Origin of the sequence: Pseudomonas sp. 22082 (assembly GCF_052046055.1) — a bacterium.
GTDB classification, from domain to species: domain Bacteria; phylum Pseudomonadota; class Gammaproteobacteria; order Pseudomonadales; family Pseudomonadaceae; genus Aquipseudomonas; species Aquipseudomonas pharyngis.
The window spans coordinates 1-53653 of record NZ_JBQEQB010000002.1; the positions used below are offsets into that span (position 1 = coordinate 1).

The window sequence follows — 53653 nt, forward strand, 5'->3', positions numbered from 1 at the left end:
CCACCTTCAGCAACGCGGCGTTCGATCAGACGATCAGCGCCACCTTCGGCAACACGGCGTTCGATCAAACGATCCGAACCACCCTCAGCTAAACGACTTTCAATCAACCGATCCGAACCGCCTTCGGCGATCATGGTGTGGGCGGGTTTGGCTGCAAAAGCGTTGACTGCAAGAACCGAGAAAGCGATGCCGAGAAGGATTTGGCGTTTCATGATCGTGTGCTCCAGGGGTGTTGTTTGTTGGGTATGGAGCCGATGTTACGCCGCGGATTTTTTATGAGAACTTCATTGAACTGATGGTGACTATCGACGCCAGCAATGAATGCCAAGACCCTTGTTCTAGGGCGCTAGCGGTCGAATGCACAGCTCTCCGGTGGCGCGGGTCAGGGCCAGATCATGCAGCGCATCGCGGGTCAGACCGGTGCGCGCCTTGGCCAACCACGCCGGGCAGTTCGGGTCGTGACGGTAGGGTGTGAAGTCGGCGTATTGCTGCAGCAGACGGGTTTGCAACTCATCCAGACGCGGGCGAATCTGCTTGCCCAGATCCGGGCGCGGCGTGTCCGGCGCGGCACCGGCCGCTTGCCATTGTGCGAGCAAACCGTACTGCACCAGTTTGTTGGCCTCCATTTGCGCGGCGATCAGTTGCGCGACGTCTTCCGGGTCGAGCTTGCGTTCGGTGGCCAGTTTGCGGGCGTTGTCGATCACCTGCGCCTCACGGGGACTGTCCTGAATCGGCTTGCCACTGTCCCATTTGGTCAGCGCGACGAGGTCGCCGATGTTCAGGCGTTCGTTCAACGTGTTCACCAATCCTTGCACCACCTCGGGCGAGGGGGCGGGAGCGGCGTGGGCAGTCGTCGTCAGAACAGTCAATAAGGTGCAACTCAGCAGAAATGGGGAACTGCGCATGGGGGGATTCACTTCCTGTCGTGATGGGGAGGCTATGCACATTGGTCGAGGTGCAGATTACGAAGTTTTAATGCAAACCGGTACGACCTGAACGGCATCGCATACCTTAGACTCTGTCATCAGCTCCCACCCGAGACGGACCTCAATGCAAACCCCCGCTCAATCCCCCCTCTGGAAAACCTACCTGCTGTTCCTGGCCCCGATGGTGCTGTCGAACTTCCTGCAATCGATGTCGGGCACGGTCAACAGCATCTACATCGGCCAGATGCTTGGTACGCAGGCGCTGGCGGCGGTGTCGGGGATGTTTCCGATCATTTTTTTCTTTATCGCGCTGGTCATCGGCCTGGGCGCCGGGGCAGGGGTGTTGATCGGTCAGGCGTGGGGCGCGCGTGAGTCGCACATGGTCAAGGCGATTGCCGGGGCGACGCTGTTGCTTGGGGTATTGATCGGGCTGGTGGCGGCGGTGCTGGGCAGTGTGTTTGCGCGTCAGGCCTTGCAGGGCTTGGGCACGCCGGCGGATGTGCTGGACGATGCGGTGGCCTATGCCCGGGTGATGATGTGGACCTTGCCGTTTGTGCTGGTGTACGTGCTGTTCACCCAGTTGTTGCGCGGGGTGAGCGACACACTGTCGCCGATGTTGGCGCTGCTGCTGTCGACCGTTGTCGGGCTGGCGCTGACTCCGGCGTTCATTCGCGGCTGGATCGGCTTGCCGCAACTGGGCATCCAGAGCGCGGCGGTTGCAGGTCTGGCCGGTACGCTGGCGTCGATGGCGTGGCTGTCATGGAGCCTGATCCGCAAGGGTCATCCACTGGCGCCGGATCGTGAGTTCTTCGCGGCGCTGCGACTGGACGGCGCAATTCTCGGCAAGGTGTTGCGTATCGGCCTGCCGACCGGGGTGCAGATGATTGTTCTGTCGCTGTCGGAGCTGGTGATTCTGGCGCTGGTCAACCAGCACGGCTCGCAGGCGACGGCGGCCTATGGTGCGGTGACGCAGATCGTCAACTACGTGCAGTTCCCGGCGCTGTCGATTGCGATCACCGCGTCGATCCTCGGCGCCCAGGCGATCGGTGCCGGGCGGTTGGAGCGAATGGGCCCGATTCTGCGCACCGGACTGTGGATCAACGTGTGCCTGACCGGTGGCTTGATCCTGTCGGGTTACCTGTTGTCGCACTGGTTGTTGGGGTTGTTCCTGACCGAAGACTCGACACGGGCGATGGCCGAGCACCTGTTGCACATCATGTTGTGGAGCCTGTTGATCTTCGGTTTCCAGGCGATCATCGGCGGCATCATGCGCGCCAGTGGCACGGTGTTGGTACCGGTGGGCGTGGCGATCATCTGCGTGCTCGGGGTGCAGTTGCCGGCGGCCTACTGGCTGGACGGGCAGTTCGGTCTGCAGGGTGTGTGGATGGCGTTTCCGATTGCCTATCTGGGGATGCTGGTGCTGCAGACGCTGTATTACAAACGGGTCTGGCAGCATCAGAAGATCGAGCGATTGGTGTGACGGGCCGGGTGGGCCTTGGCGGGGCTGGCGCAAGTGCCGGATGTTTGCTTAAGTCATTCGAGCCCCATCGGGCGCCGGAGCATTCCATGTCGATTCGATTGTTATTGGCTGCCGCGTGTTGCCTGATTGTCGTCCCTGCTGTGAATGCGGTGGAGTACACCCGCGTCAATACCACCGCCAGTCAGATCAGTTTCACCTACAACCAGATGGGCTCGCGGATGTACGGCACGTTCGGCAAGTTCGATGCGACGCTGAATTTCGACAGCGACAATCTCGCCAATGCCCGCACCACGCTGCACATCGACCTGACCAGCATCGACGCCGGCAGTGAGGACGCCAACACCGAGCTGGTGAAACCGGCATGGTTCGACACCGAGAAATTCCCGGTGGCTGTGTTCGAATCGACCCGCTTCAGCCCGGCCGGCGAGAACCGTTATCTGGTTAACGGCCATCTCACGCTCAAAGGCATCACCCGTGAGGTGCAGGTGCCGGTGCAACTCAAACCCGACAGCAGCATCGGCATTTTTGACGGCGAACTGGTGCTCAAGCGCGACCAGTTCGGGCTCGGTGCAGGGGAGTGGGCGGACACCGTGGTTTCCAAGGACATCGACATCAGGTTCAAGGTCGTTGCCCCCGCGCAGTGACCGGCCTCAGTACGCTCGCCAATGCCCTGGCATCCAGCGCCATTGGTTGCCGGCCCAGCGGTAATGCCCGGCGACCCAGTGATAACCCGGCGCAGGCATGACCGGAACCACCTCAACGATCGGTGGTGGCCGATGCGGGCGAACCGGTTCGACGACACAGCCCGAGAGGGTGATCGCTACCAGCGCGGCAGCGAGCAAGGATTTGATGGTTTTCGCGGAACGCAGAACGTTCATGGCAACTCCTCAAGGCCTGCGTCGGGAAATGAACGCAGCTGAAAAATTGGACGCCAAATCGGCGAAAGATCCGTTCTCGGGCAGATGAAATTTTTGTCAGGCGTGCGCAAGGTATGATGTCGCGGTTCGCCGGTCGCTCAACTCGCCCGGCAACCTGTGTTTTACCGTTGGAGTCCGCCCGCCATGCCCCGCATCACCCACTACAAATCCCCATGCCCCGAAGGCGTCAACAGCCAGATCCTGCAGATGGTGGTCGACTATCTGACCGAAATCAGCGCTGTAGGGCTGGGCCCGAGCAATCTGCTGTACAACGTCTATCAGTACGCGGTCGGCTACGAGGTTCATCTGTACCTGGAGGCGTTGAACGGCGAGAAGGGCACCGAAGTGGAACTGCTGGTGGCCACCGACGACGATGATCCGGAGCAGGTGATCGGCTTCCTGTTGTACCTGCCGGTGCAGGGCGATTGGGAGGCGTGCAACGTGGCCTATCTGGCGGTGCGCGAGGGGCATCGGCGTCAGGGTGTGGCCCGTTCGTTGATCGCGGACATGGTGGCGCGTTACCCCCATGCCGAACTGACCTGCAGCGTCGGCAAGGTGCCGTATTTCGAAGCGCTGGGTTTCGAGGTGCTGGGCCAGCTCGAAACGCAGGTGCTGATGAGCACTCGGCATTACCGCAGCAACGGGTTGCGCGGTTTTATCGACACGACACCGATCTACCGTTCGCTGGAAGTGCAGCAAATCCACACCTACCTTCTGCAAAAGCACGGCAAGCGCGCGATGCTCGATGCCGAGAAACAGCGCGACCGGCATCTGGATCAGGTCACCCGCCGCACCGAAGAATTTGTTCGTCAGCGCCTGACCGTTCACTGATCCGGGCAGCGACAAAAAGCCCTTGTTGCGCTTAGCGCAGCAAGGGTTTTTTTGTGCCGGTGATTTCAGGACAGTTTCACGTTCATGGTGATGCGCGCCGTGAACACTTTCTTGCCTTCGGCGTCGTGGACATCCACCGGCACGATCTTGTCGCCTTCGGTCTGCCAGTCCAGCGCTTCGCCATTGGCCACGGCGGTCACGTCGGTCTTGGCCTTGGCCAGGTATTCGACGGTCATGCCTTTTGGAATCCAGCGTGCGCCGGCGGGAATCGACACGTCGGTCATCATCCCGGCTGCCAGTTCGGCGGCATTGCACAGCGCGATGGCGTGCACGGTGCCGAGGTGGTTGGTGATCTCGCGGCGAAACGGCACCTGCACCTGCGCCGAACCTGCCCGCAATTCGGTCACCAGCGGGTTGATGGTGCTGAAGTACGGCGCGACCTGGCAGGCCATCTGGCTGAACGCCTGGGAACCGACACTGTTGAACATGCTGAGAAACTGACTCATGGGGGGGAGCCTCGCGGTTAGGGGATTTACAGAATCATGTTCCGTAACAGAATATTGTTCTGTAACGGAACGGTATTCTGTTCGCGGGAAATCTGTCAACCTGTGCGCGTTTGGATCACCGGCACGGACGTGCCCTTTACCCGGATTTTCAAGGCCCATGGACACCGCAGATCTACTCGAACGCAGCTACCCCGGCCGCCGCGCCGAACTCAAGCGCGACATCTTTCGCAAGGCCCTGCGCCTGTTCAACGAGCAGGGCATCGAGGCCACCACCATCGAAATGATCCGTGCCGAGTGTGACACCAGTGTCGGGGCGATCTACCACCACTTCGGCAACAAGGAAGGGCTGGTGGCCGCGCTGTTCTTCACTGCGCTGGAGGACCAGGCGCGCCTGCGCGACGCCTATCTGGCCGACGCGACGACCACCGAAGAGGGCGTGCAGGCGCTGGTCTACAGCTATGTGGATTGGGTCGAGAACCAGCCGGAGTGGGCGCGGTTCCAGTATCACGCGCGTTATGCCGTGACCCGGGGGCCGCACAAGGATGAACTGGCCGAGCGCAACAAGACCCGCAACCTGGGGCTGCGTACCTGGCTGGGCGAGTCCGGGCGCGCAGATGAACTCAACCAATGCCCGGCCGAACTGTTGCCGTCGCTGATCGTCGGTCAGGCCGACAGCTATTGCCGCGCGTGGTTGTCCGGGCGAGTGCAGGGCAGTCCGAAGGCCTATCGCGAGTTGCTGGCGCAGGCCACGTGGCGTTCGATCCGCCGCGAACCCGAACGCTGATTTTCAGAGACAAAAAAAGAGCCTCAAGACTCTTTGATGGGGAGGAAGTAGAGCCCGCGAGGCTCAAGATGCGCATGAAGCCAGGTGCGGGCTTGATTGGGGTTCAGAGCACCCGCACCTACGCAACGGCTTGGCGGACCAAGAAGCTGCGTAGCTTCATCGTAGGAAGCCGGGAGGGCGGGCTCAAGTACCGTCAGTCACCTGCTTGGGCGGCGGCTCTTTCGACCATCGCAATGATGGTTGCCAATAGCTCGTCACGGGCCTGTACTGCGCTGATTTCGTCGGTGGCTGCCGCTTGCGACAGCGCTTCAGCGGCGCCGAGCATGGCGCGTAATCCTGCCTGTCCGATCTCTGCGCCTTCAGCGAAAGGCGACAGCACGTTGCGGCACTTCTCCAGGAAAATCGCCTCGTATTCGCGCTTGATCCTCTCCAGTTCCGGCGTGCTCGCCAGGGCCGCAATCACCCCCGGAATCTCGTTGCCCTGGGTCAGCACGCAATCGACATACGCCGTGGCAATCACCGTCGCGATGCCATTCAAGGTCGCTTCGGCATTGGCCAGCGCCGCGTCCATCAGCGCCGTCTGGCGCCGGTCGAAATCCTGGTACAGCGCCGCGAGCAGACCGGCGCGGGTGGTGAAGTGGTCATAGACCACCGGTTTGGTCACGCCGGCTTTTTCCGCCAGGTAGCCGAGAGTCAGGGCATCGGTGCCTTCCTCGCGAATCAGCTGCCAGGCCATGTCGAGCAACTGGCGCTGGCGATCTTCCCGGGACAGGCGGCGACGGGGTTGTGCGGGTTCGGGGATTTCAGTGGTTGACATTGCTTATATACCAAACGTAACTTACTGATGGTAACTTACCAATCGTAGCTTATCGAAAGGATAAGCCCTTGGTCAGCAATCACCAACCGGAGATTTCCCCATGCACGCATTGATTGTTGTAGACCACGATGATCCACGTTCGCTGACACGCGCGTTGGCGCAACAGATTGCCAAAGGCCTGTCGGAAAGCGATCCCTCCAACACCTTCGAAATCGCCGACCTGCACGCCGAAGAATTCGACCCGCGCTTCGGCGTGGCTGACTGGGCGGTGCATCACCGCGAATCCGCGCCACCGGCGGACGTGCTGGCCGAGCAGGCCCGCATTGAACGCGCCGACGCGCTGGTGCTGGTTTACCCGGTGTTCTGGTGGTCGATGCCGGCGTTGCTCAAGGGCTGGATCGACCGGGTATTCAGCAACGGTTGGGCGTACGATTTCGACGGTGATAAGACCCTGAAAAAACTCGGACGACTGCGTGTGCACATGGTCGCACTGGGCGGGGCGGATGCAGGCACCTACGAGCGCCACGGCTACGACACGGCGATGAAAGCGCAGATCGATCACGGCATTTTCGATTATTGCGGGGCGACGGTGGCGGGATCGACATTATTGCTGGAGTCCGAGTCGAGCGATCCTGCGGTGCAGCTGCAGGCGGCGCGCGAAATGGGCCTCGGACTGTTCCGCTGAAACCGGCGAGGAAGTTATTCAGTGCGCTTGAAGACTAGCGCCTTCAGACCACTTTCAGGATCGACGTCGGGAAACTCCGGCGGATTTTCCAGCCGTTGCTTGAAGCGCAGGCTCGGCGCTTCCTGGGTCACGCCGTCGATCAGGAAGTCGGAACCGAACGATGGATCGTTCATGCAGGCCAGCACCGTGCCCTGCGCCGTGAGCAATTCCGGTAGACGACGCAGCACGCGCTGGTAATCCTTGGTCAGCAGAAAGCTGCCTTTCTGGAACGACGGCGGGTCGATGATCACCAGATCGTACGGGCCGCTGTTGATCACCTTGCCCCAGGACTTGAACAGGTCGTGGCCGAGGAAGCTCACCTTGCTCAGGTCATGCCCGTTCAACCGGTGATTGTCGCGGCCCCGGCTCAGGGCCGCGCGGGACATGTCGAGGTTGACCACATGGCTGGCGCCACCTTCGATGGCCGCCACCGAGAAGCCGCAGGTGTAGGCGAAGAGGTTCAGCACCCGTTTGCCCGCCGCCTGTTCACGTACCCAGTTGCGCCCGTAACGCATGTCGAGGAACAGCCCGGCGTTCTGCTTGCGGCCCAGATCCACACGGTATTTGAGCTCGCCTTCGACGATGGTCATTTCGTCGATTTCTTCACCGAGCAGCCATTCGGCGGTGCTTTGCGGCAAGTAACGGTGCTGGATCAGCAGGGTGTGGGCGCCGGACTGCTGCCATGGCGCCGAAGCGGTGATTTCCAGCAACAGACGCTTGAGGTCTTCCAGATGCGAAGTCTCGGGCTCCTTGAACAATGACACCAGCATCACGCCCTGCAGCCAATCCACAGTGACTTGCTCCAGCCCCGGCCAGCAACGCCCGCGCCCATGGAACAGACGCCGGGTTTCGGCCGGGGCCGACGTCAGCGCAGTGAGCAGGTGGGCATGGAGAACGGCGAGGGCTTGAGGGTTCATCAATCAGGATCGGCCAGCAAAAGGGCGCGCATTTTAACCGCAATTATGCGCCGGCGACTGCCCGTCGAACGGCTGTTATCGAAAAGACCTGTATCAAAAATGAATTTCTGTAGAAGGTGCTGCTCATACCTGATAAGTAGCGGAATCAAGCCGCTAAATCGTTCATGCAATTCAGGGAGTGCCAGTTCATGTGTCCAATTTCGACGTCGAGCGCGCACCTTCCTGGCGGATTGATTCTGGTAGTCGAGGACGATCCGTTGATTCTGGAGTTTCTTTGCGAAATTCTTCAGGAGGAAGGTTTCAAGGTCGAGCCGCAGACCAGTGCCGATGCGGCCTCGCAATACCTGGAAGAGCACGCGCCGGAAGTGGCGCTGCTGCTCACCGACATCACCATGCCCGGCACCCTTAACGGCGCGGACCTGGCCAATCTGGTCGGCGATCGCTGGCCGGACAAACCGGTGATGGTCATGTCCGGTTATGAAACGCCGGAAACCTCAGGGGTGAAACATCCGGTGGCGTTCATCAAGAAGCCTTGGGCGATCGGCCAGTTGCTCGATTGCGTGGACAGTGCGTTCAAATCCAGGGCGCCGCGTCTGCACTGAAGTGCCTTGCAAGTGCTACATTGCCGGGCATCGTTGCCCGGCCCCTTGCGAGGAAGTGATCTTTTGTCAGCTCACGAGACTATTTTCAACCGCGCGTTCGGCGCGTTCCTGTTCGACATGGACGGCACCGTCCTCAACTCCATCGCCGCCGCCGAGCGGATCTGGTCCGCCTGGGCCGTGCGCCACGGGGTGAACGTCGAAACGTTCCTGCCGACCATCCATGGCGTGCGCGCCATCGACACCATCACGCGTTTGAACCTGCCGGGCGTGGACGCCGAGGCGCAAGCGGCGTTCATCACCACGGCGGAAATCGAAGACGTTGAAGGCATTGTCGAGATTCCCGGTGCTGCGGCGTTTCTCAAGTCGTTGCCGGCGGATCGCTGGGCCATGGTGACCTCGGCGCCACGTGATCTGGCGTTGCGGCGGATGGCGGCGGCGGGAATTCCTGAACCGGTGGTGATGATCACCGCTGAAGACGTGAGCGCCGGCAAGCCTGATCCGGCCGGTTATCGACTGGCGGCCAAACGCCTGGGCCTGGAGCCGGCGGACTGCCTGATTTTCGAAGACGCCACCGTCGGCATCCAGGCCGCTGAAGCCGCCGGTGCGCCGTTGCTGATCATCACCACCACTCACCAGCATCCGCTTGAAACCGCACACGCGACCATCGCCAGTTACCGCGACATTGCGCTGAGCATCGACAGCGACGGCCAGCTGCGCCTGCAACCTCAATAAACCCCGGGCACCAGTCGCCAGCTGCGCGCGCAATAAGCGTCGTATTCGGCGCCGAACTGCGCACGCAGCAGGGCCTCTTCGGCGTGGATGCGGGCGATCAGCGGGATCAGCGTCAGCGCCGCCAGCAACAGGCCGACCACCGAACGAAACGCCAGTGCCCAGCCGATCGCATTGATCACCAGCCCCAGATAACTGGGGTTGCGCAGATGCTGGTAGATGCCTTCGGTGACCAACCTGTGCCCCGGCTGAATCGCCACCAACCCGCTGAACCGATGGCCCAGCACAAACACCGGCCATAAACGCAATCCGCCGCCGACGATAAACAACAGCGCTCCCAGCCAACGGGTGCCTTCGCGGCCGATGGTCCAAAAGCCGATGCGGTCGCAGTAAGCCGGCAGAAAGGCACTGACCAATCCGATTACGGCGAACGCCGGAATCACCCAGCGATTGGCCCGGTCCTCGCGCTCGCCGGTGCTCAGATTCACTTCCGTGAACAGCGACGCCACCACCATGGCCAGCGTGGCCAGGGCCACCACGACCAATGCGCCGTGAGAAAAAAACACCGCCACGCCACCGATGCCCCACATCGCCAGGCCCAGATAGGCGAGGGTGGCGAGCACGGCGACCACGGTCATTTGCGCAGACATTTTCATAGGCACCTCACGGCTGTTCCGTTCAGTGTAGATCCCGGCACGATCCCCGGCGTTTAACCGCTGGCAGCGGCGGAGGGCGGATCAACGGCGTGCGGGCTTTTACTGGCGGTGGCGTATCTTGACCTCCCGGCGCTGGCGGGGGCACGGGATGTGGTGATCATTGTTTGTGGCGGGGTGCGTATCAGTGCGCGATTGGTGGCGGGGTGGGCGCGGTTGGGGGCTTGAGCGAAAGTGGAGGTTATTACTCTTCGACCAATAGTCAGCACCACCGCCATTCCCGCGAGAGAGGTCTATCCTAGGCGGAGCCCTTTTTCGTGCCTACGGTGACCCGCGATGATCAATCTGGCCACGGCCCATCTGCTCACGGACTACAAGACCTGGGCCAATCAGCGTCTGTTCGACAGCCTGCAAGCGCTGCCGGCGGGGGAGACGACGAGGGAGCGCAAGACGGTTTTCAAGAACATGATCGGTACGTTGAACCACATCTACGTGGTCGACCGGATCTGGCAGGCGCACCTCGAGGGGCGCGAGCACGGTTTCACGACGTCCCATGATCTGGTGCACGCCGACCTCGGCGAGTTGCGCCAGGCTCAGCAGACAGTCGACGGCTGGTATCGCACCTGGAGCGCGCAGCAGACCGAAGCCTCGCTGAACCGCTCGATCGATTTCAAATTTGTTTCCGGCGATGGCGGCACCATGAACGCCGGGGCGATCCTGATGCACGTGATCAACCACAACAACTACCACCGTGGCTGGGTGGTGCAGATGTATTTCGAGATCCCGCAGATGCCGCCGATGACCGACCTGCCGGTGTACCTGCGCGAGGTCGATCCGGGGTTCAAGCCGATCAGTGCGCCTGTGGCGGAAGCGGCGCCGACATGTGATGGGCAATCAGCGAGCGCAACCAGCGTTCCGCCGGATCGTTGTCGTTGACCCCGTTCCAGACCATCGACAGCTCCGAAGGCACGATGTCGAACGGCGGGTCGTCGGCGCGCAGCACGCTGCTGCCTTCGACCAGCGCACAAGCGGCGAAATCCGGCACGGTGGCGAGCATGTCGGTGCCGGCCAGAATAGCCCGCAGCGGAGCGAATTGCGGCACTGCCAGCACCACGCGACGCGCGCGGTTGATCCGCGCCAGGTCGTTATCGATGGCCCCGCCCAGATCGCCGGAAAACGACACCAGCGCATGGGGCCGTTCGCAGTAGTCGTCGAGGGTCAGCGCGCCGGGACGATCATCGCCGCGCAGGATCTTGCAGCGCAGGTCCCGCAGCTTTTTGCGTTTGGCATTGGCCGGCAGTTCAGTGGTGTAACTGACGCCGACGGAAATCTCCCCGGACGCCAGCATCGACGACATCAGCAGGAAATTAACCCGGCGGATGACGACCACCACGTCCGGCGCCTCTTCGCGCAATTGCTTGAGCAACGGCGGCAACAGGCCGAACTCGGCATCGTCTGACAGACCGATGCGAAACACGTCGCGGCTGCTCAGCGGGTCGAAATCCTTGGCTCGGCTGACCGCCCCGGAAATGGTGTCCATCGCCGGCTGCAATTCCTTGAGGATCGCCAGCGCCCGCTGGGTGGGCTCCAGCACGCGGCCGTTGCGCACCAGCAACGGGTCGTCGAACAGGTCGCGCAGTTTCGCCAGTGACGCACTGACGGCGGGTTGGCCAAGGAACAGCTTTTCCCCGGCGCGGGTCAGGTTCTTTTCGAACATCAGGGTTTCGAAAATCACCAACAGGTTCATGTCCACGCGACGCAGGTCATTGCGGTTCATGCCGGAAGACTCGCTGGTTTTTTGAGTCTTTTCAGTAAAGCAGCAAAGTCTTTCGCTGTCGGGTCACTGGGCGGGATCGACGCCGGTCAATACCTTGCGAAACGTTTCCACCAGCGGCCGCAGGTTGATCCGGTGCCACGCCGCCCACAACGGTGTGGTGAACGCCAGCCACGGCACTTCCCGCAGCACCACGCCCGGCGGTGCGTTGTGGCTCAGGCCTTTCTGGATCATCGCGATCCCCAGGCCCGAAGCGACCAGCCCCAGCGCGGTAAACGGCTCGGTGGCCTGCATCCGCACATCCGGGGTGAAGCCTGCACGGATGCAGGCGCTGACGAACTCATCGTCGGCCCCTTGGCGCGGCTGCACGCCGATCCATTCCTGATCGGCCAGATCCGCCGGGGTCAGCGACGCCAGTTGGTTCAGCGGGTGTCCTTCGGGCAGCGCCAGCAGCATCGGGTCGTCCAGCACCTGAAAGCCCAGCAGGTCGGGATCGTCGATCGTCGGCGGTTCGCTGACCAGCGCGATATCGAGGCTACGCTGACGCAGGCCTTCCAGTTGTTCGGCGGAACTCAGGTTGTACAGCGCGACATGCACGTTAGGCCGGTCGACCCGCAGTACGCGCAAGGCATTGGGCAAAACCCCGGCGTGCATCGCGTTCTCGATGTAGCCGATGCACAGGCCGCCTTCTTCGCCACGGCCCAAGCGTTTGCCGAGGGATTCCAGGCGGTTGGCGTGGGTCAGCAGGGCGCGGGTTTCGGCGAGAAAGGTCTGGCCGTCGCGGGTCAGGCGTATGCGCTGCTGGCTGCGTTCGAACAGGGTCAGGCCCAGGCGTTCTTCGAGCTGGGCGATCTGTCGGCTCAGGGGCGACTGGGAAATGTGCAGGCGCTCGGCGGCGCGGCCGACGTGTTCTTCCTCGGCGACGGCGACGAAGTAGCGCAATTGGCGGATGTCGATCATGTCAGACCTTCGGGGACTCAAGTGCTGCGGATTATGTCTTGGACGGTCTGAGTGGCGCAATCTAGGATCTGCTCAACGGTCAACACCGACCACGAACTACGAGGACAGCATCATGAGCTTGAAAGACAAACTCCCCGGCCAACTCGGCTTCGGCACCGCGCCACTGGGCAACATGTTTCGCGCCATTCCTGAAGAAGAAGCGCAAGCCACCGTGCACGCAGCGTGGGATGCCGGCGTGCGGTACTTCGACACCGCACCGTTCTACGGCTCGGGCCTCTCGGAAATCCGCCTCGGCGAAGCACTGTCCCGCTACAAGCGCGACGACTATGTGCTCAGCACCAAAGTCGGCCGGGTGATTCTCGATGAAGTCGAAGACGCCGCCGCCCGGGATCTGGGCGAGAAAAGTGGGGTGTTCGAACACGGCCGCCCGAACAAGATCGTCAACGACTACAGCGCCGACGCCACGCTGCGCTCGATCGAAGACAGCCTCAAGCGTCTGAAAACCGATCGCCTCGACATCGTCTGGGTCCACGACATCGCTCAGGATTTCTACGGCGATCAATGGCTCGAGTACTTCAATCACGCCCGCACCGGTGCCTTTAAAGTCCTGACCCGTCTGCGTGAAGAAGGCGTGATCAAGGGTTGGGGCCTGGGCGTGAACAAGGTCGAGCCGTGCGAGTTGACGCTGGACCTGACCGAGGCGCAGCCTGACGGCTTCCTGCTGGCCGGCCGCTATACCTTGCTCGACCACGACCGCGCCTTGCAGCGTTTGATGGATTCGGCGCGGGCGCAGAATGTTGAAATCGTGGTCGGCGGCCCCTACAGCTCGGGGATCCTGGCCGGCGGCGCGCACTTCGAATACCAGAAGGCCAGCCCTGAGATCGTGGCGAAGGTCGAGCAGATCAAACGCATTGCTGCGGCCCATGGCGTGGATGTCAAAGCGGCTGCACTACAATTCTCGCTGGCCAATCCGGCCGTGGCAGCCGTGATTCCCGGCGCGAGCAAACCGGGGCGCATCGCTGAAGATGTGGCGGCGCTGTCGGCGGTCATTCCGGCCGGCTTCTGGCAGGCCATGCGTGAAGCGAAACTGGTGTCCGAACGTGCACCATTACCCATCGACGAGGTGAAAGCATGAAGATCGATCTGAGCGGAAAACTGGCGATTGTCAGCGGCAGCACGGCGGGCATCGGTTTGGGCATCAGCCAGTCGCTGGCCGAGGCGGGCGCCACGGTGGTGGTGATCGGTCGCGACGCGGCCAAGGTCGAGCAGGCGCTGGCAAGCATTCGAGGCAAAGTGCCGGGGGCGCAACTGCGCGGTCTGACGGCGGATCTGGGCACGGCCGAAGGCGCGCAGAAACTGTTCGCCGCCGAACCGAAAGCCGACATCCTGGTAAACAACCTCGGCATCTACAACGCCGTGGATTTCTTCGACGCGCCGGACGATGAGTGGACGCGCTTCTACGAAATCAACGTGATCTCCGGCGTGCGCCTGTCGCGGCATTACGTGCCGGCGATGGTCGAGCAGGGCTGGGGCCGGGTGATCTTCCTGTCTTCGGAATCCGGCGTGGCCACTCCGGCCGACATGATCAACTACGGCGTGACCAAAAGCGCCAACCTCGCGGTGTCCCATGGCCTGGCTAAACGTCTGGCTGGCACCGGGGTTACGGTTAATGCGATTTTGCCCGGGCCGACCTTCACCGACGGTGTCGAGGAAATGCTCAAGGATGCCGCCGCCGAATCTGGCCGCAGCCTGCGGGACGAGGCTGACGCCTTTGTGCGCCGTGCCCGTCCGAGCTCGATCATCCAGCGCGTGGCGGATGTCGAAGAGGTCGCGCACCTGGTCACCTACATCGCTTCACCGCTGTCTTCAGCCACCACCGGCGCCGCGTTGCGGGTCGACGGCGGCGTGGTCGACAGCCTGACTATCTGAATTTATCGAGAGAGACTTTTTATTTATGGCAACAGCATCAGCAACGATCGACATCCCGGCTTCGGCCGATCAGGTCTGGCAATTGATTGGCGGCTTCAACACCCTGCCGGACTGGCTGCCGTTCATTCCCAACAGCGAACTGAGTGAAGGCGGGCGTGTGCGCACCCTGCAAACCGCTGACGGCGGGGTGGTGGTCGAGCGTCTGGAGACGTTCGATAACGCGGGCAAAACCTACAGTTATTCGATTCTGCAGGCACCGTTTCCGGCCACCGATTATCTGGCGACGATTCGTGTTGAAGCCCAGGGGCAGGGCGCGAAGGTGACGTGGTCGGGACGCTTCACGGCCAAGGGCGTGAGCGATGAGGAAGTGGTGGCGCTGTTCAGCGGCATCTATCAGGGTGGCCTCGAAGCGCTGCGCGCGAACTATCCCGCCTGAGTTTCTGCAAGAACCCCTTGTGGGAGCTAGCCTGCTAGCGATAACGGTCGATCATTCATATTCATTGACTGACACACCGTCATCGCCAGCAGGCTGGCTCCCACATGGGGAATACATGAAGTTCAGGACTGTGAAATCAAGCTCTGCCGACAATCCAGCACCAGCTTCGCCCCGCCCAGATCGCTGCGCCCCACCTCAAGACTGAACCCATGCAGGTTGACGATCGCCGCGACAATCGACAGCCCCAGGCCAAAGCCATTCTGCAACTGCCCACCCTCGGCGCGGTAGAACCGCTGGAACACCGCCTCCCGTTCGGTCTCGGGAATACCGGGGCCGGAGTCATGCACCTCGATCCGCGTATGCCCCGCATCATTGACCCCGCGCAACACCACCGTGCCACCGGCCGGGGTGAACTTGATCGAATTGCTCAACAGGTTCGCCAGCGCTTCAAACAGCAACGCTCGATCACCGTTCAGCATCGGCAGCGTTTCCGGCATGTTCAGCTCGAAGCGCAACTCGTCGTCTTCGGCCAGCGGCAAATAGAACTCGTGCAGTTCCTGCAGCAACAACACCGGATCGAGCTCGACAAACCCCGAGCGCCGCTGACGATCCTCCAGTTCGGAAATCCTCAATAAACCGCGAAACCGCGCCATCAGCGTATCGGCCTCGGCCAGCACCAGATCCAGTTGCGCCGCTTCCGGCGAACCTTCGCCGGCCTGCTGCTGCATGCGATACAACTGCGCGCGCAAACGGGTCAGCGGGGTGCGCAGGTCATGGGCGATGTTGTCGCACACGCCTTTGACTTCGTTCATCAAGCGCTCGATGCGATCAAGCATGGCGTTGACGATGGCGGCGAGCATGTCCAGTTCATCGCGGCGATTGGACAGCGGCAAGCGGTGGGTCAGGTCGCCGGCGACAATCGACTGGGCGCTGTCCTGGATCGCCCGGATCCGCCGCAACGGCCGCCGACGCAGCAGATGCCAGCCGATGATCCCCGGCACAATCGTCAGCGACACGCCCCAGAGCAACGCATGCAGAATGATTCTGGTCACCGCGAACAGCGAACCGTTGTCGCGCAGCAGCACCAGCCAGCGGCCGTCGCGGGTCGGGGTGGCGACTGCGTCGCAGCTGTCGGCGGGCAGGGTCGGGTCGTCGGAGTCGGCGCATTCGCTGAGCATGTGGATCTTGCCGTCCAGCGGCAGGCCCTCGGGGATCCTCTGCAGCGCGCCGCCGAGGTAACGGTGCTGGGCGTCGAACAGACCGTAGGCGTCTATGCCGCGAATGTCGAAGGTCATGCTGGCGGCGAGCGCGTCTTCCAGCTGATCGCCGCGAAAGTGCGAAAACAGATGCTGACGTTGCATCAGCGAATGCTTGGCCAGATTGTCGAGGTAACCGGAGACCTCGAAATACATGACCCCCATCAGGATCGCGCTCCAGGCCACGAACAACGAACTGTACAGCGCCAGCAATCGGCTGCTGGAAGAACGCCAACCGTCAGACGGGTTCGGCAATGACATAACCCGAGCCTCGCACCGTACGGATCAGCGGGACATTGCCCGGCGGGTCGATCTTCTTGCGCAGGCGGCCGATGTGCACGTCGATCAGGTTGGTGCCAGGGTCGAAGTGATAGCCCCAGACCTCCTCGAAAATCATCATCCGCGACAGGATCTGGCCGCTGTTGCGCATCAGGAATTCCAGCAGCTTGTACTCGGTCGGCAACAGCGTCAGCACCTGCTCGGCGCGGCGGGCTTCGTGGCTGATCAGGTCGAGTTGCAAATCCGCCACCTGCAACGTGGTCGGTTGTGCTCCGTTGCTGTTCTGCCGGCGCAGCAGCACTTCGACCCGGGCCGCCATCTCATCGGTGGCGAACGGTTTGGTCAGGTAGTCATCGCCGCCGGCGCGCAAGCCACGCACGCGCTCGTCGACGTCGGAGAGGGCGCTGATCATCAGGATCGGCGTCGCCACGCCCATGGTCCGCAGCGTGGTGACGATGGCCAGGCCATCGAGCTCCGGCAGCATTCGGTCGAGGGTGATCAGGTCGTAGTTGCCGCTGACGGCGCGGTCCAGGCCTTCACGGCCGTTGTCGACCCAGTCCACGTCGAGGCCGTGGCTGCTCAGTTCGGCGACAATTTCCCGGGCGGTCACGGCGTCGTCTTCGATGGTGAGGATGCGAGTCATGGTGGGCCTGCTGGTCTGTTCAAACGCAATGGCAGCATTTTGCCAAGATTTTGCGCCTGCGCTTTAAATTAACTTTCATGTTTTAGCGGATACAAACGCTACGACCGGGCTTTTGTGCCAATGCATAAAACCCGCTGTTATCGAGCCGTTGTTGCAAATTGCATGGTCCTAAGAAGTTCAGAGTTTTTAACTGATTGAATTAAAACGATTTATTTAATGTTGGCGACTGGCACGGTCACTGCAATTCATCTGATGACGAGTTGTAACACCATTTTTCATGCCTGGAGCACTACAACAATGAATAGATCCTCTGATGGGTTTTATCCTGCCTACGAAGGAGAGTCGAGCAACGTCTCGGGCGTGTCCTGGGGCGCGATCTTCGCCGGGGCGGCCGCGGCTGCGGCGCTGTCGCTGATTCTCGTGCTGCTGGGTTTCGGTCTGGGCTTCTCCGCCGTTTCACCGTGGGCCGGGGAGGGCGTCAGCGCCAAAGGCCTGGGCATTTCCACCATCATCTGGCTGGCCGCCACGCAAATCATCGCCTCGGGGCTCGGTGGCTACATCGCCGGTCGCCTGCGGGTTAAGTGGGCCAACATGCACGGTGACGAGGTGTATTTCCGCGACACCGCCCATGGCTTCCTCGCCTGGTGCGTGGCCACGCTGGTCACCGCGACGCTGGTGGTCGGTTCGGTCAGCAGCATCGTCAGCGGCGGCGTGCAGGCCGGTGCGAGTGTTGTTGGCGGTGCGGCCGGTGCCATGACGCAAGCGGCCGGAACCGCAGCGGGCAATACCGACAGTGACCAGTACGGTTACTTCGTCGACAGCCTGTTCCGCGATGATCGTCCCGCCGCTGTCAGCGATGACGCCGCCCGTGGCACCGTGACCCGGATCTTCGCCCAGAGCCTGGCCAACGGTCAGCTCAGCGCCGAAGATCGTACCTACCTCGCCCAACTGGTCGCTCAGCGTACCAACCTGACCCAGGCTGACGCCGAACGTCGGGTCGATGAAATCTACGCCCGCACCCAGAAAGCAATCGCCGACGCCAAGGTGAAAGCGCAACAAGCCGCCGACACCGCCGCCAAAGTCGCTGCCTGGACCTCATTGTGGATGTTCATCGCGCTGCTGGCCGGTGCGTTCTTCGCCAGCCTTTCGGCCACCTTCGGCGGTCGCCGCCGGGATGCGGTCGAGTACGTCGAAGTCGAAACCTACACCACGACCACGCTGCCGCCAGTCCGTTAATCAAGGAGAACCACCATGCGCTCACTACTGCTGTTTTTCCTCGGCGTACCGATCCCGATCATCATCCTGATCGCCCTGTTCGTGCACTGATTCCTTGAGGCATATGCCTTGGCCGCTTCCACCTTCGGGTTGAAGCGGCTTTTTGCTTTCTGCGCGGGGCCGAAGGCGCAGAACCGACCAGTCATTTCCATGGCCTGGATCAATATTCGTCGGCGCAATATCCCCTACCGTGAAATTTCCAGGCCCTTGCCGCTGGATCGACTACATTGCTTGCGCGCACTTTGCTGCGCGAGCAAAACCCGCCTGCCGGCCCGATAGAGAGCGATAACCCCCACGAGCCGGCGAGGTGTAGTGCAGCAAGGAGCTGTTTCAACCTCACCTGAACTTTTCACGGATGATCATTGCAATGCACTGCCTAGAAAGAACCTTCGATATCCAGCCTTTGACGCAGGCGGATATGACTGTCCACGTCAACGGCCAGCCGGTCAGCGCCGCTATCGGCGAAACCGTGCTCAGCGTCATTCAGTCCCTCGGCGTGCGCCAGGTCGCGCGCAACGATCACAACCAGATCAGCGGTGCTTATTGCGGCATGGGCGTGTGCCAGTGCTGCCTGGTGAAAATCAACGGTCGGCACAAGCGCCGCGCCTGCCAGACCGTGGTGCGCGACGGCATGCTGATCGAAACCCAGGTCAACCGCATTCACGGGCAGGAGGTGGTATGAGCCTCATTCCGGTAATCGTCGGCGGTGGTCCGGCGGGCATGGCGGCGGCCATCGAACTGGCCCGGCACGGGGTGCGCTGCACCTTGCTCGAAGAGGCGTCGCGCCTGGGTGGCGTGGTCTATCGCGGGCCGCTGCGTGATGGTGTGCAGCTGGATTACCTGGGGCCGCGCTATGCCGAGGCGCTGGGCAAATTGCACGGCGATTTCCAGGAGCAGTCCGGGCTGGTCGACGTGCGCCTCAACCATCGCGTGGTCGGCGCCGAAGGCACGCGCTCGCTGGTGGTGCTGGACGGCGACGAGCGTCTGCACGGAATCGCCTACCCACAGTTGCTGCTGGCCGCCGGTTGCCACGAGCGCAGCGTGCCGTTTCCTGGCTGGACGCTGCCTGGCGTAATCATGCTCGGCGGCCTGCAATTGCAGATCAAAAGCGGCGTGGTCAAACCGCAGGGTCCGGTGGTGATCGCCGGCACCGGGCCGTTGTTGCCGTTGGTGGCGACCCAGTTGCACGCGTCGGGCGTGAGTGTGGCAGGGGTCTACGAGGCCTGCGCGTTCGGCAAGATCGCCAAGGAAAGTCTGGCGCTGCTCAACAAGCCGCAGCTGTTCCTCGATGGCTTGAGCATGCTCGCCTATCTGAAACTGCACGGCATCCCGATGCACTACGGCTGGGGCGTGGTCGAGGCGCATGGCGAAGGCGAACTGAAAAGCGTCAGCGTGGCGCCATATTCGGCGACGTGGGAGCCGGACATGAGCCGCGTTGAGCGCTTCGAAGCGAAGACGCTGGCGGTCGGTTACGGCTTTATTCCGCGTACGCAACTGAGTCAGCAAATGGGCCTGGATCACGGCTTCAGCGACGAAGGTTACCTGCGCGCCAATGCCAACATCTGGCAACAAAGCAGCGAGCCCCACGTGCACCTGGCCGGTGACATGGGCGGGATTCGCGGCGGCGAAGCGGCGATGCTCGCCGGCAAGATCGCTGCCACTTCGATCCTGCTGCAACGCGGCGTGCTGGAAGAAGAGCTGGCGCGCGTTCGTCGCGACCGCTACTTGGGCAAACTCAAAGCCATCGTGCGTTTCCGCGCAGCGGTGGACCGCTACACCGAACGCGGCGTCGGGCAGACCGCCTTGCCGGCGGCCGACACGGTGATCTGCCGTTGCGAACACGCGACCCGCGCCGACATCGACCGCGCGCTGGAGCAGGGCGTGCAAGACATCGCCAGCCTGAAAATGCGCACCCGCGTAAGCATGGGCGACTGCCAGGGTCGGATGTGCGTCGGCTATTGCAGCGACCGTTTGCGGCAGGCCACCGGGCGGCAGGATGTCGGCTGGCTGCGGCCGCGTTTCCCGATCGATCCGATTCCTTTTTCCGCGTTCCAGTCCCTCGGCACGGAGGCCGTTTCCCATGAGTAAGTTCTATGACGTGGTCATTGCCGGCGGCGGTGTGATCGGCGCGTCCATCGCCTACCAATTGTCCAAGCGCAAAGGCCTCAAGGTCGCGCTGATCGATGCCAAGCGCCCGGGCAATGCAACCCGCGCCTCCGCCGGCGGCTTGTGGGCCATCGGCGAGTCGGTGGGGTTGGGCTGCGGGGTGATTTTCTTCCGCATGATGTCGGCCAATCGCAAGCGCGAAACCCAGGGCGCTGCGGTGGCGGTGGACTCCAGCACGCCGCACATCCTGCCGCCGTCGTTCTTCGATTTCGCCTTGCAGTCCAACGCGCTGTACCCGGCGTTGCACCGTGAGCTGCGCGACAACCACGGGATGGATTTCAAGTTCGAAAAGACCGGGCTCAAGTTCGTGATCTATGACGATGAAGACCGGTTGTACGCCGAGCACATCGTCGGCTGCATTCCGCATCTGGCCGATCAGGTGCGCTGGCTGGATCAGGCGGGATTGCGCGAGTCCGAGCCGAGCGTCAGCCATGAAGCGCGCGGGGCGCTGGAGTTTCTCTGCGACCATCAGGTCAGCCCGTTCCGCCTGGCCGACGCCTACACCGAAGGCGCCCGGCAGAATGGCGTGGACATGTTCGTCAACACCAACATCACCGGCGTGTTGCATCACGGCACGCGGGTGACCGGGGTGCAGACGGCTGAAGCCGGGGTGTTCCACTGCAAAAACCTGATCAACGCCGCCGGCGCCTGGGCAGCGGACTTGAGTGAGTGGGCCACGGGCATCCGGATTCCAGTGAAACCGGTGAAAGGCCAGATCCTGCTGACCGAACGTCTGCCGAAAATCCTCAACGGCTGCCTGACCACCAGCGATTGCTACATGGCGCAGAAGGACAACGGCGAAATCCTGATCGGCAGCACCACCGAGGACAAAGGCTTCGACGTCACCACCACCTGGCCGGAAATCGCCGGACTGGTGCAGGGCGCCGTGCGTTGTTTGCCGGAACTGGCGGATATCAACCTCAAGCGCACCTGGGCCGGGCTGCGGCCGGGCTCGCCGGACGAGTTGCCGATTCTCGGGCCGATGGCCGGGGTAGAGGGGTATCTCAACGCCTGCGGGCATTTCCGCACCGGCGTGCTGACGTCGGCGATCACCGGGGTGTTGCTGGACAAACTGGTCAACGATGAACCGCTGCCGCTGGACATCACACCGTTTCTGGCGGATCGGTTTGCGGTGGCGCCCGTGCAGGAAGAGCGGGCGCTGGAGATGGCCTGACTTGTGATCGTTCCCACGTCGAGGCGTCGAACCGTCCGCGTGGGAACGATCAGGGTCAGGCGGTCGGCGCGCGCAGTGTGCGGGAACTCAGGACTTGCCCGATTGTTCTTCCAGTTGATCCGACTCGAACAACCGGGCCAGTTCCGCCCGCGCTTCCTGGGCGGTCTGCAGGACTTTGGCCGCGTCGTCGTACACCGCGTGTTGCGCCTCGAGCACCTGTTCGTCATGGTGCTTGAAGCGCTTGATCCGCGCATCGGCCTGGGCCTGGGTCAAGCCGAGGCCAACCAGGGTGCGACGGCTCATTTCCAGGCTTGAGTAGTAGGTCTCCCGGATCGGATCGGCCCCCACATCCACCAACCGATGCACATGCTGCCGGTTACGCGCCCGGGCGATGATCTTCATGTGCGGGTAGAGCTTGCGCACGATCTCGGCGGTCTTGATGTTGGTTTCCGGATCGTCCGTGGCAATCACGAAATACTCCGCTTCCCCGGCCTTGGCCGCACTAAGGATTTCCGGACGCATCGGGTCACCGTAGAACACCGGCACGCCACCAAAACTGCGCGACAGTTCGATAGTCTCCACCGAGGTATCCAGCGCCACGAACTTGATGTTCTGCGCCCGCAGAATCCGCGCCACGATCTGACCCATCCGGCCCATACCGGCGATCACCACTCGTGGGGTTTCGGTTTCGATCTGGCGGAATTTCTCGGGGACTTCCACCGGTTGCACTTTCGGGCTGACCAGTCGTGCGCAGACCAACAGCAACAGCGGCGTGACCGCCATCGACAGGGTGATAGTCAGCACCAGCAGGTCATACAGGCGCGGTTCGAACAGCCCCTGATCGCGACCGATCTTGAACACCACAAACGCAAATTCACCGCCCGCCGCCAGCACGATGCCGAGGCGAATCGCGCTGACCTTGTTCAACCCGCCGGCCAGACGCCCGACCAAAAACAACAGCGGCAACTTCAGGGCGATCAGCAGCAGCGTCAGCCCCAGCACAGTGATCGGCGCGCTGAGCAGCAGACTGAGGTTGGCGCCCATGCCGACACTGATGAAAAACAGTCCCAGCAGCAGGCCCTTGAACGGCTCGATCTGCGCTTCCAGCTCATGGCGATATTCCGAATCCGCCAGCAGCAGGCCCGCAAGAAACGCGCCCAACGCCATTGACACACCGACCATGTCCATCAGCCACGCGGTGCCGATCACCACCAGCAACGCGGTGGCGGTGGACACTTCCGGCAGACCGGTTTTCGCTACGATGCGGAACACTGGACGCAACAGGTAACGTCCGCCGATCACCACCACCGCGATGCCGCCGAGCACCTGCAAACTGTGGCGCACGTCGTCGGCGGTGCTGGTGTGGTGATCGACCCCCGCGAGCATCGGCACCAGGGCGATCAGCGGGATCGCGGCGATGTCCTGGAACAGCAGAATCGCAAACGCCAGACGACCGTGGGGGCTGGTCAGTTCCTTTCGCTCGGCGAGGCTTTGCAAGCCGAACGCGGTGGACGACAGCGCCAGACCCAGGCCCAAGACAATCGCGCTGTTCAACGGCTGACCGAACACCGACAACGCCAGCACCCCGATCACCGAACCGGTCAGCAGCACCTGCGCCAGACCCACGCCGAACACCGATTTGCGCATCACCCACAAACGTCGCGGCGACAGCTCCAGACCGATGATGAACAACAGCAGCACCACGCCCAGTTCCGAGATATGGCTGACGCTTTGCGGATTGCCGATCAGGCCCAGCACTGACGGGCCGATGATCACCCCGGCAAACAGATAACCGAGCACCGCGCCCAGTTGCAGGCGCTTGGCCAGGGGAACGGTGAGCACGGCGGCCAGAAGAAAGACGACGGCGGCTTGCAACAGATTGCCTTCATGGGGCATGAGCGGAACTCCAGTAACGCGGTACGGCGGGGGGCGACAAGGATAAAGGCTGAAATCATTGCAGATCTACCGCACCGGCTGCTTGAGCAGATGTGCTTCTGTAATAATTTGCATCAATTGGTTACATTTATAGCCTCAGCGAATCAATTCCTTCCGAGTTTTCCATGGCCATCAACTTCGACCTCAACGACCTGCAAGCCTTTCGCGCCGTGGTCGAGCAGGGCAGTTTCCGCAAGGCTGCCGACACCGTGCGCCTGTCGCAACCGGCACTGAGCCGGCGCATCGAAAAGCTCGAAGACGCCCTCGGCGTGAAGCTGTTCGAACGCACCACGCGCAAGGTCAGCCTGACCCAGGCCGGACGCGGTTTCATGCCGAGCGTCGAACGTTTGCTCGACGATCTGGACGTCGCGTTGCTGGGCATCAGCGAAGTCGCCTCGAATCGGCAGGGCCACGTAACCGTTGCCTGCGTGCCGTCGGCGGCGTACTACTTCATGCCGAGCGTGGTCGCCCGTTATCACCGGCAGTTTCCGCGCATCAAAGTCAAAGTCCTCGATTCCAGCGCCCACGACGTGCTGAGCGCGGTGGTCAACGGCGAGGCGGATTTCGGTCTGAGTTTCATGGGCACCCAGGAGGCGGGCGTGGATTTCGAACCGCTGGTGCAGGAGAGCTACGTCGTTGCCTGCCGCCGCGATCATCCGTTGGCCGGGCGTAGCAGCGTGACCTGGGACGAGTTCTACCGGCAGGATTACATCTCGCTCGACAAAACCTCGGGCAACCGTTTTCTGCTGGATCAGGCCCTGGCCAAAGTGGTGCCGCAGCGCCCGAGCATCTGCGAGACGCGGCATGTGACGACCATGATCGGTCTGGTGGAAGCGGGGTTGGGGGTGGCAGCGGTGCCGCTGATGGCGATGCCGGCGGCGGATCATCCGATCCTGACGCGGGTGCCGCTGACCGAGCCGCAAGTGATGCGCAGCGTCGGCATCATCAAACGCCGGGGTCGAACGCTGACCCCGGCGGCACTGGAACTGGAGCGGCTGGTGGTGGAAATGAAAGTCCAGCCGCCGACGGTCAGCGCTTGACCGAATCCAGCCCGGTGGCCTGCACGTCAACCTGGGCGGCAGGTGCGGCCAGATAAGCGAGCAACGCCTTGGCTTCCTGTGGATGCTGCGCACCCACCGGAATCCCCGCTGCAAACCGCGTGACCGACTGCACCGATTCCGGAATCTTCGCCACAAAACTCACTCCCGGCACCGGCAGCAATTCGCTGACCTGCTGGAAGCCCAGTTGATAGTCGCCGGTGGCGACCACCGAGCCCACCGGGATTTTCGGGATCATCTTCGCCTTGGGTTTCAGCTGATCTTCGATGCCGAGTTTCTTGAACAATTGCTGCTCGATGTACACGCCGCTGGCGCTGTCGGAGTAGGCCACCGACTGGGCGTCGAGCAGGGTTTTCTTCAGGGCGTCGACGTTGCTGATGTCCGGTTTCGGCGCGCCTTCGCGCACCACCAGGCCGATTCGCGAATCCGCCAGTTCCACCCGCGACGCCGGGTCGACCTTGCCTTGCTTGATCAAGTCATCGAGGGCATAGCCGACCATGATCACTACGTCAGCCTTTTCGCCACGGGCGAGGCGATTGGGGATTGCCTCCGGCGCCTTGCCCATCGACGGACCGAGTTGGGTGTCCAGCGTGTTGCCGGTGGCGGCGGCGAATTTCGGCCCGAGGATCTTGTAGGCGGCGGTGAAACCACCGGAGGTCATGACGCGCAGTTCTTCGGCCTGGGCCGCAACGTTGAACGCAAGACCGGCGAGCAGGGCTGTAACGGTAAACAGTTTTTTCATGGTGATGTTCTCAGGCAGTAACAGGTTGCAGACGACCGCCGGCCCGGCGATACAGATAAAGCGTGGCGCACAATGCACACAGTGCGCCGATGCTCATCCAATAACCCGGTGCGGCTTTGTCGCCGGTGTACTCAATCAGGAAGGTCGACATTGCCGGGGTGAACCCGCCGAACACGGCAGTGGCGAGGCTATAGGCCAGGGAGAAACCGGCCACCCGCACTTCCACCGGCATGATTTCGGTCAGCGCCGGGATCATCGCGCCGTTGTACAGGCCGTAGATAAACGACAGCCACAACAGCGACAGCAGCATGTGGCTGAAGCTCGGCGCCTGCACCAGATACGACAGCGCCGGATACGTGGTAGCCAGAGCCAGCAGCGCCATGGCGATCAGCACCGGACGGCGGCCGACGCGATCGGACAATGCACCGCCAATCGGCAGCCAGAAGAAGTTGGAAACACCCACCAGCAGCGTCACCAGCAACGCATCGGAAGTGCTCAGGTGCAGCACGGTTTTGCCGAAGGTCGGTGCGTACACGGTAATCAAGTAAAACGCGGTGGTGGTCAGGGCAACCATCAGCATCCCGCCCAGTACCACGCCCCAGTTCTGACCGAGGGTGCGGAACACTTCCTTCATGTTCGGACGATGTTTGCGAGCGGCGAACTCTTCGGTTTCCGCCAGATTGCGCCGCAGAAAGAAGATGAACGGCACGATCATGCAGCCGACGAAAAACGGAATCCGCCAGCCCCAATCGGCGACGGCTTGCGGCGCCATCCACTGGTTCAAGCCATAACCCAGCGCTGCGGCGACGACGATCGCCACCTGCTGACTGGCCGACTGCCAGGCGGTGAAAAAGCCTTTGCGACCGGGTGTGGCGATCTCCGAGAGATACACCGAAACCCCGCCCAGTTCGGCACCGGCGGAGAAGCCCTGCAGCAGCCGTCCGATCAACACCAGCGCCGGGGCAAACAGGCCGATGGTTTCATATCCGGGCACCAGCACAATCAGGATCGTGCCGCTGGCCATGATCGACAGGGTGACGATCAAACCTTTGCGACGACCGACGTCATCGATGTACGCGCCGAGCACGATAGCCCCCAGCGGACGCATCAAAAAGCCTGCGCCGAACACTGCGAAAGTCATCATCAGGGACGCGAACTCGCTGCTCGCCGGAAAGAACACCGCCGCGATCTGCGTGGCGTAGAAGCCGAACAGAAAGAAGTCGAACTGTTCGAGGAAGTTACCCGAGGTCACCCGGAAAATGGCGCCGGCCCGCGAGCCGCCGTGTGGGATTGAGGCTGTCATAGAAAAGTACTCCACCGCTTTTATGACGTGCGCGACGGGGAGGCGGCGCACGGTTTTTATTGGGGCGGATAGTGGCGCGCAGGGATCGATTTGTTAATTGCATTGTTGGCATGGATTGATGTGCCAAGCGGATCAATGGCGTGCTATGGCAGCTCTTTTTTCGGCGCTGTCCGCACGGTTCTGGCGACCATCGAGTCCTGCTGTGGTGCGGCGATGCTCACAAAAATCCCGTCCCAATCAGGGTCTATCCTGCGAATGCGTTCACGCAGATCCGGATGGCCCGAGAGCAGATGAGCGCTGGAAGTGCCAGGGCTGAAAAACAGGTGGCTGAACTCGGCAGCGCGGGCTGCCTTGAGGGTCGAGCCCATTTTATACCCGCCGATTTTCTTCAGTGCCCCGGCGATACTGTCGGGGTTGCGGGTGTATTGCACGGCGGTCGCATCGGCCAGGAATTCGCGTTGCCGGCTGACCGCAGCCTTGATCAGGTTGCCGAAGAACGTCCCGGAGAATCCGACAATGCACAGTGCAGTGCCAAACATACTGGCCAGAATGGTCGGCTGTTTACGATTGGCAGATGAGTGTGGTGTGTCCTCAAGACAGCGCAAGAGATGGTTTCCCGCCAGCCCGATCACCATGATCCCGTGGACGACCGCGACCAGTTGAGTGTTCAGGCGCATGTCGCCGTTATAGATGTGGCTGAATTCGTGGGCGATCACGCCTTGCAGTTCATCGCGTGACAACAGGCTTATCGCACCTTGAGTGACGCCGATCACTGCATCCTGAGGGGTGAAACCGGCGGCAAATGCATTGATGCCCTGATCCGGCAACAGGTACACGCAAGGAACGGCGGTGCCAGAGGCCAAGGCCATTTCCTCCACCACGTTGACCAGGCGGCGCTCTTCCAAAGTCCGCGCGTCATGGTTGATCAGACGACCACCCAAACGGCGCGCGACCACTTTTCCGCCCCCTGTCAGTTCGATGTATTTGGCCAGCCCGCCGAGCAACACAACCGCCGTTACCAGCGCCGCGACGGTCGCGAAAAACTGCCAGTTCGACGCCAGGTTCTCCAGCGTTTTGCCGTATGAGAACGGCAGAATCAGGAGCATGCAGGACACAAGAATCAAGCCGAGTACGGCGAGAAACATCAAGATCACGAGCTGCACCGAGCGACGTTTGGCCCGGCACTGTTGTTCAAAGAAATTCATCTGACCATCCGTGGACGTGGAGGCTGAATCAATCCGCGGTTGCCGCCATCTGATCTGGCACCGGTTTGCCCGCTGCGGCAGCCGTCGTAAAACTCCCGTCCCACTGCGGATCGATCCGACGAATCCGTACGCTCAGATCAGGGTGGGTCGCAAACATCCGGCTCAGCAAACCTGAGCCGCCGGTGCTGAAAAATAAATGACTGAACTCGGCGGCACGGGGCGAGCTGATCACCGAGCCTTGTGCATGGGCGCCGATTTTTTTCAGGGCACCGACAATGCTTTGCGGATTGCGCGTGTACTGCACCGCGCTGGCATCAGCGAGGAACTCACGCTGACGACTGACAGCCGCCTTGATCAGATTGCCGTACAGATTCCCGATAAACCCGGCCACGCACAGTGCGAAACCGAGCGCAAAAACCACCAGCATCAACCGCACGTCGCGTTTGTCGCGCTTGAGCAGGCTGACCATTATGTAAGTGCCAGCCAGCCCCAGCACCAACAGGCCGTGCACCACCGCCACCAGTTGCGTGTTGAGGCGCATGTCCCCGTTGAAAATGTGGCTGAATTCATGGGCGATCACCCCTTGCAGTTCTTCTCGTGTCAGCAGCTTCACCGCGCCACGGGTCACACCAATCGCCGCGTCCTCCGGTGTAAATCCGGCCGCGAAGGCGTTGATGCTTTCGTCGGGCAACAGATACACCGCTGGCATGCAGGTGCCGGAGGCAATCGCCATTTCTTCGACGACGTTCATCAACCGCTGCTCGTCCAGGGTTCGCACATTGCCATTGAGCAGGCGGCCAGCCAGTTTCTCCGCGACGACTTTGCCGCCCGCGCGCAGTTGCCGATATTTGAGCAGACCGCCAATCACCACGATGCTGCTGATGAACGATGCGATAACGGCCATTGCCAGAAACGCATCCGCCAGCGTGCCGGTCCCGCTCAGGTAATCCTCAAAACCATTGAAGACGAAGGGCAGGCTGGTCATCCCGATCAGCATGACAATCGCCAGAATCATCAGGTAAACCAGCCGTGACGTTTGGTTTCGGGCCTGGGTTTGTCGTTCAAAAAAAATCATCGGGCCATCCATGGAGAGAAGAAGTCAGAAAGAAACGTTGGGCGCGGTCTTGATGGCCAGCGTATCGGCGAACTTCAACGGAACCGCATCCTCGCGATGGCCAAAACTGGCCGCCAGCAGCACCGCCGGAAAACTCTGCTTGAGCGTGTTGTAGGTCATCACCGCGTCGTTGAACGCCTGGCGCGCGAAGCTCACCTTGTTTTCGGTGCTGCTCAGCTCTTCGCTCAGTTGTTGCATGTTCTGCGACGCCTTGAGTTCCGGATAAGCTTCCAGCGTCAGGTTCAATCGACCCACCGCGCTGCTGAGTGCGCTGTCCGCCAGCCCCAATTGCGCGATGTTCTGGGCGCTGCCCGGTTTCGCCTGTGCAGCCTCAAGTCCGGCCACTGCGGCATTGCGCGCGGCGATCACCGCTTCGAGGGTTTCGCGCTCATGGGCCAGATAACCCTTGGCGATGCTGACCAGATTGGGGATCAGGTCATAGCGGCGTTTGAGCTGCACTTCGACCTGGGCAAATGCGTTCTTGATCTCGTTGCGCCGGGCAACAAGTTTGTTGAAAAGACTGACAGCGTAGAGCCCCAGCAGCGCCAGCAACACCAGATTGACGATGAGATAGATTTTCACGGTGATGTCCTTGTTCACTCTGTGGGGGCGCGCGATCTTATCGCAAATGGATGCCGTTGACTGTATTCGCCCGGTGGCGGAAGAGCCCGGATCGCGTTCCGGGGCGCGACTACAATCTCCGGTTCAGCTTCATCAAAAAAACAAGGAATGATTCCAGAGCCGCGCAGTCGGAGTTCAGGTATCACATATCTCAGGAGGTTCACCGATGAACAACAAGACCCTAATCGCCAGCCTGGCCCTCGTCGCCGGCATCGCCGGGATCAGCCCTCTCGTTCAAGCGGCGCAAACCTCGAACGATACCATCGAACAATCACCGACCGGCAACCGCGAACTGAACGTCAACGACCGCGCCCCGGATATCTACCAGCGCAGCGAAAAAGCCATCAAAAACTGGAAACAGAAAGGCCTCAAGCAGCCGGAACCGCAGGCGCAGTGGGTGCAGATCAATGACAAATACGTGATGGTGATGATCACCAACGGGACGATTGTCGCGATTCAGCCGGTGGAGCGCTGACCTCAAGCAACAATTGGCCATGGACGGTTGATTGCATTCGAGCGCCGTTCCGGTAAAACGCGAGGGGCGTTTCGAGTGACTGGATGTCAGGAGCAAATCGTTGAACAAGAAACCCCTTTATCGCAAAGAAAACACCACCGCCCACAACGTTTGGCGCAACAACCCGGGCGGGCATTATCGGCATCAGCGAAACACCAAGGCTGAAATCCACAGCGAGGCTGCACGCGGTTCGATGCATGGCATCAAGCATCATGGCTACGATTACACGCCGTTGTTTCGCTTTCTGTTGTCGCGTGTCGGCGGTGATTGGGACGAGATTTTCAGTGAGGCGGTGTCGCGGCTGGATCGGCAGGAACCGGTGTTCTGGATGGTCGCTCTGCATGAACACGAGCGAAGGGATGTGGTGGGGGTGGGTGAGTCCAGCATCTACAGCGGGTTATACGTCGATGAGAACAAGCGCCTGCAAATCGTAAATCCCGCCCTGAAAGCCGAAGACATGACGCCCAACTGCCAATGCTGCACGCATACCTTCAATGGCGTTGTGTTCGGTACACCCGAGCGCTGAAATTCAATCAGCCCGGCCATGACTCAGCGTCTGTCCGCCACACAATCCTCATTCGCGGTCAACACCGGAAACAGCGGCAACCTTGGGCCAAACGGTTGCCAATGGCCGGTATTTCTGGGAAAACGGCGGCCAGCGGAACAGTAGAGCGAATGTTATGAATGATGAACTGCAGATAATCGATCTCCAGCCCGGTGACGGAAAAGCCGCCGTCAAAGGCGCGTTGATCACCACCCAATACACCGGTTGGCTGGAAGACGGCACCGAATTCGATTCGTCCTGGAGCCGGGGCAAGCCGTTTCAGTGTGTGATCGGCACCGGTCGGGTGATCAAGGGTTGGGATCAGGGGATCATGGGGATGCAGGTTGGCGGCAAGCGCAAACTCCTGGTGCCGGCGCATCTGGGTTATGGCGAGCGGACGATGGGCAAGATTCCGCCGAATTCGAATCTGGTGTTCGAGATTGAGTTGCTTGAGGTTTTGACGCGGGAGGATTGATGACCGGAGGTCATCTTGTTCGAACGGCTCAAGGATCAGGTCGATGGATGTTGAACAGATCATTTACAAAACTGTTGAGTGGTTGACTATCGAACACCCGGGGCGACGGAGCCCGATTTACAACATCCAGTTGGTATTCTTCGCGGCCATGATGATTTTTTTGTGGTTCGCCGGAAAGGATGTCCTCGCACGGCGAGAAGCCTTTCTGGCCCGCAAGGCTCAGGTCTTGGCGTCAAAGCCACTGTCCGCGATTTCCTTCGCCGAGGAAGACGGGCAGAAGGTCAGACTCACCGGCGTTTTGCAGGAGACGGAAGGCGCTTACACCGTGACAGTGACTCGTGACGATGACAAAGAAGCCACTGTTTCGTCCCGCGAAGGGTTGCTTTCGCTGGAAGAGGTCGAGGCTTACTTGAGGGCGCATACGCCTTTCGTTCTGGCTGACTTTCGGCGTTAACCACATCTGCACACAAAACCCGCAGCCTCCCTCAACGGAGGCTGCGGGTTTTTTCTTGCCTTGCGCCCCGGGTATTACGCAGCCATTACCATCTCATCCAGCGTCGCGGCAACCGTGCCGGTCAGGCTTGGGAATCTGCGTTTTACGCTGGCGAGTGCCGGCAGCAGGCGGTTGCGGTCCAGTTCGCCATGGTCGCGGGCAATCTGGACGAGGGCGGTGAGGGCGGCGCTGACGATGGATTTCCGTTCGCTCTCGAGCAGTAGCAGACAGGCTTTCTGGGCCCATTGGCTGTCTTTCTCGTTGAGGCCGATGGAGATCAGGGCGGCGACGATGTGTGCATCGGATTTGCTTTCCATGGGTGTTCCTCAGGTCGTGGCATCGAGAGTGTCCAGCGCCCGGTTCACCGCGAGTTCGCCACACATCACCACTTGGGCGATGCCCAGCACGGTGCTGCGGTAGGGCGGGTCCAGCAGCGCGGCGAAGTCGCTGAGCATCACGCTGGCCGAAGTCATCGATTCGCAGGCGTGGGCCAGCAGGGCATGCTGATCCAGGTCGGGGGCGACGAGGAACATGCGGCCGGGGCAGTGTTGTTTCGGGGCGGTGGGTTTCAGGTAATGGTCGAGGGCGCGCTCGGCGGCTTCGTGGAGTTTTTTTGAGTCGGTTGTGGAGTAGGGAGAGGTTGGGTCGGATTCGTTGGGTACGTCAGTTTCGGGTGGATTAGGCGTAGGTTTGAACATTTTGGTGGTATCCGTAAATGATGCTGACACCACCTTGCGACTAAACAGTGAGGTGGCAGCTGTACGCAGGTTAGTCGACCGGGGAACACACCAAACCCGGTGCACCCGAAGGTGCCCTGCGCACGGCCGCCATAGAGTGCAGATATGCGAAATATCTGACTGGATGGAGCTTGTGCATGGTTTGTGGTTCCCGAGCGACTAAACCCGTTCACTGACCATTCAGTGATGCGAATCAAGTTACTGGCAGGCCCCAAGCCGCACAAGCCGGCGGATTCTGGCGTAGTTGTAGGCAAAGGCGCAAGGCGATGTAGCCTCTCGGATGAGGGCAAAATGATGCTTCATTTTTCAGTCCGCCATCGCGAGCAAGCTCGCTCTCACAGAGTTGTGCGTTCTCTCAAATTCCCTGTGGAAGCGAGCTTGCTCGCGATGGCAAATGTTCATGCACCGACAATGCTGAACATCGGAATTCGTCCATTCAGCGAAGGCCGGTAGTGCCACGCGAGTCTTCCCGGATCAATGTCGCGGGCGAGGATTTCGGTGAGCGTGGCGCTGGCGATCGTCATTGCCAGCATCTGTCCGGGACATTGATGCCGACCGCTGCCGAACGTGAAACTGCGACGATTCGGGCGATCCGGCATAAAGCGATCCGGGTTTTCATTGAGTGCCGGGTCGCGATTGGCCGAGGCCAGCAGCACCAGAATCACATCGCCGGCTACCAGCCGCACGCCGTCGATTTCGCAGGTGTTCGCCACAAATCGGCGGGTGTTCTGCACCGATGGATCGAAGCGTTGGACTTCAGCCAGTAACGAATCCACTGACGCCGCGCGTAATTCAGGCTGACGCTGCAACGCCACCAGCGCATTGCCAATCAACCCGGCAGTGGCCTCGAATGCCTGCGAACAGAGGCCGATCAGGTTGGCGAGCAGCACGTCCTCATCGCCGACAAAACGCTGGCGAATGTCGGCGAGAAACAGATTCGGATCCGCCAGCAATTCGATGAAGTATCCGCGCAATTGCTCCGCCGCCCGATGGGCCGCTGCCAGTTGCAGGTCATTGCTCAACGGCGACAGGCATGCCGCGAAATCAGCCGTCAGTTCACTGATGACCCGCGCCTGCGCCGGGGTGAACCCGAGCAGCGATGCAACCACGCACACCGGGCCGCGAAACATGGCTTTATAGAGGCCGTCGGCATCGTTTGTGATCAGCCGCGCGGACACCAGCGCGCTGACTTCTTCCCGATCAATCAACCCCAACGGTGGCTCGATGGCCGAACGCGGGCAGCGCTGAGCCTCGCCGTCGTTCATGCGCATCAACTGGCCGAACACCTCGCCCGCCAAGCCATCGGCAATCGCCTTGGGCACCGGCTCCTGCACCGGACGCACCCGGCAATCCGGATGCGCCAGCACCGCGCACACCGCCCGGGCGCTGCTGGCGACCCACAGTTTCAGTCCGTGATGAAAAGTCAGCCCGCCCGCCGCGCGCAGTTCGGCGTAATAGGGGTAGGGGTCGGCGTGAGTCGCAGCGATGATCGGGTCCATGGATCGCAACCTTGTCGGTGGGGAAAGTGTTGCTACTATCTCCAGTCCTTGAGGGCGATTATTCGTCCGGGAGCGAAATATGCACGCAGAACATCAAGACATTGGCGTTTCGCAAGTGGCCGCCGCCATCGCGGAACCGGCGCGGACCAAAATGCTGTGTTCGCTGATGGACGGCCACGCCCGAACCGCCACAGAGCTGGCGACCCTCGCCGACGTCAGCGCCTCGACCGCCAGCGCGCACCTGTCCAAGCTCAAGGACCTGGCGCTGGTGCGTCTGCATGTTCAAGGCCGCCACCGTTATTACAGCCTCGCCGACAAGCGCGTGGCCCAGGCGCTCGAAGCGCTGATGGTGATCGGTCAGAACCCCGAGCCGACCTTCAAACCGCACACGCCGGATCGCCTGCAATTTGCCCGCACCTGCTACGACCATATGGCCGGGACGCTTGGGGTGTTGCTGCATGACCGCTTGCTCGAGGCGGGATGGCTGGTGGAAACCGATGAGCAGGTTTATCGCCTCAGTGAAAGCGGGGAGGCGTTGTTTGAAGGCTTGGGCATTGAGGTCAAGGATCTGTCGACGCTGCGCCGCCGCTTCGCTTGCCCGTGTCTCGACTGGAGCATGCGTCGGCCACATCTGGGCGGTTCGCTCGGGGCGGCGTTGTTGCAGGCTGCGTTGAAGCGCAAATGGGTGACGCAGGATCTGGACAGTCGCGCACTGACCCTGACGGTGCAGGGGCGCCGAGAATTGTTATCGCGCTGGGGTCTGGTTTTGCTCGAGTCCGGGCGGGATTCGTCAGGTCGCCAGTTGACGGAATCCACGCCCGGATCGGTGCATGTGCGTTAGCTCAAGGTGTATCCGCTATCGACCACCCAATCCTGACCGATGACGCCGCGTGCGCCATTGCCCAGCTGAAAAAGAATGACGTCGGCCACCGCCGCAGGTTCGAGGAATTGTCCGCCCAATAGTCGTTTGTTGACGCCTTGGGCCACGTCGCCGAGCGCTTCGTCACTCAGGCCCAGCGTTGACCAGATCGGCGTTGCGGTCGGGCCGGGGGAGACGCAATTGATGCGCACACCGTGGGGTGCCAGCTCGACCGCGAGGGTTCGGGCGTGGGCGATCAATGCCGCTTTAGACGCTATATAGGCGGCCAGCCCGGCGAAACTGATGCCGGCCAGAAACGTACCGATGAACACCACTGACGCCTTGTCTGCAAGGTGCGGGCGCAGGGCGGCCAAGGTGTTCAGGGCGCCGGCGCCGTTCACTGCCCATTGGCGATCGAACGCCGAGCTGTCGAGCCCGTCGGCGAGCTCCGCAATACCGGCGTTAGGGATTACGAAATTCACCGGACCGAGGCGTGCAGCCTGTTCGGCCAAAGCGTTTAGGTCGGAAGCTTGAGTGACATCGCCGGGTTTCCACACCAGTTGCTGCGGATACCGCTCAAGCAGTTCGGCCAGTGGGCCGAGCTTTCGCGACATGGCCAATACGCGCGCGCCCTGATCCAGCAGACGCTCGGTAGCGGCCAGGCCTATGCCTGAACTGGCACCGGTGATGACGGCAAGCTTGCCCTGAAAAACATGATCCATGTTCGACTCCCGTTTTTGGTCTTCAGCCAAATGGCTACCGGGAGCCAGTCAATTTTCGGGCCATGCCGGACAGCCTTTAATATCAAGGGCTGCGCAGGGCCGATAGTCATAATGACGCTTGTGGAGTCGAGTCAATCTGACTGCTGCTGAGTCAAATTGACCTGACTGCTGCGGCGCGACATTCCGACGAAGAGCGGCATTGCGCCTTGTGTGAGCAAATCGCTGTCTATACTGTATATGCGAACAGTATCGAGTCCGTGCCATGCAAATCATCGACAAGCTCAGCATCCTCGCCGACGCCGCCAAGTACGACGCCTCCTGCGCCAGCAGCGGCGCGCCCAAGCGCAGCTCCGAGGGCAAGAGCGGGCTGGGCTCGACCGATGGCATGGGCATCTGCCACAGCTACACGCCGGACGGGCGTTGTGTGTCGCTGCTCAAGATTCTGCTGACCAATTTCTGCCTCTACGACTGCCAATACTGCGTCAACCGCCGCTCCAGCGACGTACCGCGTGCGCGTTTCACGCCCGAGGAAGTGGTGACGCTGACCCTGGATTTCTACCGGCGCAACTGCGTCAGCGGGTTGTTCCTCAGCTCGGGGATCATTCGCTCGGCGGACTACACCATGGAGCAACTGGTGCGCGTCGCGAAGCTGTTGCGCGAAGAGCATGAGTTCCGTGGCTACATTCATCTCAAGACCATTCCCGATGCGGACCCCGCGCTGATCGAAGAAGCCGGGCGTTACGCCGACCGCTTGAGCGTCAATATCGAATTGCCCACCGACGCAAGCTTGCAAACCCTCGCGCCGGAGAAGCACATCGGTTCGATCAAGCAGGCGATGAACACCATCTACACCGGCGTGCAGACCGTGCTCAACGAACCCCGCGCTCCGAAGTTCGCCCCGGCCGGGCAGAGCACGCAGATGATCGTCGGTGCCGATGACACCGACGACAGCACCATCCTGCACAGCGCTCAGGCCCTGTATGGCAACTTCCGCCTGCGCCGGGTCTATTACTCGGCCTTCAGCCCGATTCCCGACAGCCCGAAAAGCGTGCCGTTGGCCGCACCGCCGCTGATGCGCGAGCACCGCTTGTATCAGGCGGATTTTCTGTTGCGCGGTTATGGCTATACCGCCGGTGAATTGCTTCAGGGGCCGGGCAATCTGGCGTTGGACATCGACCCGAAACTGGCTTGGGCGCTGCAGAATCGTGAGGTGTTTCCGCTGGATCTCAATCGCGCCGAACCGGCGCTGATCTCGCGCATTCCCGGCATCGGCCTGCGCACCACCGAACGTCTGGTGGAGCTGCGCCGGCAGCGGCGCATTCGCTACGAAGACGTGGCGCGCATGCGCTGTGTGCTGGCCAAAGCCAAACCGTTCATCATTACCAGTGATTACCACCCGCAGCAGGCGGAGGTCACTAGCCAGATGCTTTATCAGCAGTTGCGCGACCGGCCGATGCCACAGCAGATGGGGCTCTGGGGATGATCAACCTCGATTGCGACGACCTGTTCGACACCTGGCGCCGGCAGGCGCGCTGGCTGCTCAGCCATGAAATCGACCCGAGTCTGGTGAGCTGGGCGTCAGAAGGGGTAAGTGATCTGTTTGCCAGTGATGTGTCGGTGCCCGAAGGGCAGGGGCCGTTTCAGGCGCGGATTCCGCGTGTGTTGCTCGACACCCTGGAACAAGCGTCACGCTACCGTGGCGATCAACGCTGGAGTCTGTTGTATGAAGTGCTGTGGCGGGTCAGCCATGGTGATCGCACCGCAATGATGGCCGGCGACAAACTGGGCAGCGAGTTGCAGCGGCGGATCAAGCAGGTGCAGCGCGAAGCCCATCATCTGCATGCATTCGTGCGTTTCATCGAGCGCCCGCCAGAATTGCCGGGCCCGCAATACGTCGCGTGGCACGAACCGGCCCATGACATTCTGCACAGTGCCAGCGAACACTTCATCGGGCGCATGGGCCGGCATCGCTGGCTGATCGCCACGCCCCGCGACGGGGTTTATTACGATGGTGAACAACTGATCCATGAACGTCAGTGTCCGCTGGAGTGGCAGCAACTGGCGCAGAACGTCAATGATCCCCACGGTGACTTGTGGCTGACGTACTACAGCCACATCTTCAACCCGGCGCGTTTGAACGAGAAAGTCATGCAGGGGCATTTGCCGACGCGGTTCTGGAAGAACCTGCCGGAGGGGGAACTGATTCCCGGATTGATTACCCAGGCACGAATGGGCAAGCAGCAGAACGGGCAGGCGAGCGGGATCGCCGGTCGCGCGGGCAAGCGGATTGCCATGAAGGCCGGCGAGCGAGGCGAATGAAAAAGCCCCCATCGATCACTCGATGGGGGCTTTTGTGCATCTGGCCGTCAGATCAAACCTTGACGATCCAGCCTGCTGGCGCTTCGACGTCGCCGGTCTGCACGCCGGTCAGCTCTTTGTAGAGCTTCTGGGTCACAGGGCCGACTTCTGTTTCGCTGTGGAACACGTGCAGGTGGTTGTTGTAGCTGATGCCGCCGATCGGGGTGATCACCGCAGCGGTACCGCAGGCGCCGGCTTCTTTGAAGTCCGACAGCTTGTCGATGAACACATCACCTTCGACCACTTCCAGGCCCAGGCGGGACTTGGCCAGTTCGATCAGCGACAGACGGGTGATACCCGGCAGTACTGACGGCGAGTTCGGGGTCACGAACTTGTTGTCGTGAGTGATCCCGAAGAAGTTGGCCGAACCGACTTCCTCGATCTTTTTGTGGGTCAGCGGATCCAGGTAGATGGCGTCAGCGAAGTGCGCTTTCTTGGCCTGGGAGCCCGGCATCAGGCTGGCAGCGTAGTTGCCACCGACCTTGGCGGCACCGGTGCCTTGTGGCGCGGCACGGTCGAAGGTGGAGATCTGGAAGTTGTGCGGGGTCAGGCCGCCCTTGAAGTAGGCGCCGACCGGGATCGCGAATACCGAAAAGATGAACTCAGGTGCAGTACGCACGCCGATGTTGTCACCCACGCCGATCACGAACGGACGCAGGTACAGCGCGCCGCCGGTGCCGTAAGGCGGGATGAAACGCTCGTTGGCGCGTACCACTTGCTTGCATGCTTCGATGAACTGCTCGGTGGAGACATGTGGCATCAGCAGGCGGGCGCAGCTGCGTTGCATGCGCGCGGCGTTCTGGTCCGGACGGAACAGGTTGATCGAGCCGTCCTTGCAACGATAGGCCTTCAGGCCCTCGAAGCATTGCTGGCCATAGTGAAGGGCAGTGGAGCCTTCGCTGATGTGCAGCACGTTGTCTTCGGTCAGGGTGCCTTTGTCCCACTCGCCGTTGCGAAAGTACGACAGATAGCGTTTGTCGGTCTTGATGTAGTCAAAACCCAGCTTGTCCCAGTTGATGCTTTCGTTACCCATGACACCCTCTATCACTGAACAACCGCCGAAGCGGTTCAAGGCTTCTGACGTTTTTTTGGATGGGCACAACAATACTTCATTCTTGAGCGGTTTCGCAGCCCGGGCGATGGGGGGAGCAGCAGATTTATTAGCCTGCTTATGAAAAAACTCCCCCGTGTCGGGTTTTTACAGGTGCAACGCGTGCCCAAGCGCACGCAACGCCGCTTCCTGCACCGCTTCACCCAGGGTCGGGTGCGCATGGATGGTGCCACCGATGTCTTCCAGTCGCGCACCCATTTCCAGACTTTGGGCGAACGCGGTCGATAGCTCCGAGACCCCGACACCGACCGCCTGCCAGCCGACAATCACATGATTGTCCCGACGAGCGACCACCCGCACGAAGCCGGTTTTCGATTCCAGGGTCATCGCCCGGCCGTTGGCGGCGAACGGGAAGTTCGACACGATGCAGTCCAGTCCTGCCGCTTTGGCTTCGTCCGGGGTCTTGCCGACCACCACCAGTTCCGGGTCGGTGAAGCACACGGCAGCGATGGCGGTCGGGTTGAATTCGCGGGTCTTGCCGCTGATCAGCTCGGCAACCATCTCGCCCTGGGCCATGGCGCGGTGGGCCAGCATCGGCTCGCCGCTCAGGTCGCCGATGGCGTAGACATTGCGCATGCTGGTCTGGCAGCGGCTGTCGACTTTGATCGCCGAGCCGTTCATGTCCAGGTTCAGCGCTTCGAGGTTCCAGCCTTGGGTATTGGGTTTGCGGCCGACAGCCACCAGCACCTGATCGGTTTCCAGGTTGAGGGTGTCGCCGTTCGGATCGCGCACCTGCAATGTCCCGTCGAAGCCCAGCACGCTGTGCTTGAGGTACAACTTCACGCCCAGTTGCTTCAGCGCGTCGTGCACCGGTTGGGTCAGTTCGGCGTCGTAGGCCGGCAGAATCCGATCCTGCGCCTCGACCACGCTGACCTCGGCGCCGAGCTTGCGATAGGCAATGCCCAGCTCCAGACCGATGTAACCACCGCCGACCACGATCAGGCGTTTCGGAATTGACTTCGGCGCCAGCGCTTCGGTGGACGAAATGATCGGCCCGCCAATCGGCAGGATCGGCAGGTTGACGCTTTGCGAGCCGGTGGCCAGCACCAGATGCTCGCACTGGATGCGGGTGTCGCCGACTTCCACGGTCTTGCCGTCGATGACCTTGGCCCAGCCGTTGATGACCTGAACCTTGTGCTTCTTCAGCAACGCCGCGACGCCGGTGGTCAGGCGATCGACGATGCCGTCCTTCCACTCGACGCTCTTGGTGATGTCGAGGGTCGGCGCGGAAACGCTGATGCCCAGTGCCGAATGCTGATTGTGATGTTGAGTCTGATGAAACTGCTCGGCCACATGGATCAGCGCTTTCGACGGAATGCAGCCGATGTTCAGGCAGGTGCCGCCCAGCGATTCGCCCTCGACCAGAATGGTCGGGATGCCCAGTTGCCCGGCGCGAATGGCCGTTACGTAACCGCCGGGGCCGCCGCCAATGATCAGCAGCGTGGTGTTTAGAGTTTGCATGCGATCACTCCACAAACAGGGTCGCGGGTTGTTCGAGCAGACCACGAATGGCCTGGATGAAGAGCGCCGCGTCCATGCCGTCGACCACGCGGTGATCGAAGGAGCTGGAGAGGTTCATCATCTTGCGGATCACCACCTGGCCTTTGACGACCATTGGGCGTTCGACGATTTTGTTCACGCCGACGATCGCGACTTCCGGCAGGTTCAGCACCGGGGTACTGACGATGCCGCCAAGGGCGCCGAGGCTGGTCAGGGTGATGGTCGAGCCGGACAGTTCATCGCGGCTGGCTTTGCCATTGCGCGCGGCGGTGGCCAGGCGGGAGATTTCCGCCGCGCTGTCCCACAGGCTGCGAGCTTCTGCATGACGCACCACCGGCACCATCAGGCCAACATCGCTTTGAGTGGCGACGCCAACATGCACGGCGCCGAGGCGGGTGATGACCTGGGCTTCATCGTCGTAGCGGGCGTTCATCTGCGGGAAGTCGCGCAGGGCAACGACCAGTGCGCGCACCAGGAACGGCAGCAAGGTCAACTTGCCACGGCTGGCACCGTGTTTTTCGTTCAGGTGGGCACGCAGTTCTTCAATTGCGGTGACGTCGATTTCCTCGACATAGCTGAAGTGCGCAGCACGCTGGGTGGCGTCCTGCATGCGCTGGGCAATCTTGCGGCGCATGCCGATAACCTGAATCTGTTCTTCATCGTGACGCTGGGCGGACGCGGCGGCGACCGGCGCCGAAGCATTCGACTGACCCTGCGCCAGATAGGCGTCGAGGTCTTCGTGCAGCACGCGACCGGCCGGACCGGAACCGCGCACCAGACGCAATTGAATGCCCAGGTCCAGCGCATGTTTGCGCACGGCCGGCGAGGCCAGCGGGCGCTCATCGGCTTCGCGAGCGACCACCGGGCCCTGGCAAACCGGAGCCGTACGCGGCGCGGCGGGTTTGCTTTCAACGACAGCTTCAACTTTGGGTGCGACTGGCGTTTCTTTCGCCGCAACTGGCGCCGGTTTGTCCGACTCCTTCAGATTGCCGGCGCCCTCGACCTCGATGCTGATCAGCACACTGCCGACCGCCATCACCTCACCCGGCTGACCACCCAGCGCAATCACCTTGCCGTGGACCGGCGAGGGAATATCGACCATCGCCTTGTCGGTCATCACATCCGCCAGCACCTGATCTTCAACGACCAGATCACCAACCTTGACGTGCCACTGCGACAGTTCTACTTCCGCGATGCCTTCGCCGATGTCCGGCATCTTGATAACGTGCGTGCCCATTCAGACCTCCATGACCCGTTTCAGCGCCGCGCCCACTCGGGACGGCCCAGGGAAATACGCCCACTCCTGCGCGTGCGGGTAGGGGGTGTCCCAACCGGTGACGCGTTCGATCGGCGCCTCCAGGTAGTGGAAGCAATGCTCTTGCACCAGCGACACCAGTTCGGCGCCGAAACCGCAGGTGCGGGTGGCTTCGTGAACCACGACGCAACGGCCGGTTTTCTTCACGGATTTGACGATGGTTTCCAGGTCCAGCGGCCACAGGCTGCGCAGGTCGATGACTTCCGCATCCACGCCGGATTCTTCGGCGGCGACTTGCGACACGTACACGGTGGTGCCGTAAGTCAGCACGGTCACGTCCTTGCCCGGACGGGTAATGGCGGCCACGTCCAGCGGCACGGTGTAGTAACCGTCCGGCACCTGGGCTTGCGGGTGTTTCGACCACGGGGTTACCGGGCGGTCGTGGTGCCCGTCGAACGGGCCGTTGTACAGGCGTTTCGGCTCGAGGAAGATCACCGGGTCATCGTTTTCGATGGAGGCGATCAGCAGGCCTTTGGCGTCATACGGGTTGGACGGCATGACGGTGCGCAGGCCGCAGACCTGAGTGAACATCGCCTCGATGCTCTGACTATGGGTCTGGCCACCGTAGATGCCGCCGCCGCACGGCATGCGCAGGGTCATCGGGGCGGTGAACTCGCCGGCCGAGCGATAACGCAGACGGGCGGCTTCGGAAATGATCTGGTCGGACGCCGGGTACACGTAGTCGGCGAACTGAATCTCGGCCACCGGACGCAAGCCATAAGCGCCCATGCCCACCGCGACGCCGACGATACCGCTTTCGGAGATCGGCGCATCGAACACCCGCGAGGTGCCGTACTTGGTCTGCAAGCCTTCGGTGCAACGGAACACGCCGCCGAAGTAACCGACGTCCTGGCCGAACACCACCACGTTGTCGTCACGCTCAAGCATCACATCCATGGCCGAGCGCAGGGCCTGGATCATGGTCATGGTGGTCGTGGTCATGGCGGTTTCCAACTGAATATTGTTGTTGTGATCGTTCATGTCAGATCCCCAACTGCTGACGCTGGCGCTTCAAGTGCTCCGGCATCTCTTTGTAGACGTCTTCGAACATGGTCGCGGCGCTCGGAATCTGCCCGCCGGCGAGGGTGCCGTACTGTTCGGCCTGTTTCTGTGCGGCGATCACTTCGGCTTCGAGCTCGGCGCTGACGGCGGCGTGCTCTTCTTCCGACCAGTGGCCAACCTTGATCAGGTGCTGTTTCAGGCGGGCAATCGGGTCGCCCAGCGGGAAGTGGCTCCAGTCGTCGGCAGGACGGTATTTGGACGGATCGTCGGAGGTCGAGTGCGGGCCGGCGCGGTAGGTGACCCATTCGATCATGGTCGGGCCGAGGTTACGGCGGGCGCGTTCGGCAGCCCAGGCGGAGGCGGCGTAGACCGCGTAGAAATCGTTACCGTCAACCCGCAGCGAGGCGATGCCGCAACCGACGCCGCGTCCGGCGAAGGTGGTGGCTTCACCACCGGCGATGGCCTGGAAGGTCGAGATCGCCCACTGGTTATTGACCACGTTGAGGATCACTGGCGCCCGGTAAACGTGGGCGAAGGTGAGGGCGGTGTGGAAGTCCGATTCGGCGGTGGCGCCGTCGCCGATCCAGGCCGAGGCGATTTTGGTGTCGCCCTTGATCGCCGAGGCCATGCCCCAGCCCACGCCCTGAATGAATTGGGTGGCGAGGTTGCCGGAAATGGTGAAGAAACCCGCATCCTTGACCGAGTACATGATCGGCAACTGACGGCCCTTGAGCGGATCGCGCTCGTTGGACAGCAGTTGGCAGATCAGGTCGACCAATGGCACGTCGCGGGCCATCAGAATGCTTTGCTGGCGGTAGGTCGGGAAGCACATGTCGTCGATGTTCAAGGCCAGGGCCTGGGCGCTGCCGATGGCTTCTTCGCCGAGGCTCTGCATGTAGAACGACATTTTTTTCTGACGCTGGGCGACCACCATACGGTTGTCGTAGATCCGGGTCTTGAGCATGGCACGCATGCCTTTGCGCAGGATCTCGACCGGCACGTTTTCGGCCCATGGGCCGAGGGCGTTGCCCTGGTCGTCGAGCACGCGGATCAGGCCACGGGCCAGGTCGGCAGTGTCAGCGGGTTCTACGTCGATGGAAGGTTTGCGCACCGTGCCGGCATCGGTCAGATGCAGGTAGGAGAAATCGGTTTTGCAGCCTGGGCGGCCCGAGGGTTCAGGGACGTGCAGACGCAGCGGTTCATACGCTTGGGTCATGGCTTCTACGCTCGATCTTGTGAATTTCTTGTAGTGAGCTGGCAGTCATTCTTCGATAAAAGAAATCTTGTCCTACAACAATCATAGGCCCGGGCAAGAAGAATATTTCTCTCTGTTTCGTTGCGCTGAAGATCATTTGCAGATAGAAATTCTGCATAAACATAAAAAACAGGTGGTTTTGTCTCATGCGCAAACTGGACCGTACCGACATCGGCATTCTCAACAGCCTTCAGGAGAACGCGCGCATCACCAACGCCGACCTGGCCCGTTCGGTCAATCTGTCACCGACCCCGTGCTTCAACCGGGTCAAGGCAATGGAAGAGCTGGGGCTGATCCGCGAGCAGGTGACCCTGCTGGATGCCGACCTGCTGGGGCTGCACGTCAACGTGTTCATCCACGTCAGCCTGGAGAAGCAGGTGGAAGAGGCCCTGCAGCATTTCGAAGAGGCGATTTCCGATCGGCCCGAAGTCATGGAGTGCTACTTGATGGCCGGCGACCCGGACTATCTGATCCGGGTGCTGGTGCCGACCATCCAGTCGCTCGAACGCTTCATGATGGACTTTCTGACCAAGGTGCCGGGCGTGGCCAACATCCGGTCAAGTTTTGCGCTCAAGCAGGTGCGCTACAAGACGGCGTTGCCGTTGCCGGCGAATGGCTTGACGCTGGGTAACTGAGTGCGATGCAGTTCACAGGTATTCATAGCGATATTCCAGGTCTTTGGTAACAAGTGTCTGCTGAACGGTAAAGCTCTGAGGCCAGGGAGCGGGTTCGTTTTCCGGGTGAAAGACCAGTGTCGAGTGAATCAGGTCGTCCTGCGTGAAGGAGGGGACGTTTGGATGGAGCTTCTTCCAGCGCTCCCAGAGCAGATCCAGATAGCAATGATGCAGGAAGAATATCGGGTCGTTGGGGGACGATGCTTCCATCATGCTGCCCCCGATCCAGGCATGTACCTGATTGTGCAGTTCGCGCTCGGAGACGTTTTCCCAACCGCCCGGCTCCATCCAGTACGACGTTCTGTTCAGCGCCGAAATGACGGTTTCTGGTGACGGCAAGGCACCCGCAGCACCGAGATTGCGGCGCACCCCGGCGTTACCGAACCCCTCGTCCCATACGGAGACAATGAATGACGACTGTGTACTGGAAAAGGGACCGGTTGTTACCAGCATGTTTTGGGTATTGTCACCGTTGCCGCCCATGAAGTCCGAAGTGAACGGATTGTCGGCGCCGCCGAGTTGCCAGTTCCAGTAGGGCAGGGTGATGCGAGGGTCATCAGCCGCGGCCTGCAGCGCCAACTCGAACTGGCGGATCAGCACACGGTGCCACGGATAGAACAGGGGGCTGCGATGCGGATTGGGAACAAGAGGATTACCTCGTCCCATTGAATTCTTGTGGATCTGTACAAAATCGTCGTAACGGCTTTGCTGGCCGGGACGCAGCACGCTGTTCACGTTGTTTTTCAGCGTCAGAACCGCGTTGACGAAGGCGGCCTTTTCCTCCGGGGACAGATCCCGGTGGTTGCGGCGAATATCCATATTGCCAAATCTCCATGGGTTGATTACCCCATGAAGTCTGCCTTCTGGCCGAGAATACGCCCAGTTCATCGCATCCGACGCGACAGGTACGAAAACCGTTATTCCCGTTTCTTGAATTGAGTTTTTCCTACACAGAGTTGATGGGGATCTTCAGGTAGACAACGCCATTGCCTTCCGCCGGCGGCAGGTTTCCCGCCCGGACATTGACCTGAATCGCCGGCAGCAACAGCGTCGGCATTCCCAACCCCGCGTCCCGCCGTGTGCGCATTTCAACGAACGTGGCTTCATCGATGCCGTCATGCACGTGGATATTGCTTTTGCGCTGTTCGCCTACGGTGGTCTGGCACTGCGAGTCGCGACCTTGCGGCGGGTAGTCGTGGCAGACGTAGAGCTTCACGCTGGCCGGGAAAGCCAGCAGCTTGTGAATCGAATTGAACAATTGATGGGCGTTGCCGCCGGGAAAGTCGCAACGGGCGGTGCCGACGTCGGGCATGAACAGCGTGTCGCCGACCAGGATCTGCTCGCCATCGATCAAATAGGCCATGTCCGCCGGGGTGTGGCCGGGGACGTGCAGGGCGGTGGCCTTGAGATTGCCGATTCGGAACGACTCGTTGGGTGCGAACAGATGATCGAACTGTGAGCCGTCGACGCGAAATTCCGGCTCCAGGTTGAACAGCGCCTTGAACACGTTCTGCACTTTGCTGATCGATTCGCCAATCGCGATTTTCCCGCCCAGTTCCCGGCGCAGGTACGGCGCGGCGGACAAGTGATCGGCGTGGGCGTGGGTTTCCAGCAGCCATTGCACTTGCAGGTTGTGGGTGCGAACGAAGGCGATGATCTTGTCGGCCTGAGCCGTGCAGGTGCGGCCGGCGGCGCCGTCGTAATCGAGCACCGGATCGACGATTGCGCACTGCCCGCCGTCGGCCTCGTAGACCACATAGCTGTAGGTCGAGGAGGCGGGGTCGAGGAAAGCTTCAATCAGCGCGGGCATGAACACGGTCCTGTGCAGAAGGTGGGAAGTCAGGGTTGCAACACTTTATGTAAACACATAATGTCCGCAGCTTAAGTGACGTTGAAGGCATCCTGCAAATGCAATCCAGTCTGACCGAATGTGAAGTGGCGCAACTGCGCGCCTCGGCTTCCAAGGCCTGTTCTTTGCTCAAGGCCCTGGCCAATGAGGATCGGCTGCTGATCCTGTGCCAGTTGACCCAGGGCGAGCGCAACGTCGGCGAGCTGGAGAAAATGACCGGCGTGCGGCAGCCGACCCTGTCCCAGCAACTGGGCATCCTGCGTGATGAAGGGCTGGTCGCGACCCGTCGTGAAGGCAAGTACATTTTTTACGGTCTCGCCAGTCACGAAGTGATCCAGGTGATGAAAACCCTTTCCGGACTCTACTGCGGAGCCGTGCTCAAAAGCTGGGCGCAATAGACCCGGCTATCCTTGCGTGCAGCCATAAGGAACAAACAATGAACGATCAACACTGGGGCCCATCCATCAGTGCGGACATCGTGGTCATCGGCGGCGGCACTGCCGGTATCGGTTTTGTCGCGAGCCTGCTCAAGCGCGATCCCGGCCTGAAAATCACGGTGATCGAGCCGAGCACCCTGCATTACTACCAGCCGGCCTGGACGCTGGTCGGCGGTGGTGCCTTTGATGCCAAAGACACTGCCCGACCGATGAACAAAGTGATGCCGCGTCAGGCCACCTGGATTCAGGCTGCAGTGACCGGCATCGACCCCGACCAGCGCCGCCTCACCCTCAACGACCAACGCAGCGTCACCTATCAGAACCTGATCGTCTGCCCCGGCCTGCGCCTGGCGTGGGAGAACATCGAAGGCTTGCAGGAAAGCCTCGGCCAGTACGGCGTCACTTCCAACTACAGCTATCAGCACGCGCAATACACCTGGGATCAGGTGCAGAAACTGCGCGGCGGCAAAGCCCTGTTCACCCAGCCGCCGATCCCGATCAAGTGCGCCGGCGCGCCGCAGAAGGCGCTGTACCTGTCCTGCGATCACTGGCTCAAGCGCAATGTGCTGAGCAAGGTCGAGGTCGAGTTCAATCTGGCCGGCGCCGCGTTGTTTGGCGTCCCGACCTTCGTGCCGCCGCTGATGAAGTACATCGAAAAATACAACGCGCAGCTGGCGTTCAATTCCAATCTGGTGAAGGTCGACGGCCCGGCGAAAACCGCCTGGTTCGACGTCAAGGATGCGGACGGCAATGTCACCCGTCAGGCCAAGACTTTCGATTTGTTGCACGTCGTCCCGCCGCAGGTCTCGCCGGATTTCATCGCGCAGAGTCAGTTGGCCGACGCCAGCGGCTGGTGCGAGGTCGACCCGCACACGCTGCAACATCCGCGTTATCCCGACGTGTTTGCCCTGGGCGATATCTGCGGCACCACCCATGCGAAAACCGCCGCGGCAGTGCGCAAGCAAGTCGTGGTGGTGGCGGAAAACCTGCTGGCCCTGCGCAAGGATCTGGCACTGCCGCTGAAGTACGACGGTTATGGATCCTGCCCGCTGACGGTAGAGAAGGGCAAGGTGATCCTCGCCGAGTTCGGCTACGGTGGAAAATTGCTGCCGACCTTTCCCCTCGACCCGACCGTGCCGCGCCGCTCCGCGTGGTGGCTTAAGGCGACGCTGCTGCCGTGGTTCTACTGGAACGGCATGCTCAAGGGCCGCGAATGGCTGACGCGTCAGTCCAGGGTCGACTGAGAACACTCTATGTTGCTGGCAAGTCTGTTTGGCGTGGTGATGGGATTGGTCCTTGGTCTGACCGGGGCCGGCGGCGGGATTCTCGCGGTGCCGGCGCTGGTGCTGGGGCTGGGCTGGACGATGACGCAAGCGGCGCCGGTGGCGTTGTTTGCAGTGGGCAGCGCGGCGGCGGTCGGCGCTATCGATGGCCTGCGTCATGGACTGGTGCGCTATCGTGCGGCGCTGTTGATCGCGGCGCTCGGCGCGGTGTTTTCGCCAGTGGGCATCTACTTCGCCCATCAGTTGCCGGAAAAGGTTTTGATGATTCTGTTCAGCCTGCTGATGGTGATGGTGGCGTGGCGCATGCTGCGTCGCGAACGCCAGCAGGAGGGTCCGAGTGACCATGGCCACGCCAGTTGGGGCCAGAAGAACTGCATGCTCAATGAACAGACTGGGCGTTTCGACTGGACCGCCAAATGCACCGCGACCCTTGCGGCGCTGGGCGCTGTCACCGGTGTAGTGTCCGGGTTGCTGGGGGTGGGCGGCGGGTTTCTGATCGTGCCGGCGTTCAAGCAACTGACCGATGTACAGATGCGCGGGATCGTCGCTACTTCACTGATGGTCATCAGCCTGATTTCCGCCATCGGTGTGATCGGCGCGTTCCACGCGGGCGTGCGGATAGATCGACTGGGTGCTGCGTTCATTGTGGCGAGCATCATCGGCATGATCATCGGTCGCCAACTTTGCGCGCGAGTACCGGCGAGGACGTTGCAGGTGGGGTTTGCCAGTGTGTGCCTGGTGGTTGCGGCTTACATGTTGCTGCGGGCGTGATATGAAATCTGTGGCGAGGGAGCGAACGCCCTCGCCACAGCGTTAGCGTTACAACACCAGATGCGGCAACCACAGCGACAGTGCCGGAACATAGGTCACCAGCATCAGCACCAGGAACAGCACCGCATAGAACGGCAGCAGCGCCTTCACGGTGCTTTCGATGCTGACCTTGCCCACCGCCGAACCCACGAACAGCACGGCGCCCACCGGCGGCGTTATCAGGCCGATGCCGAGGTTGACCAGCATGATCATGCCGAACTGCACCGGGTCGACGCCGATTCCGAGGATCACCGGCATCAGAATCGGCGTAAGGATCAGGATCAGCGGCGCCATGTCCATCACGGTGCCGAGCAACAGCAGCATGACGTTGATGCACATCAGGATCACGTAGCGGTTGTCGGACAGGGTCAGGAACAGCGTGGTGATTTTCGCTGGGATCTGCATCAGGGTCATGATGTAGCCGAAGCTGGCGGCGAAGCCGATCAGGATCATCACGATGGAAATGGTGCGCACCGTGCGATGCATCAGTTTCGGCAGCTCACTCCATTTGTAGTCGCGGTAGATGAACATGGTGACGAAAAACGACCACAGCACGGCGATGGCCGCCGACTCGGTGGCCGTGAAGATCCCCGAGAGAATCCCGCCGAGAATGATCACCATCGCCATCAGCCCCCACAGCGCTTCGCCGCAGATCTTCAAGGCTTCGCGCATCGGGATCACTTCGCCTTTGGGATAGTCGCGTTTGCGCGCGAAGATCAGGCAAAGCACCATCAGGCATGCGCTCATCAGCAGGCCCGGCACCACGCCGGCCATGAACAGCGAAGCGATGGACACGGTGCCGCCGGCGGCCAGCGAGTAGAGCACCGAGTTGTGACTCGGCGGAGTCAGCAAGGCCTGCACCGAACCACTGACGGTCACTGCCGTGGAGAAGTCCCGGGGATAACCCTTGCGCTCCATTTCCGGGATCAGTACCGAACCCACCGACGCGGTATCGGCCACCGACGAGCCGGAAATCGCACCAAAAAACGTCGAGGCCATGATGTTGACCAACGACAGCCCGCCACGCACGAAGCCCACCAGGACCCCGGCGAAGGCCACCAGCCGTCGCGACATGCCGCCCTCGGCCATGATTGCGCCGGCGAGCACGAAGAACGGAATCGCCAGCAGCGAGAATTTGTTCACCCCGCCCGCCACCTGGATCATCAAGGCCTGGAACGGGATGTCGATCCACCAAGCGCCAATCAGGGCCGACAGCCCGAGCGCATAGGCCACCGGCATGCCGATCAGGATCAGTGCGATAAAACTGCCCAGCAGAATCAATGCGTCCATCAGGCAGCCCCTTCGTTTTCTTCAACCAGGTCGAATCGCACCACGCGGCGATTGCTTTGATCGCCGAGCAAGAGTTTTTCCAGCACGAAAATCAGCGTCAGCGCGCCGCCAATCGGGATCGGCATGTAGGTGATGCCGACGCGCAATGTCGGCAGGGCGCTCATGAACTGGTTCCACGTCGACAGGCAGAGCTTGGTGCCCCAGATGGTCATGAACAGGCAGATGGTGCCCATGAGCACTTGGGAAACGATGCTCATGGTTCGACGCATGTTCGGTTGCAGGCGGTCGGTGACCATCGCCACCGCCATGTGCGCGCCGGCGCGATAGCTGGCGGCGGCACCGATGAAGGTGAAAACCATCATCAGCAGGATGGCGGTGGGCTCCGGCCAGCTTGAACCGGTGCCGAGGACGTAACGGGCGAACACGCCCCAGGGAATGATCAGGGAAATGGTCAGCACCGACAGACCGGCGACCCAGATGCAGGCCATGTAGATCCGGTCATTGATGCGCAGCAGCAAATTCTTCATCGGGTTCCACCGTAACCGGGCAGGCGTGAGCGTCGAGCGACGCCAGCGCTGCCGGGCCTTGTATTGAGGGCAGGGAGGTTACTGAACGGCTTCGATGCGTTTGATCAGGTCGACGTAGGGCGCACCGTATTTTTCGCGGATCGAAGCGGTGGCCTCGTAGAAGGGTTTCTTGTCGACGGTGATGAACTCGACGCCAGCGGCTTTGAGTTTCTCTTCACTGCTGGCCGACTTGGCATCCCACAAGGTGCGCTCCTGGGCCTGCGCAGCCTTGGCGGCTTTTTTCACCAGCGTCTGCTGATCGGGGCTGAGTTTTTCCCAGGTGATTTTCGACATCACGATGGGCTCGGGCAGGATCAGGTGCCCGGTCAGGCTGTAGAACTTGGCGTTCTGGTAGTGGTTGTGTTCAAGCAGGGTCGGCGGATTGTTTTCCGCACCATCGATGACGCCGGTCTGCAGGGCACTGAAGATTTCGCCGGTGTCCATGGCGATACCGTTGCCGCCCATGGCGTTGATGGTTTCGATGAACATCGGGTTGCCCTGCACGCGGATTTTCATGCCCTTGAGGTCCGCCAGGCTGCGCACCGGTTTCTTGGTGTAGATGTTGCGCGTGCCGCCATCCATCCACGCCAGCGCCACGAGGTTGAATTCGGAGTTGGTGATCTTGTCGAGGATCTCGTCACCGATTTCACCGTCGATGATTTTGCGCATGTGCGCCTGGTCACGGAACACGAACGGCATGTTGAACACGTTCACGTCCGGCACCACAGGGCCGACGATCCCGAGGCTGACGCGGGCCATCTGGATGGCGCCGACCTGGGCCTGTTCGACCACTTCCTTTTCCGAGCCGAGTACACCGCCGGGGAACATCTTGAAGGTCAGCTTGCCGTCACTTTCGGCAACCAGGGTCTTGCCCAACTGTTCTTCGGCGACCACGGTCGGATACCCGGCGGGGTGGATGTCGGCGAATTTGATTTCCAGCGCCTGGGCCGCGCTGCCGAAGGTGAGCGCGAGGGGGAGGGCGGCGGCGAGCAACGTGCGTTTGAAGTCCATGAGGGGTTCTCCAGTCTTGTTATTTTTGTGTTCAAGGCACAGCAATGCAGCAAGGGCGGGTTACAGCAGATCGTCGAACATTGGCTCCGGCAGGCCTTTGACGCCGGGGTTGAGGGCGAACACGCCGCCGGCCAGGGACTGCGGATCCTGGTCGTCGCCGGGGCGAATCGAAGTCACGAACAAGGTGTCCATCCGGCTGCCGCCGAAGGCGCACATGGTGGGTTTTTTCACCGGTACCTGCAGCGAGCGGTCAAGGCGACCGTCGGGGGTAAAACGATGGATCAGGCCGACGTCGTTGGCGCAGATCCAGTAGCAGCCATCGGCATCCACGGCAGCGCCGTCGGGGCGGCCGTAAAAATGGTTCATGTCCACGAACACCCGCCGGTTGGAGGGGGTGCCTGTCTCGGTGTCGTAATCGAAAGCCCAGATCAGTTGGACGTTCGGGTGCGAGTCCGACAGGTACATGGTTTTGCCGTCCGGGCTGAAGCCCAGGCCGTTGGGCACGATGAAGCCATCAAGCTGTGCCTCGATCACGCCCGTTTGCCCGGCACCGTAACGATAGAGCCGGCCCTCGGGCAGATTCAGGCCCATGTTCAGCACCATGCTGCCGGCCCAGAACCGACCCTGGCGGTCGCAGCGACCGTCGTTCAGGCGCATGTCCTGGCGGCTGTGTTCCACGGTCGCGAGCAAGTCGCTGTCAAGGCTGCCATCGGCATGCGGTTGCAAGTGAAAGAACCCGCTCTCCATCCCGGCAACCCAACCGCCCTTGCTGTGGCGGGCGAGGCAGGCAAGCATTTCGGGAGTCTTCCAGGCATGGACATGGCCAGTGTCGGCACTCCAGCGCTGCAGGCCACCGTTGGGGATATCGACCCAGTACAAGGCGTTCTCCTGCGATACCCAGACCGGGCTTTCACCCACCGCGTTGCGGGCGTCGACGATCAATTCGGCTTGCATACTCATTCCCTTGGTTTTATTGGAGACGTGAATCGCGCCGGTCAATCGCCGAACGGGCCGGCCGCAACGAAGGCCCCGCCCTGATAGATCCGCGCCGGGTCATCGGCTGCCGGCATGGGCTGCGCCTCGACCTTTTCGCGAAACACTTCGGAGGTGTCCCTGGCTTCGAAACCGAGGTGACTGGCGAAGCGGTTGTCCCACCACACATCCTTGTTGGCGGACATGCCATAAACCACGGTGTGGCCGACGTTGGGGGTGTACAGCGAACGTTCGAGCAGTTGGGTGAGATCGTCGAAGCTCAGCCAGGTGTGCATCATTCGGCGGTTCTGTGGTTCGGGAAACGACGAGCCGATGCGGATGCTGACGGTTTCGATGCCATAGCGATCGAAGTAGAAACTGGCCATGTCTTCGCCGTAGGACTTGGACAGACCGTAGTAGCCGTCGGGGCGGCGAGCGGAGCTGGCGTCGAGGTGTTCGTCCTGCTTGTAGAAGCCGATGACATGGTTGGAGCTGGCGAATATCACCCGCTTCACACCGTGTCGGCGTGCCGCTTCATAGATATGGAATACGCCGCAGATGTTGGCGCCGAGGATTTCTTCGAAGGGGCGCTCCACCGAGACGCCACCGAAGTGCAGGATC

At 61.4% G+C, this 53653-nt stretch carries 60 protein-coding genes and 2 pseudogenes (1 of these 62 cut by a window edge); 28 read left to right on the forward strand and 34 right to left on the reverse strand.

Going from position 1 to position 53653, the window contains the following annotated elements:
- Positions 1-212 (reverse strand): annotated as a pseudogene (locus tag ACTJK9_RS02435) (hypothetical protein); the annotation flags it as partial.
- 126 nt (positions 213-338) lie between these two features.
- Positions 339-905 (reverse strand): chorismate mutase, encoded by a 567-nt coding sequence (locus ACTJK9_RS02440; RefSeq protein ID WP_440811863.1) that lies wholly within the window; start codon positions 903-905, stop codon positions 339-341.
- Positions 906-1050: 145 nt separating this feature from the next.
- Between ACTJK9_RS02440 and ACTJK9_RS02445 the strand changes: the two genes are divergently transcribed.
- Both ACTJK9_RS02445 and ACTJK9_RS02450 read left to right on the forward strand, forming a co-directional pair.
- Positions 1051-2406, forward strand: a complete 1356-nt coding sequence (locus tag ACTJK9_RS02445) for an MATE family efflux transporter (RefSeq protein ID WP_085648303.1) — start codon at positions 1051-1053, stop codon at positions 2404-2406.
- Between the two features lie 86 nt (positions 2407-2492).
- Positions 2493-3050 carry a YceI family protein gene (locus ACTJK9_RS02450; RefSeq protein ID WP_440811865.1) on the forward strand — a complete coding sequence of 186 codons (558 nt, stop codon included), beginning with the start codon at positions 2493-2495 and terminating at the stop codon, positions 3048-3050.
- 6 nt (positions 3051-3056) lie between these two features.
- Here the strand turns inward: ACTJK9_RS02450 and ACTJK9_RS02455 are convergent, their stop codons facing one another.
- A complete protein-coding gene (locus tag ACTJK9_RS02455; RefSeq protein ID WP_039767335.1) occupies positions 3057-3284 on the reverse strand; it encodes a YXWGXW repeat-containing protein in 228 nt (75 codons plus the stop codon).
- 183 nt (positions 3285-3467) lie between these two features.
- Between ACTJK9_RS02455 and ACTJK9_RS02460 the strand changes: the two genes are divergently transcribed.
- On the forward strand, positions 3468-4154 hold the full coding sequence (locus ACTJK9_RS02460; protein WP_440811868.1) for a GNAT family N-acetyltransferase: 687 nt from the start codon (positions 3468-3470) through the stop codon (positions 4152-4154).
- Between the two features lie 65 nt (positions 4155-4219).
- Here ACTJK9_RS02460 and ACTJK9_RS02465 read toward each other — a convergent pair whose 3' ends face one another.
- A complete protein-coding gene (locus ACTJK9_RS02465; RefSeq protein ID WP_085602607.1) occupies positions 4220-4660 on the reverse strand; it encodes a hotdog fold domain-containing protein in 441 nt (146 codons plus the stop codon).
- Between the two features lie 157 nt (positions 4661-4817).
- Here ACTJK9_RS02465 and ACTJK9_RS02470 point away from each other — a divergent pair, with 157 nt between their 5' ends.
- Positions 4818-5444 carry a TetR/AcrR family transcriptional regulator gene (locus ACTJK9_RS02470; RefSeq protein WP_440811871.1) on the forward strand — a complete coding sequence of 209 codons (627 nt, stop codon included), beginning with the start codon at positions 4818-4820 and terminating at the stop codon, positions 5442-5444.
- Positions 5445-5637: 193 nt separating this feature from the next.
- Here the strand turns inward: ACTJK9_RS02470 and ACTJK9_RS02475 are convergent, their stop codons facing one another.
- Complete coding sequence (locus ACTJK9_RS02475; RefSeq protein WP_440811873.1) at positions 5638-6261, reverse strand: TetR/AcrR family transcriptional regulator; 624 nt, start codon at positions 6259-6261, stop codon at positions 5638-5640.
- A gap of 100 nt (positions 6262-6361) precedes the next feature.
- On the opposite strand from ACTJK9_RS02475, the gene ACTJK9_RS02480 reads away from it, so the two are divergent.
- Positions 6362-6946, forward strand: a complete 585-nt coding sequence (locus ACTJK9_RS02480) for an NAD(P)H-dependent oxidoreductase (RefSeq protein ID WP_440811876.1) — start codon at positions 6362-6364, stop codon at positions 6944-6946.
- A 14-nt stretch (positions 6947-6960) separates the two neighbouring features.
- On the opposite strand, the gene ACTJK9_RS02485 is transcribed toward ACTJK9_RS02480, so the two are convergent.
- Positions 6961-7902: a class I SAM-dependent methyltransferase gene (locus tag ACTJK9_RS02485; RefSeq protein WP_440811879.1), complete on the reverse strand. Its 942-nt coding sequence runs from the start codon at positions 7900-7902 to the stop codon at positions 6961-6963.
- Between the two features lie 188 nt (positions 7903-8090).
- On the opposite strand from ACTJK9_RS02485, the gene ACTJK9_RS02490 reads away from it, so the two are divergent.
- Both ACTJK9_RS02490 and ACTJK9_RS02495 read left to right on the forward strand, forming a co-directional pair.
- Positions 8091-8504: a response regulator gene (locus ACTJK9_RS02490; protein ID WP_039767308.1), complete on the forward strand. Its 414-nt coding sequence runs from the start codon at positions 8091-8093 to the stop codon at positions 8502-8504.
- 63 nt (positions 8505-8567) lie between these two features.
- Positions 8568-9236, forward strand: coding sequence for an HAD family hydrolase (locus tag ACTJK9_RS02495; RefSeq protein ID WP_085613228.1), 669 nt, complete (start codon positions 8568-8570; stop codon positions 9234-9236).
- Here the strand turns inward: ACTJK9_RS02495 and ACTJK9_RS02500 are convergent.
- Positions 9230-9889, reverse strand: a complete 660-nt coding sequence (locus tag ACTJK9_RS02500; protein WP_440811882.1) for a methyltransferase family protein — start codon at positions 9887-9889, stop codon at positions 9230-9232. The two genes, ACTJK9_RS02495 and ACTJK9_RS02500, sit on opposite strands and share 7 nt — an antisense overlap.
- Before the next feature lie 87 nt (positions 9890-9976).
- On the opposite strand from ACTJK9_RS02500, the pseudogene ACTJK9_RS02505 reads away from it, so the two are divergent.
- Together ACTJK9_RS02505 and ACTJK9_RS02510 are read left to right on the forward strand one after the other, a co-directional pair.
- Positions 9977-10114, forward strand: a pseudogene (locus ACTJK9_RS02505) (pyridoxal-phosphate dependent enzyme); the annotation flags it as partial.
- Between the two features lie 108 nt (positions 10115-10222).
- Positions 10223-10822: a DinB family protein gene (locus tag ACTJK9_RS02510; RefSeq protein WP_440811884.1), complete on the forward strand. Its 600-nt coding sequence runs from the start codon at positions 10223-10225 to the stop codon at positions 10820-10822.
- Here the strand turns inward: ACTJK9_RS02510 and ACTJK9_RS02515 are convergent.
- Positions 10737-11663: a LysR substrate-binding domain-containing protein gene (locus ACTJK9_RS02515; RefSeq protein WP_221397638.1), complete on the reverse strand. Its 927-nt coding sequence runs from the start codon at positions 11661-11663 to the stop codon at positions 10737-10739. The genes ACTJK9_RS02510 and ACTJK9_RS02515 overlap by 86 nt on opposite strands.
- Before the next feature lie 63 nt (positions 11664-11726).
- Positions 11727-12620 (reverse strand): LysR substrate-binding domain-containing protein, encoded by an 894-nt coding sequence (locus ACTJK9_RS02520; RefSeq protein WP_085613225.1) that lies wholly within the window; start codon positions 12618-12620, stop codon positions 11727-11729.
- A 112-nt stretch (positions 12621-12732) separates the two neighbouring features.
- On the opposite strand from ACTJK9_RS02520, the gene ACTJK9_RS02525 reads away from it, so the two are divergent.
- The 3 genes from ACTJK9_RS02525 to ACTJK9_RS02535 are packed head-to-tail and all read left to right on the forward strand — an operon-like array spanning position 12733 to position 14985.
- Complete coding sequence (locus ACTJK9_RS02525; protein WP_440811887.1) at positions 12733-13755, forward strand: aldo/keto reductase; 1023 nt, start codon at positions 12733-12735, stop codon at positions 13753-13755.
- Positions 13752-14549: an SDR family NAD(P)-dependent oxidoreductase gene (locus ACTJK9_RS02530; RefSeq protein ID WP_064597620.1), complete on the forward strand. Its 798-nt coding sequence runs from the start codon at positions 13752-13754 to the stop codon at positions 14547-14549. Before ACTJK9_RS02525 ends, ACTJK9_RS02530 begins: the two co-directional genes overlap by 4 nt.
- A gap of 25 nt (positions 14550-14574) precedes the next feature.
- On the forward strand, positions 14575-14985 hold the full coding sequence (locus ACTJK9_RS02535; protein ID WP_064597619.1) for an SRPBCC family protein: 411 nt from the start codon (positions 14575-14577) through the stop codon (positions 14983-14985).
- Between the two features lie 122 nt (positions 14986-15107).
- Here the strand turns inward: ACTJK9_RS02535 and ACTJK9_RS02540 are convergent, their stop codons facing one another.
- Positions 15108-16502, reverse strand: coding sequence for a sensor histidine kinase (locus ACTJK9_RS02540; RefSeq protein ID WP_440811890.1), 1395 nt, complete (start codon positions 16500-16502; stop codon positions 15108-15110).
- Complete coding sequence (locus ACTJK9_RS02545) at positions 16480-17163, reverse strand: response regulator transcription factor (protein WP_007952956.1); 684 nt, start codon at positions 17161-17163, stop codon at positions 16480-16482. Before ACTJK9_RS02545 ends, ACTJK9_RS02540 begins: the two co-directional genes overlap by 23 nt.
- A gap of 297 nt (positions 17164-17460) precedes the next feature.
- Here ACTJK9_RS02545 and ACTJK9_RS02550 point away from each other — a divergent pair, with 297 nt between their 5' ends.
- The gene (locus tag ACTJK9_RS02550) at positions 17461-18399 is read left to right on the forward strand and encodes a hypothetical protein (RefSeq protein ID WP_085613221.1); all 939 of its coding nucleotides are present in this window, start codon (positions 17461-17463) and stop codon (positions 18397-18399) included.
- Here the strand turns inward: ACTJK9_RS02550 and ACTJK9_RS02555 are convergent.
- A complete protein-coding gene (locus ACTJK9_RS02555; protein ID WP_440811893.1) occupies positions 18396-18590 on the reverse strand; it encodes a hypothetical protein in 195 nt (64 codons plus the stop codon). The two genes, ACTJK9_RS02550 and ACTJK9_RS02555, sit on opposite strands and share 4 nt — an antisense overlap.
- Before the next feature lie 215 nt (positions 18591-18805).
- On the opposite strand from ACTJK9_RS02555, the gene hcnA reads away from it, so the two are divergent.
- The 3 genes from hcnA to hcnC are packed head-to-tail and all read left to right on the forward strand — an operon-like array spanning position 18806 to position 21778.
- Positions 18806-19120 carry a cyanide-forming glycine dehydrogenase subunit HcnA gene (gene hcnA / locus ACTJK9_RS02560; RefSeq protein ID WP_085613265.1) on the forward strand — a complete coding sequence of 105 codons (315 nt, stop codon included), beginning with the start codon at positions 18806-18808 and terminating at the stop codon, positions 19118-19120.
- Complete coding sequence (hcnB, locus tag ACTJK9_RS02565) at positions 19117-20526, forward strand: cyanide-forming glycine dehydrogenase subunit HcnB (protein ID WP_440811897.1); 1410 nt, start codon at positions 19117-19119, stop codon at positions 20524-20526. The genes hcnA and hcnB overlap by 4 nt, the downstream gene beginning before the upstream one ends.
- Positions 20519-21778, forward strand: coding sequence for a cyanide-forming glycine dehydrogenase subunit HcnC (hcnC, locus tag ACTJK9_RS02570; protein WP_440811899.1), 1260 nt, complete (start codon positions 20519-20521; stop codon positions 21776-21778). The genes hcnB and hcnC overlap by 8 nt, the downstream gene beginning before the upstream one ends.
- An 87-nt stretch (positions 21779-21865) precedes the next feature.
- Here hcnC and ACTJK9_RS02575 read toward each other — a convergent pair whose 3' ends face one another.
- Positions 21866-23674, reverse strand: coding sequence for a monovalent cation:proton antiporter-2 (CPA2) family protein (locus ACTJK9_RS02575; protein ID WP_440811901.1), 1809 nt, complete (start codon positions 23672-23674; stop codon positions 21866-21868).
- 164 nt (positions 23675-23838) lie between these two features.
- Between ACTJK9_RS02575 and ACTJK9_RS02580 the strand changes: the two genes are divergently transcribed.
- A complete protein-coding gene (locus tag ACTJK9_RS02580; protein WP_064597602.1) occupies positions 23839-24753 on the forward strand; it encodes a LysR family transcriptional regulator in 915 nt (304 codons plus the stop codon).
- Here ACTJK9_RS02580 and ACTJK9_RS02585 read toward each other — a convergent pair.
- The 5 genes from ACTJK9_RS02585 to ACTJK9_RS02605 form a co-directional block, all read right to left on the reverse strand.
- Positions 24743-25513: a substrate-binding domain-containing protein gene (locus ACTJK9_RS02585; RefSeq protein ID WP_440811903.1), complete on the reverse strand. Its 771-nt coding sequence runs from the start codon at positions 25511-25513 to the stop codon at positions 24743-24745. The two genes, ACTJK9_RS02580 and ACTJK9_RS02585, sit on opposite strands and share 11 nt — an antisense overlap.
- Before the next feature lie 10 nt (positions 25514-25523).
- Positions 25524-26816 (reverse strand): MFS transporter, encoded by a 1293-nt coding sequence (locus ACTJK9_RS02590; protein ID WP_440811905.1) that lies wholly within the window; start codon positions 26814-26816, stop codon positions 25524-25526.
- 143 nt (positions 26817-26959) lie between these two features.
- A complete protein-coding gene (locus tag ACTJK9_RS02595) occupies positions 26960-28021 on the reverse strand; it encodes a M48 family metallopeptidase (RefSeq protein ID WP_440811907.1) in 1062 nt (353 codons plus the stop codon).
- Positions 28022-28049: 28 nt separating this feature from the next.
- The gene (locus ACTJK9_RS02600) at positions 28050-29096 is read right to left on the reverse strand and encodes a M48 family metallopeptidase (RefSeq protein WP_440811909.1); all 1047 of its coding nucleotides are present in this window, start codon (positions 29094-29096) and stop codon (positions 28050-28052) included.
- Between the two features lie 24 nt (positions 29097-29120).
- Entirely contained in the window at positions 29121-29717 is a 597-nt protein-coding gene (locus ACTJK9_RS02605) for a LemA family protein (RefSeq protein WP_074688846.1), read from the reverse strand.
- Positions 29718-29922: 205 nt separating this feature from the next.
- Between ACTJK9_RS02605 and ACTJK9_RS02610 the strand changes: the two genes are divergently transcribed.
- The 4 genes from ACTJK9_RS02610 (at position 29923) to ACTJK9_RS02625 (ending at position 31743) form a co-directional block, all read left to right on the forward strand.
- On the forward strand, positions 29923-30231 hold the full coding sequence (locus ACTJK9_RS02610; protein ID WP_440811912.1) for an RcnB family protein: 309 nt from the start codon (positions 29923-29925) through the stop codon (positions 30229-30231).
- 100 nt (positions 30232-30331) lie between these two features.
- Positions 30332-30796 carry a hypothetical protein gene (locus ACTJK9_RS02615; RefSeq protein ID WP_221397634.1) on the forward strand — a complete coding sequence of 155 codons (465 nt, stop codon included), beginning with the start codon at positions 30332-30334 and terminating at the stop codon, positions 30794-30796.
- Between the two features lie 154 nt (positions 30797-30950).
- On the forward strand, positions 30951-31289 hold the full coding sequence (locus ACTJK9_RS02620; RefSeq protein WP_007952931.1) for an FKBP-type peptidyl-prolyl cis-trans isomerase: 339 nt from the start codon (positions 30951-30953) through the stop codon (positions 31287-31289).
- A gap of 43 nt (positions 31290-31332) precedes the next feature.
- Positions 31333-31743, forward strand: a complete 411-nt coding sequence (locus ACTJK9_RS02625; RefSeq protein ID WP_221397633.1) for a hypothetical protein — start codon at positions 31333-31335, stop codon at positions 31741-31743.
- A 74-nt stretch (positions 31744-31817) separates the two neighbouring features.
- On the opposite strand, the gene ACTJK9_RS02630 is transcribed toward ACTJK9_RS02625, so the two are convergent.
- The 3 genes from ACTJK9_RS02630 to ACTJK9_RS02640 all read right to left on the reverse strand — a co-directional run bounded on the left by ACTJK9_RS02630 (position 31818) and on the right by ACTJK9_RS02640 (position 34018).
- Positions 31818-32099: a hypothetical protein gene (locus ACTJK9_RS02630; RefSeq protein ID WP_221397632.1), complete on the reverse strand. Its 282-nt coding sequence runs from the start codon at positions 32097-32099 to the stop codon at positions 31818-31820.
- A gap of 9 nt (positions 32100-32108) precedes the next feature.
- A complete protein-coding gene (locus tag ACTJK9_RS02635) occupies positions 32109-32480 on the reverse strand; it encodes a DUF6124 family protein (RefSeq protein ID WP_085613212.1) in 372 nt (123 codons plus the stop codon).
- A 437-nt stretch (positions 32481-32917) separates the two neighbouring features.
- Positions 32918-34018 carry a cytochrome P450 gene (locus tag ACTJK9_RS02640; RefSeq protein WP_440811917.1) on the reverse strand — a complete coding sequence of 367 codons (1101 nt, stop codon included), beginning with the start codon at positions 34016-34018 and terminating at the stop codon, positions 32918-32920.
- A gap of 79 nt (positions 34019-34097) precedes the next feature.
- On the opposite strand from ACTJK9_RS02640, the gene ACTJK9_RS02645 reads away from it, so the two are divergent.
- A complete protein-coding gene (locus ACTJK9_RS02645; protein ID WP_440811920.1) occupies positions 34098-34859 on the forward strand; it encodes an ArsR/SmtB family transcription factor in 762 nt (253 codons plus the stop codon).
- Here ACTJK9_RS02645 and ACTJK9_RS02650 read toward each other — a convergent pair.
- A complete protein-coding gene (locus tag ACTJK9_RS02650) occupies positions 34856-35599 on the reverse strand; it encodes an SDR family NAD(P)-dependent oxidoreductase (RefSeq protein WP_440811922.1) in 744 nt (247 codons plus the stop codon). The genes ACTJK9_RS02645 and ACTJK9_RS02650 overlap by 4 nt on opposite strands.
- Positions 35600-35861: 262 nt before the next feature.
- On the opposite strand from ACTJK9_RS02650, the gene ACTJK9_RS02655 reads away from it, so the two are divergent.
- Positions 35862-37082: a putative DNA modification/repair radical SAM protein gene (locus tag ACTJK9_RS02655; RefSeq protein WP_102718253.1), complete on the forward strand. Its 1221-nt coding sequence runs from the start codon at positions 35862-35864 to the stop codon at positions 37080-37082.
- A complete protein-coding gene (locus ACTJK9_RS02660; protein ID WP_440811925.1) occupies positions 37079-37918 on the forward strand; it encodes a TIGR03915 family putative DNA repair protein in 840 nt (279 codons plus the stop codon). The genes ACTJK9_RS02655 and ACTJK9_RS02660 overlap by 4 nt, the downstream gene beginning before the upstream one ends.
- A gap of 52 nt (positions 37919-37970) precedes the next feature.
- On the opposite strand, the gene ACTJK9_RS02665 is transcribed toward ACTJK9_RS02660, so the two are convergent.
- The 5 genes from ACTJK9_RS02665 to ACTJK9_RS02685 form a co-directional block, all read right to left on the reverse strand.
- Positions 37971-38990 carry a branched-chain amino acid aminotransferase gene (locus ACTJK9_RS02665; RefSeq protein WP_440811928.1) on the reverse strand — a complete coding sequence of 340 codons (1020 nt, stop codon included), beginning with the start codon at positions 38988-38990 and terminating at the stop codon, positions 37971-37973.
- A gap of 165 nt (positions 38991-39155) precedes the next feature.
- Entirely contained in the window at positions 39156-40529 is a 1374-nt protein-coding gene (gene lpdA / locus ACTJK9_RS02670; RefSeq protein ID WP_221397626.1) for a dihydrolipoyl dehydrogenase, read from the reverse strand.
- Positions 40530-40533: 4 nt separating this feature from the next.
- Positions 40534-41805, reverse strand: coding sequence for a dihydrolipoamide acetyltransferase family protein (locus ACTJK9_RS02675; RefSeq protein WP_221397625.1), 1272 nt, complete (start codon positions 41803-41805; stop codon positions 40534-40536).
- A complete protein-coding gene (locus ACTJK9_RS02680; protein WP_071172848.1) occupies positions 41806-42864 on the reverse strand; it encodes an alpha-ketoacid dehydrogenase subunit beta in 1059 nt (352 codons plus the stop codon).
- Between the two features lies 1 nt (position 42865).
- Positions 42866-44101, reverse strand: a complete 1236-nt coding sequence (locus ACTJK9_RS02685; protein ID WP_007952906.1) for a 3-methyl-2-oxobutanoate dehydrogenase (2-methylpropanoyl-transferring) subunit alpha — start codon at positions 44099-44101, stop codon at positions 42866-42868.
- A 185-nt stretch (positions 44102-44286) separates the two neighbouring features.
- Here ACTJK9_RS02685 and bkdR point away from each other — a divergent pair, with 185 nt between their 5' ends.
- Complete coding sequence (gene bkdR / locus ACTJK9_RS02690; RefSeq protein WP_007915088.1) at positions 44287-44775, forward strand: Bkd operon transcriptional regulator BkdR; 489 nt, start codon at positions 44287-44289, stop codon at positions 44773-44775.
- Between the two features lie 12 nt (positions 44776-44787).
- Here the strand turns inward: bkdR and ACTJK9_RS02695 are convergent, their stop codons facing one another.
- A complete protein-coding gene (locus tag ACTJK9_RS02695; protein ID WP_440811933.1) occupies positions 44788-45633 on the reverse strand; it encodes a tyrosinase family protein in 846 nt (281 codons plus the stop codon).
- Between the two features lie 127 nt (positions 45634-45760).
- Positions 45761-46624 (reverse strand): MBL fold metallo-hydrolase, encoded by an 864-nt coding sequence (locus tag ACTJK9_RS02700; RefSeq protein ID WP_440811935.1) that lies wholly within the window; start codon positions 46622-46624, stop codon positions 45761-45763.
- A 98-nt stretch (positions 46625-46722) separates the two neighbouring features.
- On the opposite strand from ACTJK9_RS02700, the gene ACTJK9_RS02705 reads away from it, so the two are divergent.
- Genes ACTJK9_RS02705 through ACTJK9_RS02715 form a run of 3 tightly spaced genes read left to right on the forward strand, consistent with a single transcriptional unit; the run spans position 46723 to position 49154 of the window.
- The gene (locus ACTJK9_RS02705; protein WP_007952897.1) at positions 46723-47061 is read left to right on the forward strand and encodes an ArsR/SmtB family transcription factor; all 339 of its coding nucleotides are present in this window, start codon (positions 46723-46725) and stop codon (positions 47059-47061) included.
- A 38-nt stretch (positions 47062-47099) separates the two neighbouring features.
- Entirely contained in the window at positions 47100-48344 is a 1245-nt protein-coding gene (locus tag ACTJK9_RS02710) for an FAD-dependent oxidoreductase (protein ID WP_440811937.1), read from the forward strand.
- Positions 48345-48353: 9 nt separating this feature from the next.
- On the forward strand, positions 48354-49154 hold the full coding sequence (locus ACTJK9_RS02715; protein WP_085613200.1) for a sulfite exporter TauE/SafE family protein: 801 nt from the start codon (positions 48354-48356) through the stop codon (positions 49152-49154).
- A 48-nt stretch (positions 49155-49202) separates the two neighbouring features.
- Here the strand turns inward: ACTJK9_RS02715 and ACTJK9_RS02720 are convergent, their stop codons facing one another.
- The 5 genes from ACTJK9_RS02720 to ACTJK9_RS02740 form a co-directional block, all read right to left on the reverse strand.
- Positions 49203-50483, reverse strand: a complete 1281-nt coding sequence (locus ACTJK9_RS02720; protein WP_039767236.1) for a TRAP transporter large permease — start codon at positions 50481-50483, stop codon at positions 49203-49205.
- Entirely contained in the window at positions 50483-51010 is a 528-nt protein-coding gene (locus ACTJK9_RS02725) for a TRAP transporter small permease (RefSeq protein WP_039767235.1), read from the reverse strand. The genes ACTJK9_RS02720 and ACTJK9_RS02725 overlap by 1 nt, the downstream gene beginning before the upstream one ends.
- A 78-nt stretch (positions 51011-51088) precedes the next feature.
- The gene (locus ACTJK9_RS02730; RefSeq protein WP_039767234.1) at positions 51089-52060 is read right to left on the reverse strand and encodes a TRAP transporter substrate-binding protein; all 972 of its coding nucleotides are present in this window, start codon (positions 52058-52060) and stop codon (positions 51089-51091) included.
- A gap of 60 nt (positions 52061-52120) precedes the next feature.
- Complete coding sequence (locus ACTJK9_RS02735) at positions 52121-53014, reverse strand: SMP-30/gluconolactonase/LRE family protein (protein ID WP_440811941.1); 894 nt, start codon at positions 53012-53014, stop codon at positions 52121-52123.
- Positions 53015-53055: 41 nt separating this feature from the next.
- Positions 53056-53653 carry the 3' portion of an NAD-dependent epimerase/dehydratase family protein gene (locus ACTJK9_RS02740; RefSeq protein ID WP_440811943.1) on the reverse strand. 227 nt of this gene lie beyond the right edge of the window, so 598 of the gene's 825 nt are visible here — the last part of the coding sequence; its start codon lies off the right edge, out of view; its stop codon occupies positions 53056-53058.

Bases quoted from the DNA above. Each gene is read 5' to 3' on its own strand.
- ACTJK9_RS02440 (WP_440811863.1), bottom strand. From the start codon at position 905: ATGCGCAGTTCCCCATTTCTGCTGAGTTGCACCTTATTGACTGTTCTG.
- ACTJK9_RS02445 (WP_085648303.1), top strand. From the start codon at position 1,051: ATGCAAACCCCCGCTCAATCCCCCCTCTGGAAAACCTACCTGCTGTTC.
- ACTJK9_RS02450 (WP_440811865.1), top strand. From the start codon at position 2,493: ATGTCGATTCGATTGTTATTGGCTGCCGCGTGTTGCCTGATTGTCGTC.
- ACTJK9_RS02455 (WP_039767335.1), bottom strand. From the start codon at position 3,284: ATGAACGTTCTGCGTTCCGCGAAAACCATCAAATCCTTGCTCGCTGCC.
- ACTJK9_RS02460 (WP_440811868.1), top strand. From the start codon at position 3,468: ATGCCCCGCATCACCCACTACAAATCCCCATGCCCCGAAGGCGTCAAC.
- ACTJK9_RS02465 (WP_085602607.1), bottom strand. From the start codon at position 4,660: ATGAGTCAGTTTCTCAGCATGTTCAACAGTGTCGGTTCCCAGGCGTTC.
- ACTJK9_RS02470 (WP_440811871.1), top strand. From the start codon at position 4,818: ATGGACACCGCAGATCTACTCGAACGCAGCTACCCCGGCCGCCGCGCC.
- ACTJK9_RS02475 (WP_440811873.1), bottom strand. From the start codon at position 6,261: ATGTCAACCACTGAAATCCCCGAACCCGCACAACCCCGTCGCCGCCTG.
- ACTJK9_RS02480 (WP_440811876.1), top strand. From the start codon at position 6,362: ATGCACGCATTGATTGTTGTAGACCACGATGATCCACGTTCGCTGACA.
- ACTJK9_RS02485 (WP_440811879.1), bottom strand. From the start codon at position 7,902: ATGAACCCTCAAGCCCTCGCCGTTCTCCATGCCCACCTGCTCACTGCG.
- ACTJK9_RS02490 (WP_039767308.1), top strand. From the start codon at position 8,091: ATGTGTCCAATTTCGACGTCGAGCGCGCACCTTCCTGGCGGATTGATT.
- ACTJK9_RS02500 (WP_440811882.1), bottom strand. From the start codon at position 9,889: ATGAAAATGTCTGCGCAAATGACCGTGGTCGCCGTGCTCGCCACCCTC.
- ACTJK9_RS02510 (WP_440811884.1), top strand. From the start codon at position 10,223: ATGATCAATCTGGCCACGGCCCATCTGCTCACGGACTACAAGACCTGG.
- ACTJK9_RS02515 (WP_221397638.1), bottom strand. From the start codon at position 11,663: ATGAACCGCAATGACCTGCGTCGCGTGGACATGAACCTGTTGGTGATT.
- ACTJK9_RS02520 (WP_085613225.1), bottom strand. From the start codon at position 12,620: ATGATCGACATCCGCCAATTGCGCTACTTCGTCGCCGTCGCCGAGGAA.
- ACTJK9_RS02525 (WP_440811887.1), top strand. From the start codon at position 12,733: ATGAGCTTGAAAGACAAACTCCCCGGCCAACTCGGCTTCGGCACCGCG.
- ACTJK9_RS02530 (WP_064597620.1), top strand. From the start codon at position 13,752: ATGAAGATCGATCTGAGCGGAAAACTGGCGATTGTCAGCGGCAGCACG.
- ACTJK9_RS02535 (WP_064597619.1), top strand. From the start codon at position 14,575: ATGGCAACAGCATCAGCAACGATCGACATCCCGGCTTCGGCCGATCAG.
- ACTJK9_RS02540 (WP_440811890.1), bottom strand. From the start codon at position 16,502: ATGTCATTGCCGAACCCGTCTGACGGTTGGCGTTCTTCCAGCAGCCGA.
- ACTJK9_RS02545 (WP_007952956.1), bottom strand. From the start codon at position 17,163: ATGACTCGCATCCTCACCATCGAAGACGACGCCGTGACCGCCCGGGAA.
- ACTJK9_RS02550 (WP_085613221.1), top strand. From the start codon at position 17,461: ATGAATAGATCCTCTGATGGGTTTTATCCTGCCTACGAAGGAGAGTCG.
- ACTJK9_RS02555 (WP_440811893.1), bottom strand. From the start codon at position 18,590: ATGGAAATGACTGGTCGGTTCTGCGCCTTCGGCCCCGCGCAGAAAGCA.
- hcnA (WP_085613265.1), top strand. From the start codon at position 18,806: ATGCACTGCCTAGAAAGAACCTTCGATATCCAGCCTTTGACGCAGGCG.
- hcnB (WP_440811897.1), top strand. From the start codon at position 19,117: ATGAGCCTCATTCCGGTAATCGTCGGCGGTGGTCCGGCGGGCATGGCG.
- hcnC (WP_440811899.1), top strand. From the start codon at position 20,519: ATGAGTAAGTTCTATGACGTGGTCATTGCCGGCGGCGGTGTGATCGGC.
- ACTJK9_RS02575 (WP_440811901.1), bottom strand. From the start codon at position 23,674: ATGCCCCATGAAGGCAATCTGTTGCAAGCCGCCGTCGTCTTTCTTCTG.
- ACTJK9_RS02580 (WP_064597602.1), top strand. From the start codon at position 23,839: ATGGCCATCAACTTCGACCTCAACGACCTGCAAGCCTTTCGCGCCGTG.
- ACTJK9_RS02585 (WP_440811903.1), bottom strand. From the start codon at position 25,513: ATGAAAAAACTGTTTACCGTTACAGCCCTGCTCGCCGGTCTTGCGTTC.
- ACTJK9_RS02590 (WP_440811905.1), bottom strand. From the start codon at position 26,816: ATGACAGCCTCAATCCCACACGGCGGCTCGCGGGCCGGCGCCATTTTC.
- ACTJK9_RS02595 (WP_440811907.1), bottom strand. From the start codon at position 28,021: ATGAATTTCTTTGAACAACAGTGCCGGGCCAAACGTCGCTCGGTGCAG.
- ACTJK9_RS02600 (WP_440811909.1), bottom strand. From the start codon at position 29,096: ATGATTTTTTTTGAACGACAAACCCAGGCCCGAAACCAAACGTCACGG.
- ACTJK9_RS02610 (WP_440811912.1), top strand. From the start codon at position 29,923: ATGAACAACAAGACCCTAATCGCCAGCCTGGCCCTCGTCGCCGGCATC.
- ACTJK9_RS02620 (WP_007952931.1), top strand. From the start codon at position 30,951: ATGAATGATGAACTGCAGATAATCGATCTCCAGCCCGGTGACGGAAAA.
- ACTJK9_RS02625 (WP_221397633.1), top strand. From the start codon at position 31,333: ATGGATGTTGAACAGATCATTTACAAAACTGTTGAGTGGTTGACTATC.
- ACTJK9_RS02630 (WP_221397632.1), bottom strand. From the start codon at position 32,099: ATGGAAAGCAAATCCGATGCACACATCGTCGCCGCCCTGATCTCCATC.
- ACTJK9_RS02635 (WP_085613212.1), bottom strand. From the start codon at position 32,480: ATGTTCAAACCTACGCCTAATCCACCCGAAACTGACGTACCCAACGAA.
- ACTJK9_RS02640 (WP_440811917.1), bottom strand. From the start codon at position 34,018: ATGGACCCGATCATCGCTGCGACTCACGCCGACCCCTACCCCTATTAC.
- ACTJK9_RS02645 (WP_440811920.1), top strand. From the start codon at position 34,098: ATGCACGCAGAACATCAAGACATTGGCGTTTCGCAAGTGGCCGCCGCC.
- ACTJK9_RS02650 (WP_440811922.1), bottom strand. From the start codon at position 35,599: ATGGATCATGTTTTTCAGGGCAAGCTTGCCGTCATCACCGGTGCCAGT.
- ACTJK9_RS02655 (WP_102718253.1), top strand. From the start codon at position 35,862: ATGCAAATCATCGACAAGCTCAGCATCCTCGCCGACGCCGCCAAGTAC.
- ACTJK9_RS02660 (WP_440811925.1), top strand. From the start codon at position 37,079: ATGATCAACCTCGATTGCGACGACCTGTTCGACACCTGGCGCCGGCAG.
- ACTJK9_RS02665 (WP_440811928.1), bottom strand. From the start codon at position 38,990: ATGGGTAACGAAAGCATCAACTGGGACAAGCTGGGTTTTGACTACATC.
- lpdA (WP_221397626.1), bottom strand. From the start codon at position 40,529: ATGCAAACTCTAAACACCACGCTGCTGATCATTGGCGGCGGCCCCGGC.
- ACTJK9_RS02675 (WP_221397625.1), bottom strand. From the start codon at position 41,805: ATGGGCACGCACGTTATCAAGATGCCGGACATCGGCGAAGGCATCGCG.
- ACTJK9_RS02680 (WP_071172848.1), bottom strand. From the start codon at position 42,864: ATGAACGATCACAACAACAATATTCAGTTGGAAACCGCCATGACCACG.
- ACTJK9_RS02685 (WP_007952906.1), bottom strand. From the start codon at position 44,101: ATGACCCAAGCGTATGAACCGCTGCGTCTGCACGTCCCTGAACCCTCG.
- bkdR (WP_007915088.1), top strand. From the start codon at position 44,287: ATGCGCAAACTGGACCGTACCGACATCGGCATTCTCAACAGCCTTCAG.
- ACTJK9_RS02695 (WP_440811933.1), bottom strand. From the start codon at position 45,633: ATGGATATTCGCCGCAACCACCGGGATCTGTCCCCGGAGGAAAAGGCC.
- ACTJK9_RS02700 (WP_440811935.1), bottom strand. From the start codon at position 46,624: ATGCCCGCGCTGATTGAAGCTTTCCTCGACCCCGCCTCCTCGACCTAC.
- ACTJK9_RS02705 (WP_007952897.1), top strand. From the start codon at position 46,723: ATGCAATCCAGTCTGACCGAATGTGAAGTGGCGCAACTGCGCGCCTCG.
- ACTJK9_RS02710 (WP_440811937.1), top strand. From the start codon at position 47,100: ATGAACGATCAACACTGGGGCCCATCCATCAGTGCGGACATCGTGGTC.
- ACTJK9_RS02715 (WP_085613200.1), top strand. From the start codon at position 48,354: ATGTTGCTGGCAAGTCTGTTTGGCGTGGTGATGGGATTGGTCCTTGGT.
- ACTJK9_RS02720 (WP_039767236.1), bottom strand. From the start codon at position 50,483: ATGGACGCATTGATTCTGCTGGGCAGTTTTATCGCACTGATCCTGATC.
- ACTJK9_RS02725 (WP_039767235.1), bottom strand. From the start codon at position 51,010: ATGAAGAATTTGCTGCTGCGCATCAATGACCGGATCTACATGGCCTGC.
- ACTJK9_RS02730 (WP_039767234.1), bottom strand. From the start codon at position 52,060: ATGGACTTCAAACGCACGTTGCTCGCCGCCGCCCTCCCCCTCGCGCTC.
- ACTJK9_RS02735 (WP_440811941.1), bottom strand. From the start codon at position 53,014: ATGCAAGCCGAATTGATCGTCGACGCCCGCAACGCGGTGGGTGAAAGC.